Raw genomic sequence first — 57,671 nt, forward strand, 5'->3', positions numbered from 1 at the left:
GGGTAAGCGGCTCAGCCATGTCAATTGCTGGATTGAGGCAGACCAAACGCTCATCGTTGAAACGGCCGCCAGCAGGCATGAAGATACGCGCAAAATCTTGCTCATACTTCGCATCCAAGCGTTGATCTGCGTCCAGCAGCAAAAGATAACGACGTGACTGCGATCCTACGTAGACACTCTGCTGAGACTCAGTACTGAGAACAATAAGCAACAATGCATCGAAGCTCTGCGTGTCGACACCACTCAAAGGTTCGAACGACAGGCCATTGGCATTGCCATATTCATGCAATACCGACAAGGGCAACAGCTCGCTCAGCCACTTCCAGTCAGTGTCGGTGAGCACTAAGGCCCGCTGTGGATCATCCACAGAAGCGCCCGCGACCCCAACCCGCCAGAGCGCTTTCGGACACCGCCCGCCTGCAATACCGGCCCACTCCATCCTGCTCACCCCTGTCATGTCACCTGCCAGCCGGCAAGATCTGTCAATCTATTTCACTCACCGCAACCATGGGCTCTAACCCAGGCAGCCATGCTGTCTATCGAGGCATCCAGCGATGTCCACACATCCAACCCCAACCCTCGTGATCGATTGATGTTGGGCACATAGAACGATCGTTCTGAGGGATCAGCCTTGCCCAGTATCTGTATGCCTTTGCCTGGCGCGACCCTGGCCACGACACGCCTTGCCAGATCCGCGATGCTGATGGCCTGGTCGGAACCAACGTTATAAACCTGGCCTGGGTTGCCACGCACCAGTAGAGCCAGCAGCCAACCTGCCAAATCAGCTCCATGCAGGTAACTGCGCATGGCCTGGCCGCTGGAGTTCAGAACAATTGCCTCGGCAGACAATGCATCACGCACGAAGTTACCGATCGCAAAGTGTCCGTCCAGTGGCAAACCCGGGCCCGAAAATGCAAAACAGCGCGCCATGATCACGTCGAGCCCATAAGTCTGTGCATAAATCGCACCCAATACTTCCTGAGCACGCTTGGCCTCACCATAGACACTGCTGGCACGCGAGCTATCGCAAGCTCCCGAATAGTCCTCGGCCACCGGCTGGGAAGCAGGCAGTACACCGTACTGAGCGCCGGAGCCAATCAGCAGGATGCGCCCGCCCCCGCTATGCAAGCCCAGTTCGAGCACTCTTCGCGCCCCGCCGACAATGCTGTCGAACAGCTCCAGCGGTCGAGCATGAGCAGCAGCAGAGGTATCGGCTGCCGCATGCAGAATCATGTCCGGTACTCGGTTGACCGGCATTTGCAGATCACGCACATCGCCGCGTATCCAGTGCAGCCAGGAACAGTCGCGATAATAGGGCTGTGCGGCAAGAAAACGTGCTGGATCACGAGACGATACCGAAACCTCGACACGCGCGCCCTGAGCGTTGATTTGCGTCAAAAGCGCCAGCAGCCATCGCCCAAAGAACCCGGTAGCGCCGGTGAGCAGCAGGTGACGCCCATCTAACGCATCGTGCAGACCAAGGGTTTCAGGGATGCTCTGCAAATCGGCCCGAATCCTTGCGGACTCGGGCGAAAAGGATAGTTCCTGCATTTCAGGGGTACCTCGCCAGCACACCCATCACCTGACTTTGCCGCCACCCCAGATCGATAGTTAACAAATGGCTATCGACCAGTACCAATCCTGTACTGTCGAGCAAGCTATGCAGCGCCTGCTGAGTAAAGAAATTGACATGTTCATGCCAATGACGTTTCAGCCCGGCCAATTCAAGACTACCGGGATTTTCACGCATCAGTGCTTCATGCGGTACTTCCAAGTACACCAGCGTCTGTTCATGCAAAGCCGGAAGAATCTGCTTGATCAAATCCAATGGAAATGGCACATGCTCTAGTACTTGGCTACAAACAATCAGGTCATAGCGTTGTGCTGCAAGTTGCGAAGTATTCACACGTTCGACACCGGGCATGAGTTCCACGGCGGAAATATCGTGCACATGCAGTTTGCCGCCCTGGTAGAGAAACGGGGTGTTCAATCCGCTGCCACCGCCCCAGTCGAGCACAACTGGACGCGGCGGCAAGTGCGGAGCCAGCCATGACTCGACATCGCGAATGTATGCCTCGCGCTGCTGATAATGGTCAGCAATTGCGGCATAACCCGGTTCGTAATGATTACGTTGGCGGGTATAAATCTCATCACGATAGCCATGGTAAAGCGCCGCCATTTGTTCCTCGGTAAAGCGATAGTCGAGGAACAACACACCACAATGCTGGCACTGCAGCGAACTGCACAGGGTATAAGCCATGCCAGGTAGCAAATCGCGCAACCCCCACTCCTCGGTAATTTCCACCGGCTCGTGGCCGAAAACACGGTGAGCGATGAAGGGCATTAGAACCGCAGGTGAACGCCGTAACTGATCGCTACCGCAGCAGATGCAATGCCGGGCGATCAGTTCACGGCTCACCATGTGCTACGCCCTCCGTCCATCACGAGGTTGGCGCCGTTCATGTAGGTGGAGGCATCCGAGCACAGGAAGGCGATGGCGCCCCGGTACTCGTCAGCCGCTGCCATACGGCCCAGCGGGATCAGTTGCGTGAGCTTGCTGACGAACACATCGTTCTGCCCGGCGTAGACACCGCCAGGCGAGAGCGCATTGCAACGCACACCCTGCTCGCACCAGTAGGTGGCGAGGTACTTGGTCAGGCCGATCAGGCCATGCTTGACCACTGAGTAAGTCACTGGTTTGACCGGCTGCTGCTCGGCCTCGCGCCCTTCGACCCGGTACAGACGCTGATCTGGCGCGATCACGCCCAAGTCGGAGGCAATATTGACGATCACCCCGCGCCCCTGCCGCGCCATCTGCGCGCCGAACACCTTGGCGCAGTTGAACGCGCCGCCCAGGCCGGCATTGAGGTCGAGCTGCCACTGCTCCCAGGGGAAGTGCTCGAGACGAGAGAAGTCCTTGTCACCGGCGCTCTCCACCTTGGGGTTGCGTGCGGCATTGTTGATCAGGATGTCCACCCGACCATGCTTGGCTAACAGTTGCTGCTTAATGGTTTCAAGTACCTGCAGGTCGGTGATATCGACCACGTAGGTCGGCGCCTGACAGCCGGTTTCCTCGGCCAACCTGGCGGCGTTGGCGGCCAGGGCTTCACCATTGATATCCAGCAGCACCGGGATTCCGCCGAGCCCGGCGATGGTCGCGGCATGCTGATACCCCAGCAGACCCGCGCCCCCGGTGATGACGGCCACGCGACCGTCCAGACGGAACAGACTGTCCACACTAGCCATGCACGTTCACCTCGCTCAGCGCCACTTCCCTACCCTCCTTCAGCGAGCGCAGTGCCGCCAATGCCAGGCGAAGGCTCTGCAGGCCATCGTGCAAGCTCACCTGCGGTGTGGCCGAGCCGTTCACACAATCGAGAAAATGACGGGCCTGGGCCAGGAACATGTCGTTTCGCACGAAACCGGGGAAGTCATTTTCCTCGCTCAACTCGCCCTCGGCGCCATAAACGCGCAAGCGGTTGGCCAGTAGGTCGATCTCCGCATAGCCGGCATCACCGACGATCTTGAAGCAGCGCACCGGCGGGCGTTGCAGGTAATCCTGATGCAGCAAGATGGGAAAGCTGCCCACGGCGCCGTCACAGCGCATCAGTGACGAGGCGGTGTCTTCGACGTCGATCTCCAGATGGCTGAGTTGGCCGCCATGGGTGACGATGCTGCGTGGCAGGCCGAAGAACCAGTAGATCAGATCCATCTCGTGAATCTGCGACAGGATCACCCCACCGCCCTGATCGGCACGCGCGGCGTACATCTGCCGGTAGTCCTCGTAGCGATGCCAGTTGGGCAGGTACTCGCCGATTTCCGAACGCACGCTCAGCAGGCGCCCGAAGAAGCCGCTGTCGAGCAAGGCCTTGAGGCGCTGCAAGCCTGGGTGGAAGCGGAAGTTGTAACCGACGTGGAACGGCAGACGGAGCTGCTCCACCTCGGCCAGCAACTGGTCGATACCGACAAGATCGCTGGCCAGCGGTTTTTCCATGAACACCGGTACACCGGCACGTACGCAGCCCAGTGCCACCGGCACATGCAGCGAGTTTGGGTTGCAGATGAAAGCGGCATCTGGTTTTTCCGCCAGGGCCTCGGCTAGGTCGTGATGCACGACGATTGCATAGTCGTGCTCGAGGTCGGCGCCTTCGTCGACGGTCAGGTTGTCGCGCAGTTTGATACGTTGGCCACGCACGCGGTAGGCATGAACCTGCAGCTCATCACCGAGCAGTTGGCGCAGGTTGCGCAAATGGCGCTGGCCGATGCCACCCAGGCCACAGAACAGAATCTTCACGATGTTTTTCTCTCGTTGAGGGCCGTACCGCGCAGCCAGTCGGATGCGAGTGCTGCCATTCTGGCGAGCCAGCGCGATTCGTCACCCGTTTCGCCACGGGCGACCTGCAGGATGAAGTCGCCACGATAGCCGTACTGGATCAGTTGCTCACGCAAGCTGGGAAAGTCGGTATCGCCCTCCCCCAACGGTACGGTAGTAGCACCCAGGCAGCGATCCTTGATGTGAACGCTGCCGACGCGCGTGCCATAGGCGTCAAATTCATCCGCCGGGCGATAGCCCAGCGACGCGCTGTTGCCAGCATCGTAGTTGACCTTTACCAGCGGGTGATCAAGTAGGTCGAGCAGCTCACGAAACGCCCGCGGCGCCAAGTCGGTTTCCAGGTGCAGTTCAACGCCATGGCGTTCGGCCTGCGGCAGCACCTGGCGCAGATTGGCCACCACCTGGTCGCGCTCGTTCTCGTCACAAATGCGCGAGGCGTCGACGAAAGGCAACACCAGGCGTCCCACGCCCATTTCCGGGCAGATGCTCATCAGCCATTGCAGGCGTTCGATCAGCTCGGCGCTCTCGGCCTGACTGCAGCGCAGCAGCGGACGATCCATGAAATAGTCGGCGCAGATCGACACCACGGCGACACCGTGCTCAGCCAGCAGACCGCGCAGCTCCTCACGCCCTTCGGCTGTCTCCAGCGGGTTGGCGCCCTCGCCGAACAGGTCATAGATCCACTCGATGCCGCGCAGGCCGATCTCGGCGGCGCGAGCAATTTCCAGGCGCCAGCCCTGACGCGGGAACGACTGGAAGCGCCCTTCTTCCGGGGCGCCCAGACGGCCCTGCATGGTGTAGAGGCCAGCGTCGGCGTATTGGCTCAGGTAGTCGCTCATCATCATTCGTCCACCAGCGGAATCAGCATGTTGGCGCGCAATTCGTCACGCTCCAAAAAGGGAAACAGGTCTTCCAGCGGGTTGGAAACCATGACGCCGTTCTGACCGATCTTCGAGGTGATGCGCGGGCCGATGGCCTGATCGGACTCGACCATTACTTCGCACAGTACCGGGCCCTCCAGCGCCAGCGCCTCATCGATGGCCTGACGCAGGTCGGACTTGCCATCGATACGAAGCACCGGCAGTCCGAAGGCGGTAGCCAGAGCGGAAATGTCCGGCAGGGTCATCCCGGAGTCCGGGTCACAACCGATGGTCTGCTTGAAGTAGCCACCTTGCGAGGCGCGAATCGAGGCATAGCCGTTGTTGTTGAGCACGAAGTACTTGATCGGCAGACGCAGACGGCGCACTACCTCCAGCTCCTGGATGTTCATGACGAAACCGCCATCGCCATCGACCGAGATGGTGCGGCGGCTGCCGCTACCCAGGCAGCCGCCGATGGAGGCCGGCAGGCCATAACCCATCGAGCCAAGACCACCGGTCGCCACGGCGCGCTGACCGCGCTTGAGACGCACAGACAGCCAGAAGGTGTCCAGCGCGGCGCCGGAACTGCCGGGGATGATCTGGTCGCCCTCAGCCATCGCCTCGGACAGGGTTTCGCTAAAGACGTAAGTGTTCACGTAGTCGCTGGGTTTGCGGTACTCGGGCAGCACCACCGGGTAGGCGGCCTTCCAGGCCTGACAGCGCTCGCGCCAGCTTTGACAATCCAGCGCCTGCGCACCACTGGCGGCCAGGAGTTGCTGCATGAACGCTCGCGCATCGCAGACGAAGCGCTCGTCCGGCATATCGCCCAGTTTGGCGATTTCCGCCGGATCGATGTCCACCACCACGATTTCGGCCTGACGCGCGAAGTGGCTGCGGTTGAAGCCGGTGATGGAAAAGTCCATGCGACAACCGATGGCCAAGACCAGGTCGGCGTTCTGCACGCTGAAGTTGGCACCACGTTGGGCCACGGTGCCACAACGGCCAACATAGAGCGGATGCTCGTATTCGAGCAGATCGGCGCCGATCCAGGTGGTCAGCGTCGGCAGCCCCAGCGTCTCGATCAGCTCGCGCATGGCTACCTCGCCACCGGCGGCATGCACGCCGTTACCCACCAGTAGCACGGGGCGCTTAGCCTGACGCAAGCGTTGCACCAGTCTTTGAACAGCAGAGTCGTCGGGAGCCAAAGGCTGCGTATCCACCTCAGGCGTGTAGCCAACAAGCTGCTCCGGTGCGATCTCGGTGGCCTGCACATCCAGCGGTACATCCAGCCACACCGGGCCTTTGCGACCGCTGAGCATCAGGTGCAGCGCCTTCTCCAACTCATAGCGCACGCGCAGCGGATCAAGCAGGGATACCGCGTATTTGGTCAGAGGCGTGACCACGCTGACGATATCCAGCTCCTGAGTACCGAGTTGGCGTAGGCCGCTATCGCCCTTGAGGTCGGCACGCTTGACCTGTCCGGAGACGAACAGCGCCGGAGTCGACTCGAACCAGGCACCGGCCAGGCCGGTGATGGCATTGGTTGCGCCCGGCCCGGAGGTCACCAGGCAGGCACCGAATTTACCACTGGTGCGCGCGTAGCCTTCGGCGGCAATCGCCGCACCCTGCTCATGAAGCATGCTCACGGCAGTCAGTCGCGGTTGACGAAACAAGGCGTTGTTGAGGTGCATGGCCCCGCCACCCGGCAGGAAGAAAACATGGCCGACGCCCTGGTTGGCAATGAAATCGAAGATGTAATCGGCGACACGCATAGGGATCACTCGGCAAAAGAATGCTGGGGGAGTCGGTCATTGGGAACGGCATAGAGCACTAGATCCCACCCCTCGGCTAGATGCGGACCAAGACGGAAGTGGTAGCACGGTTGATAGGCGTGCAGTTGCAGCAGGATCGTCCACAGATGGTTCTGCTCGTGATAGACGCACACCGCAATCAGCGGCTGTCGCTCAATGATCAGCTTGCGCCCGCCTTCGAGACACTGCGGCTCGAAACCTTCGATATCGATTTTGATGAAGGTGGGCGGCGCGATACGCTCGCAAAGCGTATCCAGCGTGGTCACCGTGACCCGCTCACTACCACTGCCCACGCGTGCGGCCGGACCGCCCTGGGCCTCGATCAGCACCTCACCGCAAGCATCCCCTACCGCCAGTTGGTGGGCATGAAAACTGCCGCGGCCTTGCAGACGCAGCAGGGTATTGAGCAAAGCCTGATAGTTGCTTGACGAGGGCTCGAACGAATGAATTTCGTGAAAGGGCCGACCACTTTCAAGATAGCCCAACACCGAGTCACCGTTGAAGGCACCGATGTCGTACACCACCTCATCGGCATATTCGTTACTGAAATAGCGGTCGAAATAGATCGCCTGCGGCGCTGCAGGTGGCAGCAGGTTGTAGTCGAGAAACAGTCGCCATTCGATGTGGTCAACGAACAGGCGTCGCGATTCATCGTCCCCCAGCAAGCCGAAGGCCGTGCGGATGCGCTTGGCATCAGCCAGCACCTTCTCTGGCAAATCCAGGGAATAATGCGGCAGAAAGCTCTGCGGATAACGCCAGGCCAGATGACCGAACAGAGCGATTCGCTCGAAACCCAGAGCCTGCAGCGGGCCCAGGCGGTCGATCATGCGGTCGGTCGCTTCGCCGCACCAGATGGTCGCGATCACGCCCGGCAGCGGCCCCTGCCATTGCTGGGCCAGCGTAGCGGGTGCTAACACCGGCACCCGCTCGATCTGCGTGCCCCACAACGCGGGGTTGTTGTCGATGAAGGCCTCTGGCTTGACACCCATAGCCTGCAGCACGGCCAATGCTTTGCGCCCCAGGTTGCCGGCACCGAACAGGATGAATGGCTGATCCAGCCCACCGAGCAAACAATCTAGGGTTTGCTCCTGTCGCCTGCGCACCGCGTCGAGCGGCTCGGCGAGCAGTCGCTCCAGGCGCTGCGTGAGGGTTTCGCTATGCATGGCTGCTGCCTCGCAGTGATTGCAGGTAACGCAAAGCCGACCAGAACCCTGCGCCATGATCCTTGTGCCCCTGCCAAACCTCGGGGATGAAGCTGACCTGTGGATGCTGGCGAATCTGCGCCCAAGTGGCCGGCCAGTCGATGTCGCCGGTACCCATCAGCACGCCTTCACCGTTGGTGCCTTTGGCATCGGCCACGTGCAGGTGCGCAGAATGCGGCAGCAGCAGGGCCAGCGCTTGCTGAAAATCGAGACCGAAGTGGAAGCAGGTCATTTGCAGGTGCGACAGATCCAGGCATAGGCGCAGACCGTGCTCACGCGCTTGGGCGGCCAGTTCCTCGGGCATCATGAAGATGTTCTGGTGACGCTGACCGCCGAAGTGCCAGGGGAACGGCGCCATGTTCTGCGGGATCAGTTCGGTTCCGGCGAAATCCACCTGGCGGCAGGCTTCGTGGAAGCGCTCGTAGAGTTCAGGGCGCATGGCCAGCGGACGCGGCTCGTCGGCGGAAAAGCCACCGATGTTGGCCACGATCAAACGCGCATCGGCGTTGGGGAAGAACTCACCAATCTGCAGGGTCGCGTCCACCACACGCTGCAGGTTATCGATCGAGCGCTGGCGATAGATCGGATCATCCGAGGCCAGATCCAGTAACTCGCTGTTCTCGAACAGCTCCGGCGCATGCACCACCAGGCGCGAACAGTCGACCTCGGCGAGAAACGTCTGTGGTTTGAGGCTGAGGTCACGGTAGGACAGGTGGAACTCGAACAGATCCGGGTTGATCCGCCGGCGGTAATCGAGGAAGTCGTGATAGCGCACCGGCACGCCCCAGCGAATAGGCAGCTCGAACGCCAGACGTTGCTCCTGAGCCTGCTCGCTGAGATCGCTGTCGAAGAGAAAATCGCCTAGGGCGATATCGCGCGCTGCCGGTTTGCCCAGCAGCTCCGGCAAGCGATACGGAGGCAGGCCCTGACCAGGGCTGGCGATGCGCAGCATCGACGCCTCCAGAACGGTGCCGCGAGCAATATCACGTGCGGCGATCACGCTCTTGCCGAGGTTCTCGCGGTTGAGCAGCTCGCCCTGGCTGGCATGGCGAGCTGGGCCTTGCCAGGGCAAGGCCAGCTCCAGTTGGCGGATGCCGTCGACCAGTTGGCGGAATTCGCCCGGCTCCAGACTGGCCAGGTGATCCGGCCCCTCCATGCCGCGATCCAGGGTGATGTGGCGTTCCACCAACTTGGCACCCAGCGCCACGGCGCCGAGGGTGATGGCGATACCGCGCTCATGCCCGGAGTAGCCGATCAATCCGTGCAGCTCCTGCAGGCGCTGCAGATAACCGAGCTGAATGTCCGACTCAGGCGCCGGGTAGGCACTGTTGCAATGCAGCAGTGCGAACGGCGTACCGAGCGTCTTGAGCTGCTCGATGGCGCGCACGATTTCATGCTCGAAGGACATCCCAGTGGAGAGAATCAGCGGCTTGCCCAGACTGGCGGCCTTGGCGATCAAGTAGGGGTTGCACAGATCCGCCGAGGCAATCTTCAGTGCCGCAACATCGAAGCTGGCCAGCGCATCGACGCTGGGTTCATCCCACGGAGTGCACAGGTAGGTGATGCCTTTCTGCGCACAATAGGCACGCACATGGCGGTGCTCGTCGAGGCTGAGTTCTACCTTGTCCAACAAGTCCTGAATGTACTCGACGCCCAGATCCTCGGCACGCGAGCCATCGGCCTTGCGCCGATACAAGGCGTCCCGGTTGCGCAACTGGAACTTGACGCAATCAGCACCGGCCTCGATAGCCGCGTCTACCAGTTGCCGCGCCAGCGCCAGCGAGCCGTTGTGATTGTTGCCGACTTCGGCGATGACGTAGACGCGCTCGCCGCCAAGCGCGAAGCCGTCAATGTGAAATTGGGTCATTGGATTTTCGTTCGCCATGAGGTCACGCCGCTCGATTCGAAGCGGAAGTTCTGGGTCTGACAGCCCAGCGCGCCGACGGCGTTGATCACACGCTGGCGGTGCTGGGGCTGGACGTAGAACAGGAAAAAACCGCCGCCGCCAGCGCCCAGCAGCTTGCCGCCGCAGGCCCCAGCAGCCAGGGCGGCTGCATAGATGTCGTCGAGTCGGCCATCGCTGATGGCCGAGGAAAAACGCTTCTTCAACTGCCAGGCTTCATCCAGGCAGGTGCCGAACGCCTTGAGCTCGCCCCGGATAAGAAAGTGGTGCATGCGCCGGCACAGGGTGACGCTGGCGCTGAGCAGTTCGGTTTGCGACAGCTCGGCCTCGATTTCCTCGCGCTGCAGTTCGTGCAGGCGCCCGGAGTCATGGGAGATACCGGTGTCGCACAGCACCAAGCAGGACTCCAGCTCATTGCGGATGGCGTCTTCCAGACGAATCGGGTGCACGAGATTGCGCTGATTTTCGAACTCGATCAGGTTGAAACCGCCGAACGCCGAGGCGTACTGATCCTGCCAGCCACCGGCGATACCGAAACACAGGCGCTCGGCCTGGAATGCAAGCTCGGCGATTTCGTAAGTGTTCCAGCGATCCTGACGCAGCTCGTTGAACACGGCGATGGTCGCGGTGGTGGCCGCCGATGAGCCGCCCAGGCCAGAGCCAACGGGGAAGTCCGAACGCAGGTAGAGATCGAAGCCATACTTGGGCTTGATCACCGCGACGATGGTGGCCAGCAGGCTCTTCTCCGGCGCGGCCAGCAACTCGGCCAGGGAGCTGTAATGCTCTTCGCGTTTCAGGTCTTCAGCGAAGATGCTGATGCACCCATCGTCACGTGGGATCAACGTGGCATGGGCATACAGCCCCACGGTGCAACTGAGCACCGCCGCGGAGTGGTCGATGAAGAAATAGGTGAGATCGGCACCGCCGCCGCAGAAGCTCATCCGCACCGGTGCGCGAGCACGCGCCAGGACAGGCACCTCGGCGCTGGCGGCCATCTGCCGGGTGTACACCTCAACCAGGCGGCCTTGCTCGTCCAAACCCGGCAAGGCAATGTAGCCCAGGTCGAATGCCTTGAGCAGATCCTCACGCGGCACGCCAACCTGCACCGAGCGAAACTCCTCGTTCATGCAGGCGGTCACTGGCTCGTCCGTTTTACCGCCTTGCAGCAGATGGCGGCGCACATCTCCGTTGGTCACGACCCCCAGCAATCGCATGTGCTCGTCCACCACGAAGGCAATCTGCAGGGCGCCGGCCTCGATGCATTCGACCGCGTCTAGGATGCTCTGCCGTTCGCGGATGCTGAGGGTTTGTACGAGCACGCTCATGATCGAGATTCCATCCGAAAATCATTGGCATAGCGCTCAAGCGACTCCGGCGTACCGATGTCGATGAAGCGACCGCAATACTCGATGACGCTCACGGTCTCGCGGGCCAGCAAATCGGGCAACAGTTCCTGCTCCATCGAACACGCCCGCACGGTAGCGCTCGCGAAAGTTTCGCAGGTGAAAGCGTAGACGCCTGCATTGATCAAGCCTGGTCCTTCGCGCCCCTTCTCCAGTAGCGCACGCAACCGGCCACACGCATCGACCTCCAGGCTGCCGTAGCGACTGCGGTCATCCACCCGCACAGCCAGCAGCGCACTGCCATGCCCCTGCGTCATCAGCGCGTAACCATCGGCATCGACAAAGGTATCGGCGTTGAGCACCAGATAGCGTCCCTGCGGCGGTTGCTCGCGCAAGGCATTGAGCAGTGCACCGCCCGTCCCCATGGGGCTGGGTTCGACCACCAGCAGCAGGTGCAGTCCGGCGTCCCGCGCCAGATCTGCCAGCTGTTCAGCGACCTGCTCGGCCCGGTAGTGAGCACAGAGTACCGCCTCGCTGACGCCGGCCCGCGCCAACTGGCGCAACACGCGCGCCAGAAAAGGCTCGCCGTGTACCGGCACCAGCGCCTTCTGGGCGTCCGTCACGCTGCGCAAGCGCGTGCCGAAACCGCCACAGAGCACGTAGGCACGCATCAACGCAGCCTCCGCACATAGGTTTCCAGGCTGCGCGCGGCGTGCTCCAAATGATCCTCGGACAGCCCCGGCCACAGGCCGATCCAGAAGGTGTCACGCATCACCTTGTCGGTCATCGTCAGCTCACCGCACACGCGGTACACCTGGCCCTGCATGTAGGGTTGACGCGTCAGGTTACCGGCGAAGAGTAGGCGCGTACCCACGCGTTGCTCATCCAGATAACGCAACAGCCCGACCCGCTCGATACCGCAACCATCGCTCAGGGTCAGCGGGAAGCCGAACCACGAGGGATCACTGCCAGGCGTTGCCTGCGGCAGGATCAACTGGTCGGCGCAGCCGGCCAAGCGTTCGCTGAGCCAGGCAAAATTGCGCTTGCGCGCGGCAATGAAGTCATCCAGGCGATCCATCTGCGCCAGTGCGCAGGCGGCCTGCATGTCAGTGATCTTAAGGTTGTAGCCCAGGTGCGAGTAGGTGTACTTGTGGTCGTAGCCTTCCGGTAAGTCACCCAGTTGCCAGCAAAAGCGCTTGCCACAGGTATTATCCTCGCCGGGCGCGCAATAGCAGTCACGCCCCCAGTCGCGAAACGACTCGACGATGCGCTTTAGCAACGGCGAGTCAGTGAAAACCGCCCCCCCCTCGCCCATGGTGATGTGATGCGCGGGGTAGAAGCTGAGCGTACCCAGATCGCCAAAGCTACCCACCTGGCGACCTTCGTAGGTCGAACCGAGGGCATCGCAGCAATCTTCGATCAGCCACAGGCCATAACGATCACACAGCTCGCGGATGACCTTGAGGTTGAACGGGTTGCCCAGCGTGTGGGCAAGCATGATCGCCTTGGTACGCGGGCCGATGGCGGCTTCGATCAAAGCCGGATCGATGTTGTAAGTGCCCAGTTCGATATCGACGAACACCGGCACCGCGCCGAACTGCAAGATCGGGTTGACCGTAGTGGGAAAGCCTGCTGCCACACCAATCACTTCATCGCCCTTGCGAATCGCTCGCTCGCCCAGACGCGGCGAGGTCAACGCGGAGAACGCCAGTAAATTGGCCGAGGAGCCGGAGTTGGTGGTCAGTACGCAGCGGCGCCCGAGATACCGGGCCAGACGCTTTTCGAAAGCCTCGTTGAAACGCCCGGTGGTCAGCCAGCCGTCGAGCACGGCCTCGGTCATGTTTTTCAGCTCGCCAGCACCGATCACTTTGCCCGATGGCGGCACGGCATCGCGGCCAGCTTCGAAGGCAGCAGGTGCCAGTTGCAGCTCGGCATAACGCTCCACCAGCTCGGTTATCTGCTGACGTAGCGCTTGCGCCGTCTGTTCACTCATGGATTTCGCCTTGATAGGCCGCAATCTGGGCGCGGCTGAATGTCTGCATGTCCTCGCCGGTCTGCCAGGCCTGGTGCCAGTCGAGGGTTCGTTCGATGGCCTGCTGCAAAGTCCAGCGTGGCCGCCAGCCCAGACGAGTACGCGCCTGACTGGAGTCCAGCGCAAGCAAGCCTGCTTCGTGTGGTTGCTCAGCCGCTTCAACCGTCCAGGACGCCTGGCCTGGCCAGCGCTGGGCCAGTCGCTCGACCAGTTCGCCGACACTGACCAGCCCCTCGTTGTCGGGGCCGAAGTTCCATGCCGAGGTCACCGCCTCGCCCTGCTCGACCAGCGCCTGCGCCAGGCACAGATAGCCATGCAGCGGTTCGAGTACGTGCTGCCAGGGGCGCACGGCTTGCGGGTAACGCAGCGTCAGTGACCGCCCGGCCTGCCAGGCACGCAAAATGTCGGGCAACAAGCGATCTGCCGACCAGTCGCCACCGCCGATCACATTGCCGGCCCGCGCCGTGGCCAGTGCGATACCGGACTCACGCAGGAACGACTCGCGCCAAGACGCGCACAGCAACTCCACGCAGGCTTTGCTGCTGCTATAGGGATCGTGCCCGCCAAGGTTGTCACTTTCGCGGTACGGCCAGAGCCATTCTCGATTCTCGTAGCACTTGTCGCTGGTCACTACCAGTACAGCGCGCACGCTGTCGCAGCAACGAACCGCTTCCAGCAGGTTGACCGTACCCATAACGTTGGTGGCGTAGGTTTCGGCTGGTGCGCGGTAGGACTCACGCACCAGTGCTTGAGCCGCCAGGTGCAGGACGATTTCCGGGCGAAAAGCCGCAACGACCTCGGCAACGCGCTGAGCGTCACGGATGTCAGCCAGGGTGCCAGGCATCCGCTGCGCCAGGCGGACGACCTGCCAAAGCGATGGCTCAGCAGGCGCCGGCAGGGCATAGCCATAGACCTCAGCGCCCAACTCCTGCAACCACAGCGCCAGCCATCCGCCCTTGAAACCGGTATGCCCGGTCAACAGGACTCGACGGCCAGCCCAGAACGCCGCATTCACGGCCATATACGCCACTCCGCCTGGCCGCTCTTCCAACGTTCTTCGAGCAACACGCGGTCACGCAGGGTGTCCATCGGCTGCCAGAAGCCGCGATGCAGGTGACTCATGAGCAGGCCTTGCTCGGCCAGTTGGCGCATCGGCTCATATTCCCAGGTGGTTTCATCACCTTCGATGTAATCGAGTACACCGGGCTCAAGCACGAAGAAGCCGCCGTTGATCCAGCCACCATCGCCCTGGGGTTTTTCCTGGAACCCCTGCACGCGCTGCCCTTGTATATCCAGCGCACCATAGCGGCCGGGCGGCTGCACGGCCGTCACCGTAGCAAGCTTGCCGTGGCTGCGGTGGAATTCGATCAGCTGTGCGATATCGATGTCGGCCACGCCATCGCCGTAGGTCAGGCAGAAGGTCTCGTCGCCCAGGTAATCGCGCACGCGCTTGAGGCGGCCGCCCGTAGCGGTGCTCTCGCCGGTATCAACCAGGGTCACGCGCCACGGCTCAGCATGGCGGTTGTGAATGTGCATCTGGTTTTCCGCCATGTCGAAGGTCACATCCGACATGTGCAGGAAATAGTTGGCGAAATACTCCTTGATCACATAGCCCTTGTAGCCCAGGCAGATCACGAAATCGTTGATACCGAAATGGGAGTAAATCTTCATGATGTGCCAGATGATCGGCTTGCCGCCTATCTCGATCATCGGCTTGGGCCGCAGGTGGGACTCTTCGCTGATACGCGTACCCAACCCACCGGCCAGAATGACTGTTTTCATAGATTCGCCCAGGTCGTCCGTGCTGACCGACAATTCGTTGACCTTATCCCACTCTTACGAACCGCAAGAGCAAAATGCATGCCGCACCGCCAGACGAGACCGGCACACGTATGAAGAGACGGAAAACGAGCGACGAATCTCGGCAGGCTTCCCGCCCGGGGTCGCGAGCGTAACAGCCTTGAGGAGAAAGCGGCTAGCTAACGCAACTGATTGAACAGATTAAGCCCGGCAATCTTCACATAGCTCTGCTGCGCCGCCTCGAGCACGATGGTCTGAAACGACAGGCGCGACAACGCCTCGGCGTAGTCGAGTTCGCGCAGCTCGGCCTGTACCGACTTGTTCACCAGTGTCACATCCTCGTTGTCGACGCTGGTGGTGTCGATCAGGTTGAGGCGCGCGCCGATTTCGGTCTGCACTTCCAGTACGTTGCCCATGCCGTTGTCGAGGTTCTTCAGGGCGATGGCGACTTCATCGCGAACAGCCAGGTTGCCGGCCGGCGAAGTCGGTGAAGACTCCAGAGCCTGACGCAGACGGGAGATAGTGTTGAGGATGCTGCGCTGCTCCTGGAACTGCGGCTGCACACCGAACTCGTCGCCACCTGCGGCAGCGGCGGGACCGGAGATGCTGAACTCAGCCCCGTATACAGCGAAGGTGGCAGGATACGGAGCGGTAACGGTTCCGGTGGTCAACACCGGGCTATTGGGGCCGACCGGCTGGGCATAGACCTCGTAGTTGGTGTCATCGGTGAAACGCAGCACCACTCCGGACGTGGGGAACTGACTGTCGAACACGGCCTGGTTGACGATGTTGCCGCCAGCCACCACGGCTGCCGAACCGTTGGTAGAGGCGCGTGTCACCGCGAACTCGGTGGGCGCCGACTGCAGGGTAAAGCTGTGCGTACCGATGCCTGGCGTGCCAGCGGTGGCAGGCGGCTGAATATCGGCCAGCAGGTTATCGAGATCCAGCTCGTTGTCGCCCTCTTTCAACACCACATCGAGCTGAAAACGCATGCCACGGAAATTGATGACGTTGCCGCCGTTGACCAGCGGATCAATCTTGCCGCCCCCCGGAATCTCGGAGGTGACGTCCGCACCACTGGCATCGTAGATACGGAACTCGGTACCACTGACGAAGGCCAGCGAATAGGGCTCGCCATTACGGAAATCGGAATTGAAGGCGCGCTCGTCCTCGACCAGCCCCGGCGAGATGAAGACGCGCTGGTCGGCAGCCGGCACCGCAGGAATGGTGGTTGCCGGCAAGGGAGGAGATGGCAATGCCGGGTTATTGACTCCGTTGCCGTTAGCCACACGGTTGGCATTGGTGACGTCTTCGAACAGGCGTTTGCCGTTGTCGTTGATCGCCACGCTGGTGGAGCTGGCCACCTGCAGGCTGCGCTGCCCCTCGTCACCGAAGTAGGAGTAGGTCCCGTCCGGGTTACGCACGAAGGGTTCGTTCTTGCCCAGAAAGCCGGAGAACAGATACTCGCCGCGGGCGTTGCGACTGTTCATCAGGTTGAGCAACTCGGCCTCGCGTTCGGATAGTTCCTTGGCGATGGAGTTACGGTCTTCCGCCGATAGCGAACCACCGCCTGCGCGCACTGCCAGCTCGCGCACGCGCTGCAGTACGGTATTAGCCGAGTTGAGCGTGGTCTCTTCCTGGGTCAGGCTGTTCTTGGCGGCGGTGAGGTTGTCGCTGTACTGCTTGAGCACCGCCTGCTGCTGCTCGAGTTGCAGCAGACGTACCGATGCCACCGGGTCGTCTGCCGGAGTGAGAATGCGGTTGCCGCTGCTGATCTGCTCCTGGGTGCGAATCAGATTCGAATAGTTGCGCCCCAGGCCGGAAACGCCGTTGTTGAATGCCTGGATGGATGAGATGCGCATGACCATGGGGCTTGCCTCTTGCAACGCCTGTCATCAGCACAGGCCGCACCTTCCCGAACGCGGGAAGGTGACTATCAGAATGTATTGATCAGAGTATCGAACAGGTTACGCGCAACTTGAATAATCTGCGCGGATGCCTGGTAGTACTGTTCGAACTGGATCAGTTTGGCCGCTTCTTCATCGAGGTTGACCCCAGACACCGAGTCACGATTATCGGTGGCCTGCTTGAGAATCGCGCCCGTCGCTTCACCGTCCACGCGCGCCTGACTGGTCAGCGTACCGACTCGCTCGACGAGGTCACCATAAGAGTCGGAAAAGCTGGAACCGGTGGTTGTGGGCGCTGCCGGATTGATGCCGATCACCGACTTGTTCTGCAGGTTGACCAGGTTCAACGCGTTACGGTTGTCCGACACGCCATTGGTGTTGAACGACACAGAGAAATTGTCGCCACCCGAGGGGCGACCGCTGATGGTCACCTGGTAGTCGAACGCAGCAGGGATCCCAGGCGGGTTGGCCGGTACGCTGATGGTCAGCGCATTGTCCTGCCCGGGGACGATGCTGCCGGTGTCGATCACGTTGCCGTTGATGTCGACCACGTCGTAGCTCTGGGTCGCTCCACCGCCAGCCCCCATCACGATGCGCAGTGGTGGCGCATTACGCAGGCTGGTTTCCAGATCTGCCTGGGCAGCCGGGTCATAGATATCGATTTCGGTCAGCAGTTTCGGCTGAGTGATCTTGCCGGTACCGATATTGGCCGGGCTGGTTTCGGCCTTGAGCGGCGCAGCGAAGGCCAGCTCCTCGGCGTTTTTCATGTCCGCACGGACATCACGACCGGCGTTGCGGGTCGGCATTACCTGAAAGCGGTCGCCTGCGGCAAAGGTGCCGCTGGCCACACCTAGGGAAAAGCCGTCTATCTCAGGTGCCGGCACGGTGGTGATATCGAAGGTTGCCGGCGTGGTCGGGAACTGCGTGCCATCGGACAGGCGCCGCACCACGTACTCGGTGGCACTGGTGAATTGCACCTCGTAGTCGCTGGTGGTCAGCTGCGTGGTGTCCGTGATGGTGACGTTGAGGTTGGCGTTAGGGTCGCTGTTGCCCACACGTGCCAGGCTACGCTGGCTGAGCAGTGCGGGATCATTGATCGAACGGAACAGCTCGTTGCCGAACTGACCATTGAGATCCAGCCCCTGCCCCAGCTGTCGGTTGATCTGATCAGAGATCGACAGCGCCAGACGCCCCACCGAATTGAGTGAAGTGTCCAGTACGTCCTCGCGGTAACGCAGCAGCCCCCCCATCTCGCCACCGGTGATCAACGAAGTGACGTTCTGTCGGGAGTTGCCACTGACGAACTGAATCTCGTGGCGCAGCGGATCAGCCTGCCCCGGCACCACCTCGATTCGAGAGGCCTGACTGCCTACAACCAGAGGCTGGCCGGAACCGATGAACAGGTTGTAGCTGTTGTCGTCCTGCGGAACGACGGTCACGCCGACGAACTCGGACAGCTTGCGCACCGCTTCTTCACGGGCATCGAGCAGGTCATTCGGTGCCTGACCATTGGACGCCGCGATGGCAATTGCGTCGTTGTAACCAGCAATCGAAGTGGCCAGCTGGTTGACCTGATCGGTAACCGCCGACAACTGCTTGTTGATGAAGGCATTCTGCTCGTACAGACGGTCGTAGACCGTGTTGAAGCGCTTGGCCAGACCTTCGGCTTCAGACAGGGCCAACTGCCGTGCCGGTACGTTCGCCGGGTCCTCCGCCGCGGTCTGCAGCGCGGAGAACAGCTTCTGCAAGCCCGGGGTAATCCCCGTGGTGCTGCCCGCCAGCAACGAATCGAGCTGATTGATCTGACTCAGATAAGCCTTGGTGTCGCTGTTCAGGGCCGTGCTGCTACGCACCTGGGTAGTCAGGAATTCGTTATAGATGCGCCGCACGTCCACCAGCGTGGTGCCCGAGCCGATGTAACCGGCGCCGCTGAATTGCGGCGTGCGCGTGGCCTGCACCGAATCCTGACGGGAGAAGCCAGGTGTATTGACGTTGACGATGTTGTGACCGGTAACAGCCAGCGAGGTCTTGTTGGCGGCAAGACCGGAGAGGCCGATATTGAGTAGGTCAGCCATGGTTCAACCTCAAGTCCTTGTGGTGGCGCTATCGGCAGCGGCGATTGCCTGATAGGTCTGCATCTTGCGGGCGATCTGCGAGATCTTGCGCGCATAGTTCGGGTCGGTGGCGTAACCGGCCTGCTGCAGCTCCTTGACGAAACGCTCCGGGTTCTCGGTGACGTTCAGCGCCTTCTCATAGCGACCGTTGTTCTGCAGGAAGCTGACGTAGTCGTCGAAGCTCTGCGCGTAGGAGTCGTAGGCGCGGAAGTTGGCCGCCTCCCTCACCGCCTTGCCGCCCTTGTATTCAGTGGTCAGCACGCGAGCCGACTCACCATCCCACGTGTTGTGGGACTTGATGCCGAACAGGTTGTGGCTGCTCTGGCCATCGCCAGTGCGAATGATCGACTTGCCCCAGCCGGTTTCCAGCGCGGCCTGCGCCACCAGATAACGCGGGTCGACGCCGATCTTCTCGGCTGCAGCCTCCGCCATTGGCAGCATGGTGGCGACGAATTCCTGCGGCGAGCTGAACGCCGCCTTGCCCGGCGCCAGCGGCGGCTGGGCGATACGCCGGCCGGTCAAGGCATCGCTGTTGGCCAAGCTCAGAGCTAGCGCCTTGGGTGCAGCACTGGCCTGAGCCGGAATCCAGTCATTACCTGCCAGTGCCTTGCCCTCGCCTTCCCCTGCCGACGGCACGATGCCGGCCAACAGGCGATCGGCCAGCTTGCCCGGCACCGCCAGGCGGCGACGATTGAGCAGTGCCACGTCATCACGGAAACCTTCGCTGTTGGCGACCTTGTCGGCTTTCGCCTCACCTGTCGCGGCAACCGGCTGTTCGATCTGCGCGAAGGGATTGGGACGACTGGAGGGATGCTTGATCTTCGACATCTGCCGCACCAGCACGTCGGCCAGACCAATGCCGCGCCCTTCCTTGGAGAGCGTTACGGCCAGTTGCTGATCGTGCATGTCCTGATAGGTCTTGCTCTCGTTGCTGTTCATGAAGTTGCCCTCGCCGAACGCGGCGTTGGCCGAGCGCATGGCCTTGAGCATTTCGTTCATGAACAGCGACTCGAACTCCTGAGCGACCTTGCGGATGTTCTGCTCGGTATCACCGCCCACCTTGAACTGGTTGAGGCGGTTCAGGTCGGTGAAAGCACCGCTATCGACCGGGCTTTTGCCACCGGCCAGCAGGCCGGCTGAGAGTCGGGAATCCATATCGGCGATCCTCCTCAGATCACGATCAGGTCAGCCTGAAGAGCGCCGGCTTGCTTGAGCGCCTCCAGGATGGCCATCAGGTCGGAAGGCGCCGCGCCCACCTGGTTAACCGCACGGACGATCTCGTCGAGACTGGTGCCCGGGCCGAACTTGAACATCGGCTTGGCTTCTTGCTCGGCGCCCACGCGCGAACGGGGTACCACTGCAGTCTGCCCGCCGGACAGGGCCTCGGGCTGGCTGACGATAGGGTCTTCGGTGATGGTCACAGTCAGGCTGCCGTGGGTGACGGCGGCCGGTTGCACCTTGACGTCCTGACCGATCACGATCGTGCCGGTGCGCGAGTTGATGATGACCTTGGCCACTGCCTTGCCGGCTTCGACCTGAAGATTCTCGAGGATCGACAGGTAATCGACACGCTGATTGGGATCGAGCGGCGCACTGACGCGAATCGACCCGCCATCGATGGCCTGCGCGACGCCCGGGCCAAGCAGGTCGTTGATCTGATCGACGATGTTCTTCGCCGTGGTGAAGTCGGGCCGATTGAGGTTGAGGGTCAGGGTGTTGCCCTGATCGAAGCCGCTCGGTACCGGACGCTCCACCGTGGCACCACCCGGAATACGGCCGGCGGACGGCACGTTGACGGTGATGCGCGAGCCATCGGCGCCGCTGGCATCGAAGCCACCGACCACCAGGTTGCCCTGGGCGATGGCGTAGACGTTGCCGTCGATGCCCTTGAGCGGCGTCATCAGCAGGCTGCCGCCACGCAGGCTCTTGGCGTTACCAATGGAGGAAATGGTGATGTCGATGGTCTGGCCTGGTTTGGCGAACGCCGGCAGGTCAGCATGCACCGACACCGCTGCGACGTTCTTCAACTGCACGTTGCCGCCTGGCGGCACCTTGATGCCGAACTGGGCCAGCATGTTGTTGAAGGTCTGCACGGTAAATGGCGTCTGGGTAGTCTGGTCGCCACTGCCATTGAGACCGACCACCAGGCCGTAACCGATCAACTGGTTGCTGCGCACCCCCTGGATCGACGCCAGATCCTTCAGGCGCTCGGCCTGGGTCGGCAGGCTCAGCAGCATGCACGCGAGCATGGTCGCCAGCAGCAGCCAATCGTTGGCACCGCGATGGCGATAGCCACGATGAGCAACGGCGAACTGCCGACGGCACGCCCCTGCCTGTGCCGACTCGAGGCGGTCAAGTCGCGCGCCTCGCTTGGCGCTCGAGGTGACGGTAAAAGCCTTGCGCGCAGAGCCGCCAGCCGTCACTCGCGCATACCAGTGAGACAGACGATTGAACAGCACGTACGGGGAATGAGTCAGCCAGGTTTTCATCTACAGCTCCCCGCGATCAGAACGGCCACAGTGGGCTCATGAAGAAACGACTCATCCAGCCGGGTTGGCTGGCATCGGCGAAGGCACCAGTACCCGAATAGGTGATGCGCGCATCGGCGACACGAGTGGAAGACACGGTGTTATCGGTGGAAATATCGTCGGCTCGCACCAGCCCGGAAATACGCATCAGTTCATCGCCGGTATTGAGCGTCATCCACTTCTCGCCGCGCACAGCCAGAATGCCGTTGGGCAGCACCTCAGCCACGGTCACGGTGACCGAACCCGACAGGCTGTTGCTCTGCCCGGCCTGACCGGAGCCAGTGTTGGCGCGCTTGGAATCCCAGCTCGAATCCAGACTCAGGTTGTTGTTGGTCATACCCAGAGCACTGAGGCTGCGCAGCGGGTTGTCTGGCGCGACGGCCATACCGAACAGATTGGGCACCCCCAGGGTGCCGCTGCTGTCTTTCTGCAGCGCACTGTTGGCGTTCTTACTGGCCTGGGTCCGTTCGTTCAGCGAGATGGTGATGATGTCACCCACGCGAAATGCCTTGCGGTCGTCATACAGGCCGTTCTCGAAACCCGCCTGATAGATCGAACCATTGTTCTGTGCAGCCGGAAGCGGCGTACGCGGCAGCACCGGCGCGTAATAGGGATCATCCGGCTTGGCTGTCGGCGCCACGCAACCGCTGACAAGCAGCAAGCCAGCCAACAGGGGGAAACAGAAAATTTGCCGGTTCATAACCACTACCTCGCGGCGTTCACAACAGAGTCAAAAAATCAGAGGTTCTGCGTCACGAAGGACAGCATCTGATCAGCGGTGGAAATCACCTTGGAGTTCATTTCATAGGCACGCTGGGTGGTGATCATGTTCACCAGCTCCTCCACCACACTGACGTTGGAGTTTTCCAGGGTGTTCTGCAGCGTGGTACCCAGACCATTGAGCCCTGGGTTGCCGACCTGTGGCGCACCGCTGGAACCGGTCTCCAGGAACAGGTTGTTGCCGATGGCTTCAAGGCCTGCCGGGTTGACGAAGTCAGCCAGCTGAATGTTGCCGATCACCTGCGGCTGCGCGTTGCCGGCGGTGGTCACCGAAACGGTACCGTCCTCACCGACGGTGAAAGTGCGCACTTCGGCGGGCAGGACGATGGCCGGCTCCAGGGCAAAGCCCTGGGAAGTGACAATCTGCCCGTCGGAGTTCAGATGGAAGCTGCCATCACGGGTATAGGAAACGGTGCCGTTGGGCTGCAGGATCTGGAAGAAGCCACGGCCGTTCACTGCCAAATCCAGCGGCTGCTCGGTGGTCTGCAGGCTGCCGGCGGTGAAGATCTTCTGCGTTCCCACCACGCGCACACCTGTACCCAACTGCAGACCGGACGGCAGTTCGCTGTCCTGGCTGGACTGGCCACCAGGCTGACGACGGATCTGATAGAGCAGATCCTCGAACTCGGCGCGATCGCGCTTGAAGCCGGTGGTCGCAACGTTGGCCAGGTTGTTGGAAATGGTGGTCAGGTTCATGTCCTGGGCGGACAAACCGGTCTTGCTGACCCACAGTGCCGGAAGCATATCGTTTCTCCTCGGGCGCCGGTTTTACGGCGCCGCGTGCTGGTAATTAGCTAATCTGCAAAACCCGCGCCATGGCCGACGAGTTGTCCTCGGCGGTGCGCATCATCTTCACCGACAGCTCGAACTGGCGGGACAGGGAAAGGATTGCGGTCATCTCCTCGACGGCATTGACGTTGCTCGCCTCGAGAAAGCCGGAGGTCACCTCAACGGTGGCATCCGCCAGCACTTCAGGCTGGCCCTTGACGCGAATCAGGCCATCGGTGCCCTTCTCCAGGCTCTTGGGATCCGGGTTGACCAGCTTAATGCGGTCAACTTCAGCCAACACATTGGGGTTCTCACCCAACGCACGAATACTGATGGTGCCGTCCTGGCCGATTTCCACTTTCTGCTCCGGCGGCACGGCAATCGGCCCGGCATTGCCCATCACCGGCAAACCGTTGCCGGTGCGCAACATCCCCAGCGCATCGATGTTCAGACTGGCAGTGCGCACATAGGCTTCGCTGCCATCAGGAGCCTGCACGGCTATCCAGCCCTTGCCGCCCACCGCCACATCCATGTCACGCCCGGTTTCCTGCAGCGAGCCCGGACGAAAATCGGTGGCGGGACGTTCGCTCATGGCAAACACCCGAGCCGGAAAGGTTTCACCGAACAGCGGCATGGAGCGCGCCTGCTCGAAATCACGGCGGAAACCCGTGGTGGAAACGTTCGCCAGGTTGTTGGCGTGGGCGCGCAGCCCCAGGGTGTTGTTCTGCGCTCCAGTCATGGAGACATACAGCATCTTGTCCATGGTAATTCTCCGAGTGGGCGACACGCCCTTGGCTCTTTGCAAGCTTTAAAGCAAGCGCTGTGCCAGCCACGAAAAACAAATACAAGAGACTGATTTAAAAGGATTTTATAGGAAGAGAGAGATTGCAAAGAAAAGCCGGCGGCGGGGTTTTGCCGGCCCTTGAACGGCAAAGCGGCAAGCCTGGCTTGCCGCTTTGCCTCTACCGCCAGTCATCAACGCAGATTGATGATGGTCTGGGTAATGGCGCTTTCGGTCTCGATGGTCTTGGCGTTGGCCTGGTAGTTACGCTGCGCAACGATCAGGTTCACCAACTGGTCGGACAGTTCGACGTTGGAGTCCTCCAGCGCACCTGCCTGCAAGGCGCCCAAGGTGCTGCTGCGTGGCGTACCGACCACCGGCTCACCCGACTCGAACGACTGCACCCAGCCGGTCTTGCCCACAGGGGTCAGCCCCTGAACGTTGGCAAAATTCGCCAACAGCACCTGCCCTTGCACCTTGGACTGGCCGTTGGTGTAGCGGGCGAAGATCACCCCCGTATCGTCGATCTCGATACCAGCCAGCTGACCGGTGGTGTAACCATCCTGGCTCACGGCATTGACCCCGAAGGAGGCGGCGTACTGGGTCGAACCGCGCATATCGAAGGTGAAGGCCTCGCTATCGGCGCCATTGGCCACCATGGTGCCTGGGTTGGCCGGATCCTCTTCAGCCGGCACCCAGTCGGTATCGGCGAGCGCAAAGACACCGTTGGGCGTTCCGACCGGGATGGCGGGTGCATCCAGAGCCGGATTCGCCGGCGTGCTGGCCAGCGGCGTCAACGCCGGATTCGCCAGTTGCCCTGCGGCATCGTAGTTCACTGCATAGCTGAACGGTTGGTTGCTGGTGGGATCACGTGGGTTGACGCCATCGATCAGCACATGCATGACCCAGCCATTGTTAGCCGGAGCTTCGTTCTTGACGAAGTACTGGCTCATCACGTGGGCATTACCCTGCGAATCGTAGATGTTGGTCGAGGTCGACCAGTTGAAGGATTTCGAATCACTCGGGTCGAAGGTCGGCGCCGCCATGGTCCCGGCATTGGCGGGACGAACGGCATTGGAGTTCAGGTTGGTCCGCTGGGAGACGGTGGTAGTCGCCCGGGGCTCCTGCTGGCCAGCACTGACGCGCAGATCAGCCTGCACCGGCAAGACGTTGCCGCTGTCATCGGCCGCATACCCCTGCAGGCGGTAGCCGAAGTTGTTGACGATATAACCATCGCGATCAGTGCCGAAATAACCCGCCCGGGTGTAGCTCATCTCACCGTTGTTGCTGGTCATGAAGAAGCCATTGCCGTTGATGGCCATATCCAGCGCATTGTTGGTGTAGTTGACGTTGCCCTGATTGAACAGCTGCGAAACGTCCGCCAGCAGCACACCGCTGCCCTGAGCGTTCTTGCCGGTACCCAGCACGGAAGCGGCGTAGACATCGGCGAACTCGGCACGAGACTGCTTGAAGCCTGCAGTGCCGGCGTTGGCGATGTTGTTACCGGTGACGTTGAGGTCGCTGGTCGCAGCACGCAGACCGCTAAGACCAATATTGAACGACATGGAAAACTCCTTTGCCGGAACTGCCGGCGGCAATAGTTATTGGCCGATGACCTGCACTTGAGAAAGCGGAACGCTGCCCAGACCAGCAAGGTTGAGCATCAGCTCACTGCCGCCCAAGGTGACGCTGTCGACGTTGGCCGGCAGCAAGGTGTACAGCCCCTTGGTCTCGCCGTCGTAGGTGGCCTGAGCCTCGAATTTATAGGTACCCGGCGGCACCACATTGCCGTCGGAGTCCTTGCCATCCCAGATGAAGCTGACGTTACCGGCAGCCTGCTCGCCCAGGTTGACGCGCGTCACCAGCGAACCGGAATTGTCGTAGACATTGACGTACACGTTGCTGCTGCTGACCGGCAAAACGGTACTGGCCTTGAAGCTCTCGCTGGTATCGACCACGGCTTTCTCGCTCGGCACGATCACCTTGCGCCCGACCAGAGAAGACGCTTGCAGCGCCTGCGAGGACTGGAAGCTGGAAAGCATCGACCCCATGCTGGTGTTTAGCTTCTCGATTCCTTCCACCTGACTGAACTGCGCCAGCTGGGCGATGAACTCACCGTTCCCCTGAGGCTCCAGCGGGTTCTGGTTGTTGAGCTGCGCCACCAGCAGGTTCAGAAACTCGTTCTTGCCAAGATCCTTGCTTTTCGGACCTTCCGGCTTGAGCTGGTATTGATCCAATACAGAGCCAGCGCCATTTACGGTACTCATGTGATTTCCTCGTCTCGGCTTACTGACCCAGCGTCAGCACACGCTGCAGCATCTGTTTGGCGGTGTTCATCATTTCAACGTTGGTCTGGAAAGCACGACTGGCAGAGATCATGTCGGCCATCTCCTCGACCACATTGACGTTCGGGTAGTAGACATACCCGTCGGCATTGGCCATCGGGTGATCAGGCTCGTAACGCGGCATCAGGCTGCTCTGATCCTCGATCACACCCAGCACCTGCACACCACGACCGGCCTCATCCTGCTCGGCGAACAGCGAACCACGGTCGCCGTTCTGCGCCTGCTGGAACATGGTGGCGAACACCGGATGGCGCGCACGGTAGGTCTGATCCAGGCTCGAAGACACGGTCTCGGCGTTGGCGATGTTGCTGGAAATGGTGTTCAGGCGAGTGCTCTGGGCGCTCATGCCGGTTCCGGCGATGTTGAAGACACTGGCAAGGGACATGGTCGCGCTCCTTATTCGCCGCGCAGGGCTGCAGTCAGCCCTTTGAATTTGCTATTGAGAAAGGTGAAGCTGGCCTGGAACTGCACCGAGTTCTCGGCGTAGTTCGATTGCTCGATCTGCAGGTCGACGGTGTTCTGGTCCAGCGAGGCCTGGAACGGCGTGCGGTACGGCAGCTCAGCTTCGCCGCTGCTGACGCCTTCGGCCGGGATGTGGCGGCTGTCGGTGCGATTCAGGGAAACGCCACCGCGCTGCATGCGATTGCTTTGCTCGGCCAGGACGCTGGCGAAGTCCAGATCACGCGCCTTGTAGTTCGGGGTATCGGCGTTGGCGATGTTGTTAGCCAGCACCTCGGCGCGCTGGGCGCGGAAACCGAGTGCCTGTTCGTGGATGCCGAGTGCTCTGCCGAAGTTGATGCTCATGTTCCGAACCTTTGCCGCTTGGGCCATGTGGTCTCTGTTGCAAGCTACTCAGCAAAGGCTGTGCCAACTAAAATAAATCAATAAAATCAATAACTTATAAAAATAAACAGCTAACAAAAGCGGCAAGGCGGCAAGGCCTTACCGCCTACTGGCAAGCGAGCGGCAACACCCAGAACGGAGATTGCCGCCCACGGAAATGCGGCGCGCACCCTGCGCGCTGCCCATGAAGTTGCGTCAGATTGCCGGTGCGCCCTCTCCATCCAGCGATACGCAGCCGAACCGCCATGGCCAACCCCAGAAACGCAAACGGGAGGCCATTGGCCTCCCGTTACTGGACTGAACACACCGCGCGGCTATTTGGCCTTGTAGATGATCCCTGGACTGCACTGCACCATCTGGTACTTTTCCGGCAGGCCATTGAGCGCCTCGGAAGCACCAAGGAACAGATAACCACCCGGCTTCAACGTGGCGTGAATGCGCGTGAGGATGTCCTTCTTCACCTCGGCCGAGAAGTAGATCAGCACGTTGCGGCAGAACACGATGTCGAACTTGCCCAGCGCCGCGTAACTATCGAGCAAATTGAGCGGACGGAACTCAACGCGGCTCTTGATCGGCGCCTTGACCTGCCAGCGACCCGGCCCTTTCGGATCGAAGTAACGCTGCAGGCGCTCCTGTGAAAGCCCCCGGCCCATGGCCAGGCTGTCGTACTCACCGGATTTGCAGTTGCTGAGCATCGACGGCGAAAGGTCGGTGGCAACGATCTGCACACCGGCCTTGAGCTGGCCGAGGTTGCTGCGCTCGAACTCGTCGATGGACATCGACAAGGAATAAGGCTCCTGACCGGACGAGCATGCCGCCGACCAGATGCGCAAGCGCTGAGCCGGATAGGCCTTGATCAGCTCCGGCAGCACGCGACTCTTGAGCACCTCGAAGGGATAGGTGTCGCGAAACCAAAGCGTCTCGTTGGTCGTCATGGCATCGACCACCTGCTCGCGCAGCCCTCCGCGCGGCTGGCTTTGCATACGCTGCACCAGCTCGCCCAGGGTCTTGATGCCGTTCTGTTCCATCAGCTTGTTCAGACGGCTGGAGACCAGATACTGCTTGTTGCTACCAAGCAAAATACCGCAGGCCTTTTCCAGGAAAGTCCGGAACTGCTCGAAATCCAAATTACCTGAAGACACTAATGCCGCCTCACCAACCATAACGTTCGCCAAAGGTCGTCCCTTCAGCCCCCTTCCGATACACGAATGCGATCGACCACACGCGCTGCCAGATCATCTGGCTTGAACTTGGCAAGGAAGTCGTCAGCCCCCACCTTCTTCACCATCGCCTGGTTGAACACACCGGAAAGCGAAGTATGCAGGAGGATATGCAGCTTCTGCATGCGCGGATCGCTACGAATCTCCGTGGTCAACGTATAGCCGTCCATCTCCGGCATCTCGATGTCGGAAATCAGCATCAGCAATTCCTTGTCAGGATGCCGCCCTTCCTCCGCCATTTTCTTCAGGTAATTGAGCGCCTCGCGGCCATCATTCAGCGCGGTCACTTCAACACCAACAGTCTGCAGGCAGCGCGAAACCTGTTTTCGCGCCACCGAGGAGTCATCGACGATCAGCACATGCTTGGTCACCGCCTGACTCTGAACCTGATCATCGATGACGCCAGCGGAGATCACCTCGGAGGTCGGCGCGACCTCGGCAAGGATCTTCTCGACGTCGATGATCTCGACCAGCTGTTGGTCGAGCCGCGTGACTGCGGTCAGGTAGTGATCGCGACCGGTACCCTTGGGTGGCGGATGGATCTCCTCCCAGTTCATGTTCACGATCCGTTCGACCGAGCGCACCAGAAAACCCTGAACCTTGGTGTTGTACTCGGTGATGATCACGAAACTGGTCTTCAGATCTCCCAGCGGCGCACGGCCGGTAGCAATGGAGAGATCGAGAATCGGAATGGTGCCCCCACGGATATTGGCCACGCCCCGCACTACCGGGCTGGATTTGGGCATGATGGTGAGGTTCGGGCACTGCAGCACCTCTTTCACCTTGAACACGTTGATCCCGTATAGCTGTGGGCCTTCCAGGCGAAACAGCAACAACTCCAAGCGGTTCTGCCCCACCAGCTGAGTTCGCTGGTTAACCGAATCCATCAACCCGGCCATGCCCGGACTCCTTCTCGTCTAGTCACGCGTACCCCGTTGAGCCTAGCAGGCGGCACGGGGCTTGCTTTGCATTGCTTATGAAACAGAGAACGTCATCATTCCGTCAGCCGCTGGCAAAGTGCCTTGCATCTTTGTTCGTTTTACTCGCTTTGCCGACACTCGGCTACAGCGGCACGGCGGCGGCTGGCTTCACCAGCACTGAACAACTTATCGGCGTCACCGAGTCTTTTCTTGAGCAGGCGACCACCGAATATCTACAGCGTAGCGAAATTCAGGGCCGCCATGAGATTCGTGTCAATCGGCTCGACCCGCGTCTGCGCCTACCGCTATGCGACCAACCCCTGACCACCACGCTGGAAAGCCCGGCGCAGCCACTGGGCCGCGTCACCACCAGGGTCCGTTGCGATGGCAGCGCCCCATGGACGGTGTTTGTCCCTGCTGAAGTCCGTCTGTATCGCCCCGTCGTCATACTGACGCGCCCCCTCAAGCGCATGAGCGTAGTCAAGGCTGCGGATCTGAACCTGGTTGAACGCGATGTCGGGCAATTGGGACAGAACTTCCTCACCGACCTGAACCAGGCGATCGGCAAGAAATTGACGCGTCAACTCGGCAGTAACCAGATTCTTCTCTCGACTCATCTGCAAGTGGCCGAGGTCATTCGTCGGGGCGATCAGGTGGTGATAAGCGCTCGCGGCACCACCGTCAACGTGCGCATGCCCGGCGAAGCCCTTACAGACGGGGCGCCGGGCGAGCAGATCAACGTACGCAACCTGCGCTCGCAGCGAGTGGTGCGAGCCCGTGTGGTCGGCCCAGGGCAGGTGGAAGTATCCATGTAGGCATGTTTCTTGTAGCGCAAAGGTCTGGCGATTCCCTACACTGTCCCAAGACGCAATGAAATTAGTCCTAAAGTTTTCCCGGCAGTGGCCGAAAAGCATGGCAAGCGTCCACCATATCGTCCGAGGTTCTGCATCATGGTCATCGACTTCAACCGGCTGAACAATGCCAATACGCCCGCTAACACGGGACGTACCGGCGCGACTCAGACTGGCAATCGCAACGAGTCGGCGCAGCCGAGCAAGGCGCCTGTCACCGGTAGCGATGAGCAAACCAACGCCAAGAGCGGTGAATCCGTGCAACTGAGCCGTGAGGCACAGCAGTTGCAAACTATCGGCGAGAAGCTGCGTGATCAGCCAATCGTCAACAAGGAGCGTGTGGCCGAGCTGAAGCAGGCCATCGCCGACGGCAGCTATCAGGTCGACAGCAAACGCGTCGCCCAGAAACTGCTCGACTTCGAATCCCAGCGCTAGTCCCAGGGCTGCGCTGGGGGTGTTGGACGCCCGACCCCCAAGAGCCCGCCATGCACGACACAGCCTTGCTTGACCTGTTCTCCTCCGATATCGGCACCGCCGAGCAATTGCTTGAGCTGATCGATAGCGAATTCCAGGCGCTCACCGAACGTGATCTACCACGCCTCGATAGCCTGCTCGGTGAAAAACAACCCCTTCTTGCCCTGCTCCAGCAACATGGCAATGACCGTAGCCGCCTCCTGCAAAACGCCGGCCTGAGCGCTGACCGCGACGGACTGACCGCGCTGGCGAGCCAATCCCCCGTGGGCGGACAGCTCATGGCACGCAGCGAAGAACTTTCCACCTTGCTGCAACGCTGCCAGGAAGCCAACCTGCGCAATGGTCGCCTGATCCGCGCCAGTCAGGCCTCGGTCGGTAGCGTCCTGGGTATTCTGCGCGGTGGAGAGACACCCGGCCTCTATGACAGCCGTGGCAGTGCCGCTAGAATCGCGCAGCAAAGACCGCTCAGCCAGGCCTGAGCCATCCCCCCAACAAAAAGCACAGGGACATGCAGGCACTCCGCCAGTATGCTAGTGCCGTTGTAGCCCATGATTCGGAGAGTTCCGACCTGTGTCCAGCGCGTTCAACGACGAGAGCGGTCCTCAACCGCCCAAGGTGCTCAAGACATCCATAGAGATCATTGCCACCCTGCGTCAACTGCAACAAAACCATGACCCCCTGATCATTCAGTTCAAGGGGCGTGGCCTGCGTTTCCAAAGCTACCTCGTTGAGATCGACAAGGATCGCGCACGTGTGGCGCTGGACGAAATCATCCCCAACGATGGCGAGCGCTTTCTCAAACAGGGTGAAACCTTCAATGTCGAAGCGTTTCGCGACGGTGTACGAGTCGCCTGGACCTGTGATCACGATGTACAACTCGGTGAGCTGGAAGGCGCCCCCTGCTACTGGACACCGCTCCCCAGCGAAGTGATCTATCACCAGCGCCGCAGTGCCTTTCGCGCACAGTTGAAGCAGGGCGACCTGGTCAAGGTTGTGCTCAATGGCGACAAGCTACGCGAACCGCTGCCGGGGCACCTGCTGGATATCTCGGCTACCGGCTGCAAGCTGCGCTTTGCCGGCAATCTCTCCCAGCAGTTGAACAACGGCCAGGTACACGAGCGCCTCACCGCCTACCTGCCCTTTGGCAACATGACCTGCGCCGTGGAACTGCGTCACGTGCAGTACGACGACAAGGTCGACATGACCTTCGTCGGTACGCGCTTTCACCGCATGAACGGTCTGGAACAACGCCAGGTCGAGCGCTTCGTCTATCAACTGCAGCGCGAGGCGCGCCGCACCGAGAGCGACGGCCCCTTCTAAGTCACTGCAGCCTCTACTGGGCTGCCTGCGCCTTCTGCTGGTCTTCTTCAGCCGCCGCTGCTGCCGCAGCAGCGGGCTCCTGCATCTGCTCCTGCACGTCCTGCTCATCCACGCGCGGATCGAGCGCAGCGACCAATGGCGAGCTGGTGACGTTACCGGGCATGGCCATGTGCTGCAGCGGTGCGTCATCGACTTGATGCAGATGAGTCACCACCTCCGGACGAATGCGCCAGATCAGGATCAGCGCGCAGACGCAGACGAACACGTACAGCATGTTGGCCCCGTAGAAACGCATCAGCACGCCGGTCAGCAACGGGCCGATACAGGCGCCGACACCGAACGTCACCAGCAGCATGGCGGTGAGCGACACACGCCGCTCCGGCTCCACGTGGTCGTTGGCCAGTGCCACCGCCAGCGGATAGAGGCTGAACTGCATCAGGCTGACCAGAAAACCAATGCAGATCAGCAGACCGAGAAAGACTTTCGGCAACGCCGCCAGCGGCAGTGCCGCTAACAGCAGCAAGACGGCGCAGCCGCGAATCAAGCGCACGCGGTCTTGACGATCCGATAGCCAACCCAACGGCCATTGCACCAGCAGGCCTGCCAGAATGCAGCTACCCATGAACAGACCCACCTGCTCGGTCGACAAGCCCATACGCGTGGCATACAGCGGCGCCAGACCATAGAAGGAGCCGATCAGCAGGCCGGCCACTGAAATGGTGGTCAGCGACAGCGGTACACGCTTGAGAAAGAAACGCAGTTCCAGCGGTGCTGGATGCAGGGGCGCCGGGTGCAGACGACGGGTCAGCGCAACCGGCACCAGACAAAGGGCAAAACACAACGCCACCAACATCAACAGCTCCAACCCCAGCGTGGGGTGAACCACCAACGTCAGCTGCCCGAGAATCAGCCCCAGATAAGAGGCGGCCATATAGCCACTGAACACCAGACCGCGCTGCTTGGCTTCGGCCTGCTCGTTGAGCCAGCTCTCGATCACCATGTACTGACACATCATGCCCAGGCCAACGAGCATGCGCAGAAACAGCCAGAACGGCAGCCACTCCACCAGACCGTGCCCCAACACCGCTGCAGTGACCACCCCGGCACAAGCTACGTAAGCACGGATATGCCCGACCCGGCCGATCAGCCGATGCCCCAGCTTGCCACCCAGTACCAGGCCGAAATAATTGGCCGCCATCAACGCACCGACCCACAGACCGTCGACCGTATCGGCCAGACGCAGCGCCAGGTAGGTACTGAGCAGACCGGAGCCGAGCAACATCAACAACGTGGCGAAGTACAACGAGCGGAATGACTTCCAGATCAGTCGCATTGGCGGGTAAAGCTCCTTGTGCGGTACCGGGGTCGGCGTCAAGCCTGCGCGGCGAGAACACGACGCTCCCAGGGCGTAATTTCATCGTAGAAACTGGTCAGTTCCATGGTCTTGCTGGCGATGTAACCTTCGATGAATTCCGCACCGAACAGTTCGATTGCCAGCTCACTGCGTTTCAGACGCTCGATGGCCGCGTGCATGGTACAGGGTAGCGCCAATTCGTCAGGCACCTCGAATTCACCCTGGATCGCTGCGCTTGGTTGCAGCTCGCATTCCAGGCCATGCAGCCCGGCAGCCAGGCTGGCCGCCAGCGCCAGATAAGGGTTGGCATCAGCGCCTGGCAGGCGATTTTCAACTCGTCGAACTACCGGGGCGCTGGCTGGAATGCGCAGCCCGGCAGCACGATTGTCCGCCGACCAGCAGGCATTGTTCGGCGAGGCATAGGGATGACACAAGCGCTGATAAGAATTCACGTGCGGCGCGAAAAGCAGAGTGAAGTCGGCCATTGCAGCCTGCTGGCCACCAATGAAGTGATAGAAAGCCGGCGTAGCCTCACCATCGTCGGCGCTGAAGATATTGCCGCCGCTACCCTGCTCCACCACGCTCTGATGAATATGCATGGAGCTGCCCGGTGTATGCGCCAGGGGTTTGGCCATGCAGACCACGGACAGGCCATGCTTGAACCCGACCTCCTTGAGCAGGTGCTTGAACAGGAAGGTCTGATCGGCCAGCTGCAGCGCATCGCCATGCAACAGGTTGATCTCGAACTGACTGACACCCATTTCGTGCATGAAGGTGTCGCGCGGCAGCCCCAGCGCCTCCATGCAGCGATAGACCTCGGCAAAGAACGGCCGCAGGCCATTGCCGGAACTGACGCTGAACGCCGAACCACCATCCTCACGACGGCCATCCAACCCCAGCGGCGGCTGGAACGCCTGCATCGGATCGGGGTTGGCGGCAAAAACGAAGAACTCCAGCTCGGTCGCAACGACTGGCTGCCAACCGTGCTCGGCGTAGCGCGCCAGCACGCGCTTGAGCAAGCCACGCGTGGACAAGCCGGAACTGCGCCCGTCCAGTTCGTCCGCATCGCAGATGGCCAGTGCGCGCGGCGCGTCGCTCCATGGCAGGCGGTGAATCTGGCTCGGCTCGGCATTGAGCGCCAGGTCGCCGTCATCGCCGCCGTAGAAACGTGCCGGCGGATAGCCCCCCATGATGCACTGCAGCAGCACCCCGCGAGCGAGCTGCAAACGACGACCCTCGAGAAAACCGGCTGCCGTCATCACCTTGCCGCGAGGGACGCCATTTAGATCGGGGGTGACGCACTCGACCTCGTCGATCCCCAAAAGCAGGGTTTCCAGGTCACCGCGGCTGGTAGCACTCATCTTCGATTGTCCTTGGCAGATGCCGCTCTGCGGCGGCGTTTCGTACAAAATACGCATCAGACGTTCAATATTTCAAGCAGACGAAGCTTGCCGAGATGCGACACCGGCTTGCACCCTGTCGTCCTGTTGCCTGCGTCTGGCTCGAAGCCTCACAAGGCTGTGCTAGAGTCGCGCGCTATTTTTTCGGACCACCTCTCGAAGGCGGTGCTGGAAGCCCTCTCGATCCAGGCACGACGCCCATTGCACCGTGCTGCGCAACCAGAGAACCACTTGATGTCCCAAGCTATCCACCCTGCCCTGCAGTTTCTCAACCGCACCAGTCTGGTGACGCAGATCATCATCGGCCTGCTCGCAGGTATCGCCCTTGCGGTCATCGCTCCCCAGGCTGCGCTGTCCGTCGGTTTCATCGGCAATGTCTTCGTGTCCGCGTTGAAAGCGGTGGCGCCGGTACTGGTGTTCATCCTGGTGATGGCCTCCATCGCCAACCACCAGCACGGTCAGCAGACCCATATCCGCCCGATTCTGCTGATGTACCTGCTCGGCACCTTCAGCGCCGCACTGGTCGCCGTGGTTGCCAGTTTCGCCTTCCCCTCGTCGCTGGTGCTGAGCAGCCAGGCCGCAGAACTGACACCCCCCGGCGGCATCGGCGAAGTCCTCAAGACCCTGCTGATGAACGTGGTCGATAACCCGGTCAACGCGCTGCTGCGCGGCAACTTCATCGGCATCCTGGCCTGGGCCATTGGCCTGGGCTTCGCCTTCCGCCATGCCAGTGCCGGCAGCAAGCAATTGCTGGGGGACCTGTCGGGCGGCGTCACCTCCATCGTCAAGCTGGTGATCCGCCTCGCACCGCTGGGCATCTTCGGCCTGGTAGCCGCCACCCTGGCCGAGTCCGGCTTCGACGCCCTGCTCGGCTACCTGCACCTGCTAATCGTGCTGGTTGGCTGCATGCTGCTGGTCGCCCTGGTGGTCAACCCGGTACTGGTGTACTGGAAGATTCGTCGCAACCCTTATCCGCTGGTGTTCACCTGCCTGCGCGAGAGCGGCCTGACTGCCTTCTTCACCCGCAGCTCGGCGGCCAACATTCCGGTCAACCTGCAGCTGTGCCAGCGCCTGGGCCTGCACGAGGAAACCTACTCGGTGTCCATTCCGCTGGGTGCCACCATCAACATGGCCGGTGCTGCCATCACCATCACCGTTCTGACCCTGGCCGCGGTGCACACCCTGGGCATTGCCGTCGACCTGCCCACCGCCCTGCTGCTCAGCATTCTGGCCTCGATCAGCGCCTGCGGCGCTTCGGGCGTAGCGGGCGGTTCGCTGCTGCTGATCCCGCTGGCGTGCAGCCTGTTCGGCATTCCCAACGAAGTGGCCATGCAGATCGTCGCCATCGGTTTCATCATCGGTATCGTTCAGGACTCGGCGGAAACAGCGCTGAACTCCTCCACCGATGCGCTGTTCACCGCAGCGGCCTGCCTGGCCGAAGAACAGCGTCAGGGCTGAAAAGCAAGAAGGCTTGTGCAGTGCACAAGCCTTCTCTCTATCGCGCACAATCTTGTCGAACGCGGCTCACTGCTGCGCAGCCAGAGCGAACCCCTGAACAGACTGGGCGGCCTGATAGAGAATCTGCCCGACATGTTCGATCTCGGCCTCGCTGATGATCAGCGGCGGCAGGAATCTGACGGTCGCCCCATGCCGCCCGCCCAACTCCACGATCAAGCCGCGCTCCAGGCAGGCACGCTGAAATTTGCGCGCGCGCTCGCCATCGGCCAGCGGCAGGCCAGCGCCGTCACTGCGCGCTGGATCGACGATTTCCATACCCAGCATCAGACCACGCCCACGCACATCGCCAACCCAGTCGAACTCGGCCTGCAAGCCCTGCAATAGCGTATTCAAGCGAGCGCCGACGCCGCGCACATGGCTGGTGATGCCTTCGCGTTGCATGAAGCGCAAGGTGGCATCGCCTGCAGCCATGGCCAACTGGTTGCCACGGAACGTACCGGCATGAGCGCCTGGTTGCCATTGGTCGAGCTCGCCACGGTAGACCACCACAGAAAGTGGCAACCCTCCGCCAATGGCCTTCGAGAGCGTCATCACGTCAGGGGTGATCGTGCTGCGTTCGAAGGCGAAGAGATCGCCAGTGCGCCCGATGCCACATTGGATCTCGTCGAGAACCAGGGGAATGCCATGTTCGCGGGTAATCGCTCGCAGTCCCTGTAGCCAACGATCAGGCGCGGGAATCACCCCGCCCTCACCCTGCACCGTTTCCAGAATCATCGCCGCCGGCTGAGTCACGCCGCTTTCCGGATCGCTCAGCAGGTGGCGGATGTAATGCAGGTTGGCATCGATCGACTGCTCACCGGAGAGGCCGAACGGGCAGCGATAGTCATGCGGATAAGGCAGGAACTGCACGCCGGAGAGCAACCCGCCCAGCGCGCTCTTTGGCCCGAGATTGCCGCTGATCGAGAGCGTACCAAGGGTCATGCCATGATAAGCGCCATGAAACGCCAGCACGCTGTGCCGTCCCGTTGCCGTACGTGACAGTTTGAGCGCGGCCTCCACTGCATCCGCACCGGTCGGACCGCAGAACTGAACGCGCGCATCCTTGGCGAAATCGCCCGGCAACAGGTCGAACAGGGTCTGCACGAAGGCATCCTTGATCGGCGTGCTCAGATCCAGCGTATGCAGTGGAATGCCCGATGTCAGGGTTCGCTGGATCGCCTCCACCACCACCGGATGATTGTGCCCCAGCGCCAGCGTGCCGGCGCCAGCCAGGCAGTCGATGTAGACCTGCCCACGCGAATCCTCAACATAGACACCCTGTGCGCGCTTCAGCTCCAGTGGTATGCGCCGCGGGTAGCTGCGCGCGTTGGACTCGCGCTGTTCTTGCCGCTGCAACGCCGGTGTGCTGTCGAGGCAATAGCGCTGGCGAAGCCCGCTGTGCCGGCTCTGTAGATCGACAATCGTCGTGGTGTAAATAGGGGTGATCGCATTCATGAGTGCATCCTCGTGACGCGCAAATGGCGCGTGATCTGACAGACAGCGCTGGATTGAGCAGAAAGCAGCACGGCGGTGCGGCTGATCGGCCCTCAGCAATGCACCCCGCACACTTCTAGCAAGTCATGAATGATAATTACTATCATTATATTAATCAAACACGGCACAGGCACTGCGTCACAACCACAAGCCGCGCCTTGCTCCGATTCGAGATGCCCTGGCGCCCGCGATCAGCGCGCCATACAACTGACACGACTGACTGAGCGGTAGCGGCAAGGCTGAATGAGAGGACTGATCTCAGTTGACGGCCTGCCGCAGCGGCTCGCTCACAAGCAGACGCTGTACAAGCTCAAGCAACTCGGTTTCCTGCTCGAACAGATAGAAGTGCCCGCCGGGAAACAGCCATGTCCGACACTCGGCGTGGCTTTCCTGAGCCCATCCATCGAGCAGCGATAGAGGCACGCTGGCGTCGGTTTCTCCGGCCAGCACGTGAATGGGGCACGACAACTGCGGCGCTGGGCGGTAGCAATAGTCTTCGCACAGCGCGAAATCATCGCGGATGATCGGCAAAAACAGATCGACCCACTCAGGATTGTCGAGCAACTCCTGAGGCAAACCGTTCATGCCACGGATGATCTCGAGAAATTGCGCCTGCGGCAGATCCGCCACCCGCTCGCGCCAACCATGGGCGAGCGGCGCCGTGCGCGCAGAAACCAGCAACTGGGCTGGCGACAGCCTCTGCCGAAGCAGTTGGCGCGCTGTCTCGAATGCCAGCAATGCCCCCATGCTGTGGCCGAAGAACGCGAAGGGAATGCCATCGGCGCTGGCCTGGGCAACCGCTACGGCCAGCGCTTCAGCCAAGTCGGCCAACGAAGTGGCGCGAGGCTCGCCGAAGCGCGCGCCGCGCCCCGGCAACTTGACCAGAGCCAGCTCAATATCGCTCGGCAAGCCGGCGCGCCAATGCTGAAAAACCGTGTGCCCCGCCCCCGCATAGGGAAAGCAATAAAGCCGCAGCGCAGGCGGCTGACTACTGCCAGGCAAGAATGAAAACCAGGGGTTGGATGAGCGAGGCATCAGCCGCGTTCCTGCCCCTGCATGGCTTGACGCAGACTGAGCGGACGCATGTCGGTCCACACCGATTCGATATAGGCCAGGCACTCTTGCTTGCTGCCCTGCTTGCCGGCTTGCTTCCAGCCTTGCGGTATCTCCTTGTACTCGGGCCAGATGGAGTATTGCTCTTCAGCGTTGACCACAACCAGGAAGCGCGTTTCAGGACTGTCCAGACTCATGTTTCACTCCGTTTTCAGCTGACGATGCGAATGCTCGCGGCCATCGATTGATCACCATGCAAGCGCACGCAGAATAATACAGTTAATAACAATTATCATTAACCAAATTTGACGTTCCTCTCACCCCCGGCAGCACTGTCCGGTTCGCTTGCAGGATGAGGTGTGTTTATACTGCCGCCACCTCAAGTGATAACGAGTCTCAGCAGCAAGTATCAAGCATGGTTCAGATAACCCATTCCCCTCTCGACCAACCTCCAACGCGGCCTTGCGGCGGCAACGAGCGCCTCTGATGATCGACAGTCTTGCCCCGCTGTTCAGCGGCCCGCTGGCTGCCTATGGGGAAAACCTGCAACTGGCCAGTGATCAACAGCAGGTAGTTTCCGGCTCGCAACTGTTTCAGCCGGACTATTTCGCCGAGTTCATTCGTGAGCTGGCAGCCCGCCATGGCAGCGACGATCTGCTGGCACTGACCTCTATCTGGTCGAAATGGTATTTCTGCTTCCTGGCCCCCACCGTGGCGGCCAACCTGCTCTTGCAGCGCGAGTTGCCTATCGCCCTGAGCGATGTCGGCGTCGCCCTCTCGGCAGAAGGCAAACCGCTTGGCCTACGTTTGCCCCATGACGGCAGCTGTCTGCCGCCCTGCTCGCCCTTCGAGCGCTTCAGCACCTTGATACAAGGGCATCTGGAACCGGTGATCGAGGTAATGGCCAGCGTCTCGAAAGCCTCGCCACGACTGTTCTGGAGCAACGCCGGCAACCTCTTCGAATTCGCCACCACACAAATCGAACTGCATCCACTGGCGACGGCCGGCTGCTCCGCCCCGGCCAGAGCCGTACTGGAAAGCCGCCTGCGCCCCGATGGTCGGCGCAACCCGCTGTTCGCCCCGGTGTACTACAAGGACGTCGGCGCCAGCGAACCGCAGCGGCTACGGCGTATCTGCTGCATTCGCTACCGCCTGCCCGGCATCGACTATTGCAGCAGTTGCCCGCTCGATCGCGACAAGACGCCCGAGTAACCCACTACCCGACCACCTGGAAAGGGCTCTCGCTGTTGCGGTCGTAATCCACCAGTTGGCCGTAGTCGAGGCGGTAGATACGATCGGCCACGTCGAAGTAGCGGTCATCGTGACTGATGGCGATGACTGTCTTGCCGGCGGCCTGCAATTCGGGCAGCAGCTCGTGGTAGAAGACGTGGCGGAACACCGGATCCTGATCCGCCGCCCACTCGTCTAGCAGCAGCACCTCGCGGCCCTCCATCATCAGCAACAGCAGGGCCAGGCGCTTGCGCTGCCCCTGGGACAGCGCCGTGGTGGACAAGCGCCCGTCGACGAACTGCACCTTGTGCGCCAGCCCCAGGCGCTGCAGGTAATGATCGACCCGCTCCTCCAGCCCATCGAGCTGGCCGTTCTCACCGAGTACATCGGCGAACAGGTAGAAGTCGGCAAAGATCGCCGCGAAATGCTCGCGGTGCCACTCGCCGTGCGCAGCATCCAACGTCACGCCATTGAGCGAGACCGTCCCCGCGCTGGGCAGGTAGAGTCCGGTCAGCAGCTTGGCCAGGGTCGACTTGCCGCTGCCATTGCCGCCGACGATGAAGATCAGTTCGCCACGGCGAACGTGCAGATCGATGGGCCCCAGCTGGAAGGCGAACTCGTCGCTCTGCCCGGGGTAGCGGTATTGCACGTTGCTCAAGCGCAACTCACGAAAAGGCTCGGCGGCCTTGGGCGGCAAGGTGAAGTGCACCGTCTCGCCCAGGGCCAGGTCATCGATGGCCTGCAGCGCCACATGGCCGCGAATTACCGCCGGGACCGCATCGAGAATCATCGAGATCGGCGTACGCAGAAACATGATCGCCAGCACGTAGCCCACCACCACCTGCTGGCTCAACAGCCCGAAGCCCTGACCGAGGAAGAACAGCGTACCGATCAGCACGAACACCAGCAGCGAGGTCCAGTTCAGGTTGATCGCCCACAGGGTATCGGCGCGTACCGAGGCCTGCAGCGAAGCCTTCGCGATCGGCTCCAGGCGCTGGTTGTACAGCAGTTGCCGACGCTCGCGGCTCAAGGCCAGTTCGCAACGGCCGCTGATGGTCGCCTCGAACTGCTCGGTCAAGCGGTCGTCCTGCTGCCGCACCTGCTGCATCAGGCGCTTGACCTTGCGCCCAAGCAGCACGTCGAGCGCTACACCGAAGGCGATCACCGCCAGGGTCAGGGCGAAGAACGGCAGGCTCAGCCAGGCCATGTAAGCCAGGCCTGCCAGCAGCAGCAGGCCGTTGTACAGGGAGATCGGCAATTGTTTGAAGGCCGTGGCCACGGTGGTCACGTCCTTGGTCAGGGCGTTGTAGATGCGCGGGCTGCCCAGTCGCTCGATGCGCTCCAGCGCAGTGCCGAGCACCTTGCCGACCAGGCGCAGGCGCAACTGATAGACCAGGCGATGGCCAATCTGCACCAGCAGCCACTGGGCCAGGGTACCGCTGACGAACAGCAGCAACAGCAGGCCGGCGAACAGCGCCAGCGCCTGGCTCAGGTCATCCAGCCCCTGCTCCAGGCTGCGGTTGATATAGCCGATCAGACCGATGCTGCACGCCGCACTCAAGGCACTGCACAGCACCGCCAGGAAAATGCGCCAGCGCGCGTCAATCAGCAGCTCCTTCAATAACATCATCAGTCAGGCACCCTCTCGGCTTGGTGTTGCGGCGCAGTGCTTGGCGCCAGCAAGGACAACAGTTCTGCACTCAGACGCGGCTCGGCAAGGATCGCATGATGGCCGACATCCAGGCTCCGATAATGCAGCGCCTTGCGTGTGTGCGCCTGCCAGGCGGCGCGCAGGTCGCCGTGGGCATTGCTGCGCCACAGCCAGATGGGCACGTCGACCACCGGTAAGGCCTGTTCGTACAGGCGCGTCTTGATCGTCCGGTAGCGCACCATCGCGGCCTGCAACTCGGCCTCAGCGCCCTCCCACTGCAGATGCTCGCGCACTTCGGCGTCGGCCAGCAGGCGGGCCACGCCCTCGGCATAATCGCAATCGACCAGTTGCCGGGCCAGACGCTCGCGCAAGGTATCGCCAAGCGGCCGCGCACGGCTGCCACACAGGAACACCAGGTCGGCGAGCAACTGCCCACCCTCGTCGCCATCGCCAGCCAGGCTGCGCTGCGCATCATGGTCCACCACCGCCAGGGCCTGGACGTTGAAGCCTGCGGCCTGCAGATGCGCCGTCAACAGCAGCGCCAGGCGCGACGCCAGGCACCAGCCGAGCAGCACCAGCGGCCGCTGCTTGAGCGACTCGGGAATGCTCTGCACATAGCGCTGCAGCAGCGCGTTCAGATCCTTGCTTTGCCAACCCTCGTCAAATGCCGTCAAGCCATAAGCGGCCTGGTTTTCGCCCAGGTGTTTCAGCAACGGTCGGTAGTCTTTCAGGTGGCCTTCCGCGCCATGCACCAGGAGCAAGGCAGGCGCATCACCGGCCACCTCGTTCAGCACCTGCCAGCCCTCGCCACTCGCGCCCTGATCGAGGCTCTGCACCAGTTCGCGCACGGTTTGCCGCTCGAACAGCAGATTGGTTGGCGGGTTGAGCCCCAGTTGCTCGCGAATCAGCGCCACCACCTTGATCGCCGCCAGGGAATGCCCGCCCATGGCGAAGAAGTTGTCGGTCACGCCGAGATCCTCGACACCCAGCACGCGGCACCAGATTTCCAGCACCTCGCTCTCCAGCTCGCCGACCGGGGCCACCCGCGCGCCCTGCATGCGCTGCCGGGCACGCTCCAATAGCGTCTGGCGATCGAGCTTGCCATTGCTGTTCAGCGGCAGGGCTTTCAACGCGAAGATACCGGCGGGCAGCATGTAGTCCGGCAGTTGCCGGGCCAGGTCGTCGCGCAGCAGGCTGGTTGCCCGGCTCTGCCCCTCCTCCTCCACGATGAAGGCCAGCAGGCGCTCGCCATCGAGCAGCACCGCTGCCTGCTGCACGCCCGGCAGGCCACGCAAGGCCTGTTCGACTTCCGCCAGTTCCAGACGGAAACCGCGAATCTTCACCTGCTGATCGTTGCGCCCGAGGATACGCAAGGCGCCATCGGCCTGGCGCAAGGCCAGGTCACCGGTGCGATACAGGCGCGTGCCGGACAGCGGATCGCGGCCGAATGCCGAGCTGCCGACATTGCCCAGGTAGCCACGGCCGACACTGGCCCCGGCCACGCACAACTCGCCCGCCTGCCCGCAGGGCACCGGGCGCTGTCGTTCGTCGAGCAGGTAGATGCGGTTGTTGCCGAGCACCTGGTTCAAGGCCGTGCCGCTCGCCCCCTGTCCGCTGTCGATGGCGCGCCAGAGCACGCCGACCGTGGTTTCGCTCGGCCCGTAGTGGTTGTACAGGCGGCAGCCAGCTCCTGCCTGTGCCAGGCGCGCCAGCAGGCTCTCACCCACCGCTTCGCCGCCAAGCACCAGCACCTTACGGGGCAGCACACCTTCCAGCGGATGCTCGCCGATCAATGCCTCGAGGTGCGACGGAACGATCTTCAGCACATCCAGCGGATGCTCGCGCAGCTCCTCGGCGAAGGCCTGCGCATCGGTGACGCTGGCCTGGCTCAGCAGGTGCACGCAGCCCCCCTGCAACCAGGCCGGGTACAGCACGGTGTTGCCCAGGTCGGCGAGCAGCGACGACACCAGCCCGTAGTGCGCGCCGGCCGGCAAATCCAGGGCATGGATTATCTGGCTTGCATAATGGCGTAGCTGCCCCTGCTCGATCTGCACGCCCTTGGGCTTGCCACTGGTGCCCGAGGTGTAGAGCACATAAGCCAGGTGCTGCGGCGCGCTGACCACGGGCGCAGCGAGTGGTGCAGCGCTGCTGGCCTTAGACCAGGTCAGGCTGAGCACCTCGCAGGCCAGGCTCGACTCATCCAGATGCAGCACAAGCGCTGGCTTGGCATCGTCGAGAATGCTGGCCAGGCGTAGCGGTGGCAACGCCGGGTCCAGCGGCAGGTAGGCCGCGCCGGCCTTGAAGCAGGCGAGCATGGCCACCAGCATCTGCGCGCCGCGCGGCAGCAGCAGCGCCACCACCTGATCCGGGCCAACGCCAGCCTGCTGCAGGCTGCCGGCCACCCGCTCGCTCAGCTCGTCCAGCTCCGCGTAAGACAGCACCTGCCGACCATCGCGCAGCGCCGGGCTGTGCGGCTGGTTGCGCGCATGGGCACGGAAGCGCTCGACGATATCCACGTCCACTGGCAGCTCTCCGACAGTTGCCGCCGGTTGCGCCTCCTCTGCCAGCAAGGCATCCAGGCTGTCCAGCGGCGCTTGCGGCGCCTGCAGCAGTTGGCCGATCCAATGCACGTAGCGGCGCAGCAGGAGTTGCATCTGCTCACGGCGATACAGCCCGCTGTCGTACACCAGCGCCAACTGGCCCTGGCCGGATTCATCCAGCAACCAGTGCAGTTGCAGCTCCACCGGCGTGTCGAAGGACAAGGCCTGCAGTGCAGGTACCTCGGCCAGATGCTGCACACGCAGCCCGGCCTGATAGCTGGCGCGCCACTCCGGCAGCAACTCGGCCTGGCCGAGGTACTCCTGCCAGAGCACGGCGTTTTCCAATTGCCGGGCCAGTTGCCGGGCCAGGCTGAGCCAGCTGGCGTGCTCGGACAGATGCACCTGCATGGGCAGGGTCTGCTCGAACAGCCCGTAGGCGCCCTGCAGTTGCTCATAGTCGTCACGCGGGTCGTGCTGCAGGCCCAGTTGCGCATGGCGCTGACCGTTCAGGCGGCCGAGCAAGGCACCCCAGGCTGCCAGGGCGAGCGGCTCGACGGCCAGCGCTTCGCCCTCGGCCAGTGCCTGCACGGCACCGCACAAAGCAGGTTCGAGCGCCTGCTGCACGCAGCCACGGGCACCGCTGGCCATGCCATAGCGTTCGATCAGACGCAGCCCCGGCACCTCCTGCAGGGCCAGGTTGCGCCAGAACTGCATGCCCTGCTCGGCGTCCTCGTCCAGTTGCAGGCCGGCGATCCACTCGGCGTAATCGCTGTACTGCATCGGCTCGTCATCGCCCGCAACGCCATCCCCCAACAGCTCACGGCGCAGTTGCTCGAAGCTGCGCAGATCCAGCGAGTAGGCCGGCAGTGCCAGCCATAGCTGCTCGTCGCGCCACCAGGCCAGCAGATCGGGTTGCTGCGCCTGGCACTGGGCCTGGGCCTCGCGCTGCCAGGCAGCCGCATCGACACCGGCATCCGCCTGGCGCCAATCCAGGCGCAATTCACCGGGCTCGGCCACGCGCTGGCGCAGGCCAGTGGCGCCGAGCGGGCGTTGGTAGCGCAGGCGCAGCGCCTCATGGCTGTTCAGCAGATCACGCAGACATTGTTCGACCCGCTCCGGGGCAACACCGGCGATCGCCATGCGCACCCAGCGATACGCCTGCGGGTTGGCCTCGGCCAGTTGCTTCTGGGCCGGGGAAAGCGGCAGACCAAGATCCATCATGGTGTCATCTCCAAAGCGTTTTCCTCGGCCATGGCCGGTGCGGCCGCCACCTGATCGCGGCGATAGATATCGCCCATGGCGACGACGATGCGCCGCTCGCCCTCGAAGGGGTCGCGGGCATGGGCAGCAAGCATGTTGTCGAGCATCACCACATCGCCGCGCTGCCAGTCGAAACGCACCGCGCACCGCTCGTAGGCAGCGTTGATCGCCTCGATGGCGGCCTCTTCCAGCTCGCTGCCATCGCCGTAGAACACCTGCCGGGGCAGCACGCTGTCGCGCCCCTTGAGGAACTGCTCACGGATATCGGCATCGAGAAACGCCGGGTGGTAGAGCTGGATCTGGTTGAAGAAGCTGGCATCGCCGGTCAGCGGATGCAGGATCACCGCGGGACACACCTGGCGCGTGTGCAATTCGTTGGCGCCGCGCCACTCGAATTCGATCCCGCCCTCGCGGCAGATGCGCTCGGCCTCGGCACGCTCCTCGGTCTGGAAGAAGTGCTGCCAGCTGACATCCAGGCTGGCGCTGAAATTGCGCACGTACATCAATTGCTTGCGGCGCAGCTTGTTCTGCAGCCAGGCAGGCAGTTCGCGGTACACCTCACGGCTGTCGACTATGGGCGTGGCGCCGCCGCTGGCAGCCGGTGTCTCGCAATAGAACCACTGCCGACGCGGCCAGCGATGCTGGTGGGCGCTCTCGTTGTGGAACAGGATCATGCGGTCTTTCGGATAGGGCGTGGACTTGTAGATCTTGTTGCCGCCCTCCTTCTTCGGCAGATCGCCGTACTGGCCGTACAACTCCGGGCACAGCGCCTGGCAGAACTGCTCGAAGTCCGCCGGGGTCGGCAGATCGAAGCCGCGAAAGAGAATCCCACCGTGTTCGCGCAGCCAACCTTCCACTTTCTCGCGATTGGCTTCGGCCCACACCGCTGGCGCCAGTTCGCGATCGCGCAACTGCACCAGCAGCGGGAAACTGGAGCCCGCGCGCAGTGGCCGGGTTTCGATCGGTGTGGCAGCGGCAGCCGGACCGCTCTGGCGCATCTTGCCGAGTTTGCTCATCTTGCGTTGCAGCGGATTGTCCGTAGCGGTGGACATGGCAGCAGCTCCCTTGGAAGGCAGAGGTAAGGCGTCGATAGGGCTGTCTGGCGCACCCAGCGCAGCGTCGAGCAGCGCCAGGAAGTTGTCGCGCAAACGCTCGATGGTGGCCGTGCGGAACAGGCTGGTGCGGTACACCCAGCGCAGGCTGAGGGCATCGCCGTCGGCACTGGCGAACAGCGCCATATCGAACTTGGAATGGTGTTGTTCACCCGTCAGCGGCGTCACCTCGAGGTCGCCGAGGCGGCGTGGCTGACGCGGCGTGTTGTCGAGAACGAAGAGCGTCTGCAGCAACGGATGCTGGTTGGCCACACGCGGCAGATCGAGGCCTTCGACCACCTGCTCGAACGGCGTGTCCTGCCAGGCGAAGGCATCCAGACAGACATCGCGCACCAGTGCCGCCTGCTCACGGAAGCTCAGCTCCGGCTGCACGCGGATGCGCAACGCCAGCAGGTTGACGAAGAAGCCGATCAGCGCCTCGGTGGCCGGGTGTTCGCGGTTGGCCACGTCGGTGCCGATGACCAGATCGCGGCCCTGGGTTTCGCGTTGCAGCACGGTGGCATACACGGTCAGCAACAGCATGAACAGAGAAACCCCGCTGTCGCGCTGCAAGACCTCGAGACGCGCCAGCGTTGCCGCCGGCAACTGGAAGTCCAGGGCCGCTCCTGCACTGGCGTCAGCCTCGGCGCGCGGGAAGTCGAACGGCAATGGCACCTGGCTTGGGATGCCGGCCAGGGTGCGTTGCCAGAACTGCTGACCCTGGCGCTGACGAGCCCGCAGCGCGGGCGAAGCCTGCCACGCGGCATAGTCGACGTACTGGATTTCCAGTTCCTGCTCGACCGGCGCCTGACCCTGGCTATAAGCCTCGTAGCCCTCGACCAGCTCACCGATCAACACCGAACCGGACCAGCCGTCGGAGGCGATATGGTGCAACACCAGTTGCAGCACATGCTCCTGCTCACCCAGGCGATACAGCACCGCACGCAGAGACGCCTCGCTGCTTAGCTCGAACGGCCGCGTGGCCAGCTCATGGGCTGCCTGCGTCCACTGTGCTTCGCTGACGCTCACCTGCTGCAACGTCAGCGTCGACTGCTCATGGATACGCTGGCGCGCCTCGCCCTGCTGCTGGTGGTAGGTGGTGCGCAGGATCGCATGGCGACGCACCACGCGCTGCAAGGCACGCTGCAGCGCCTCGACATCGAGCTGGCCACGCAGACGCACGTTGTTGCTCATATTGAAGCTGCTGTCATCCGGCTGCAGTTGCTGCATCAGCCAGACCCGTTGCTGCGCAGGCGATAGCGGCTGATCGAATTGCTGATCAATCTGCGCGATGTGCAGGCCAGCCGGGTCGATGGCGGCGGCCTGGGTCTCCAGGCGCGCCGCCAGTTCCGTCAGCAAGGGCGTCTCGAACAGCCAGCGCAGCGGCACCTCGAAGCCCTGCTCGCGCAACCGCGAACGCACCTGCGCAGCCATCAGCGAATGCCCGCCAAGCTGGAAGAAGTGCCCATCGAGCGGCACCGCATCGAGCTGCAACACCTGCCCCCAGATCTCGCTCAGCAGCGTCTCGCTGGCGCTCATCGGCCGCTGTGCGCTGCTTGCCGTGCGAGGCACGTCACTCATCTGCGGCAACTGCTTGCGATCCACCTTGCCGTTGCTGTTGAGCGGCAATGCGTCCAGCGCTTGCAGATGGGTCGGCAGCATATACACCGGCAGGCGCTCCTGCAGATGCTCGCGCAGCGCGTCTGCGCTCGGCTCGGCACCAGCCTGCGCGACCCAGAACGCGGCCAGGTGCTCGCCCTGCACCGCCACCACCGCCTGGGCGACATCAGGATGAGCGAGCAACGCCGCCTCGATCTCGCCCAGTTCGATACGGAAGCCGCGCAGCTTGATCTGATCGTCGCTGCGGCCCAGGTAATACAACTGGCCGTCGGCCTGCCAACGCGCCAGATCACCGGTGCGGTACAGGCGCCCGCCTGTGCCGAACGGGTCGGCGATAAAACGCTCGGCGCTCAGCGCCGGCTGCTCGGCATAACCACGGGCCAGCCCGTCTCCGGCGATATACAACTCGCCGACACGACCCGGCGGGACTTCGCAGAGGAACTCGTCGAGCACATGGCAGCGCGTGTTGAGCAGCGGCCTGCCAATCGGCACCACCGGCTGAGTCAGCTCAGTCACTGGCGTTTGGGTCGACCAGACACTGGTTTCGGTCGGCCCGTAGACGTTGATCAGGCAGCCCACGACTTGGCGCAGCTCGCCGGCCATTTCCGCCGCCAGCGCCTCGCCACCGGCCAAAGCGACACGCCCGGCCAGCACCTGGCGATCGCCCTGCAGCAGCATGGCCCAGGTCGCTGGGGTGGCCTGGATCAGCTCCACCTCACGCTCACGGATCAGTTGTGCCAGCAGCAGCGGATCCTGGCGTTGCTCGTCATCGGCCAGTACCACGCTGCCACCGCGTACCAGCGGCAGGCACAGCTCCAGGCCGCTGATATCGAAGGTCACGGTGGTCAGCGCCAGGTAGCGCTGTACACCGTCCAGCGGCAAGGCGCGCTCCATCGCCAGAAGGAAGTTGGCGAAGTTGCCCCGGCTGATCTGCACGCCCTTGGGCTGCCCGGTGGAACCGGAGGTGTAGAGGGTGTAGGCCAGTTGCTGCAGGTGCCTCGGCAGCGCCGGTGCATGGGCCGGCTGCGCCGACAAGGCCAGATCCTGCCAGCGCTGACAACGCAGCGTGGCCGGAAAATGCTCATCCTCACGTTCGCACAGCAACAGGTGCGGCCGTGCCCGCTGCAGGATAGCCGCCTGCCGCGCAGGCGGATGGCTGGGGTCGAGCGGCAGATACTGCGCCCCGGCCTTCTGGATGCCCAGCAGGCAGACCAGCAGGCGCTCGTCGCGCGGCAGGCAGAAGGCAACAGTCGATTCCGCCGTTACACCCTGGCTCAGCAACCAGTGGGCAAGCTGGTTGGCCTGCGTCTGCAACTGCCCGTAGTTCAGTTGCCGGTCGCGGCAGAACAGCGCAGTACGCTCAGGATGCAAGGCGGCCTGCAGCTCGAAGCGGGTCACGAAATCCGCCTCGACATCCAACTCGGCAGCATCGCCAGCACGCGACAGACGCTGGACCGACGCCAAGGGCAAGTCCAGCAGCGGCCGCTGCAGATCCAGATGCGCCAGGCTGGCCAGCACGCCCAGGTAGTCGTCCACCAGGCACTGGATGCGTGCCGGGTCGAACAGCGCGGTGGCGTATTCGACGATCAGTTGGCTGCTGGCCTCATCGCCACGGCCCTGGCTGAACAGGTTGAAGGTCAGGTCGAACTTGGCGCTGACCGCGCCCTGCGGCAGCGCCAGGGGCGCGACCGTGACGCCAGGCAGGTGCAGGTTGCGCTCGCCGAGGTGATCCACCTGATAGTTGAACAGGGTCTGGAACAAGGGCGTGCGGTCAAGGCTGCGTTCGACCTGGAGCACCTCGAGCAGGCGCTCGAAGGGCAGTTGCTCGTGGGCCCTGTCATCGGCCAGGCGCTGGCCAAGGCGCTGCAGGAAATGCTCCAGGCTTTCCCGCTCTTCAAGCTGCACGCGGTAGGCCAGAGTGTTGACGAACAGGCCGACCAGCGCCTGGCTGTCCGCCGCTTCGCGCCCGGACACCGGCAGGCCGATGGCGAAATCGCGGCGCCCGGAATGTTTCCACAGCAGCAGTTGCTGCGCGGCGAAATACAGCACGAAGGGTGTCACCCCAAGCTGCCTGGCGCGGGCCGCGAGTGCCGAGGTCAGCTCGCCCGGCAATGGGAACTGCTCACGGGCGCCGGCATAGGCTTGCAGTGCCGGGCGTGGGCTTTCACTGAGGGTCAGCGGCTCATCGCTCAAGCCCTGCAGGCGCTGCTGCCAGTAATCCAGCAGTGCCTGGCCGGCATCCCCTTCCAGCGTCTGGCGCTGCGCTTCGATCACCTGCAGCAGGCCGGTGGCCGGCGCCGCCTGGCGACCTTCATAGAGGCTGGCCAGATCCTGCACCAGCAACCCCATGGACCAGCCGTCCACGGCGATATGGTGAGCATTGAACAGCAGGCGGTAATCATCGTCGCCGCACTGAAACAGGTCGATGGCCACCAGCGGCCCCTGGGCCAGGTCGAAGACCCGCTGCGCGGCCCGGGCAATCGCCGTCTCGCGCGCCTCAGCCGACGCTGCACGCAGATCGTGCAGGGCGAAGCTGGTCTCGGGCGCCGCGTCCAGGCGCTGACGCACCTGCCCGTTGTCCTCGAAGAAGCGGCAACGCAGGGCTTCGTGCCGTTCGATCAGGCCCAGGCAGGCGCTGTGCAGGCGTGGCACGTCCAGCTCGCCGTGCAAGGCCAGCAGTTGCGTGACGTTGTAGGCGGTGGCTTCGGGTTCGAGCTGCTGCATAAACCACAGCCGCTCCTGGGCATGGGACAGCCGTGCCACGGCGCTGACCGGCGCGGGCGGTGCATCTGCCGCAGCGGTGCAGGGCGCAGCGGCGGGCTCCAGCGCGGCCGCCAGTTGCCGTGGCGTGGGGTTTTCCAGCAACTGGCGCGGCATCAGGCGCAGATCGGCCTGACGCAGCCGGGCGATCAGTTGCAGGCTGAGAATCGAATCGCCGCCAGCGGCGAAGAAGTCGTCGTCCAGCCCCAGTTGCGGCTGGCCGAGCAATTCACGGAAGGCCACCAGGATATTGGCCAGGCGCGGCTGCGCGCGGGAGTCGGCACTCGCCGCCATGGCCGCCAGGGTCGATTGTTCCAGCACGTCGCGCGGTTGCAGTTTGAGCCCCTGACGAGCGGCCAATCCGATTAGTTGCAGGCTGAGAATCGAGTCGCCACCGAGGGCGAAGAAGTCGTCCTGACGACTGACCGCGGCGCAGCCCAGCACCTGACTCCAGAGCGCAGCCAGCACTTGCTCGCTGGCACTCTGCGGCGCCTGCCCGCTCTCATCCACGGCCACACTGGTTTGCGGCTCGGGCAAGGCACGGCGATCCAGCTTGCCATTGGCGGTCAGCGGCAAGGCGTCCAGACTCGACCAATACGCCGGTTGCAGCGCTTCGGGCAGTTGCGCACGGGCTTGCGCCTGGAGGGCGCTCAGCTCGTCCGGGATCAGGCGCGGCGCGACATAGGCCACCAGTTGCAGACGACCCTGAATCTCGCGCGCCAGCACGGCAGCTTCGCGCACCAGCGACTGTCGGCTTAGCCAGGCGCTGACCTCGCCGGGTTCGACGCGGAAACCACGAATCTTCACCTGATCGTCCTGGCGCCCGAGAAACGACAAGCGCCCATGGTGATCCAGGCGTACCCGATCCCCGCTGCGGTAGAAACGCCGACCTGCGTCATCGATAAAGGCAGCGGCCGTGGCTTCGGGTTGGCCGAGATAGCCCTGGGCGACCTGCGGGCCGCCGATCAGCAGCTCGCCGGCCACGCCGCGCGGCACCGGCTGGCCCGCCGCATCGACGATACGCAGCTCGGCACCGGCCAATGGCTGGCCCAGCGGCAGGTAAGCGCCCTGCCCGGCCTCCGTCACCTCGCCACAGACCACGCCGACGGTGGTTTCCGACGGGCCATAGTGGTTGAACACGCGCAGCTCCGGCGCCAGTTCGCGGATGCGGGCGAACAGCGCCGCATCGAAGCCTTCACCGCCGAGAATCAGCAGTTGCCGAGGCAATACGCGCTGGGCAGCATCCAGCGCCAGCAGGCCGCGCAGGTGCGAGGGGGCGATCTTCAGGCAGTCGACGGGATGCTGCGCCAGGAAGTCGGCCCAGCCCGGTGGATCGAAGGCCAGCGCGGCCTCCGGCAGGATCAGCGGATCACCTGAGTGCAAGGCGGCGAATACGCAGGTCAGGCCGAGGTCGGCGGCCACCGTGGCCAGGGTCGCCCAACAGCTGCCGGCACTGGCCTGCAAACGCTGGCTGACGGCGGCGGCGTAGTGCGCCAGGTTGGCATGGCTGACCAGCACGCCCTTGGGCTGGCCGGTAGAGCCCGAGGTGTAGATCAGGTAGGCGGCCTGCTCGGGCTGGCTAAGGCTGGCCACCGGCTGCTGCGGGGCGGGCGCGGCAAGGTCGGCGGCGCTCAGTTGCAGGCGCGCCACTGCGGCGTTCAGCGCCGGCGCCTCGGCCAGGGTCAGTAGCAGGCTCGCCGCGCTGCTTGCAAGCAGTTGCTCAAGACGCTGCGCGGGCTGTGCCGGATCGAGAAACAGGCAAGTCGCGCCACGCTGCCAGCAGGCCAGCATCGCCAGCACCTGCTTGGCGCTGCGCGGCATGCACAGGGCCACCACCTGGCCGGGCTCGACACCCTGCTCGGCCAGGCGCAGCGCCAGGGCCTGCACGGCATTGCCCAGCTCGCCATAGGCCAGCGTCTGCCGGGCCTCGCACAGGGCGGGCGCTTGTGGCGTACGCGCGGCCCATTGCTGCACCTGGCGGTCCAGCGGCTCGGGGCTGGCGTTCAGCGCGGGGCCCTGCAGTTCGCTGCGCGGCGAGGCCAGGCGCAGCGCCGACAGACGCCGTTCGGGATTGCTTGATGCGTCCTGCAGGATGGCCTGCAGATCGTCGAGCAGTTGCTCGATGGTGGCGGCCTCGAACAGCTCGTCGCTGTATTCCAGCTCGCAGCGCAGGCGCTGGTCGGCGCAACGCAGCAGGCGCAAGGTAAGGTCGAACCGGGCATGGCGCTGCGGCGGGTCGAGCACCTCGACGCTCACGCCTGGCAAGCTCAGGGTGCGGCTTTCCGGCAGCTCAACCTGCACGAACATGGCCTGGAACAACGGGCTGGAGCGCGGCCGGTCGAGGGCTTCGAGCACCTTTTCGAAAGGCAGGGTCTGCTGGTCGAAGGCGGCTGCCACACTGTCGCGGGTGCGCAGCAGAGCACTGCGAAAGTCCGGGTCATCCTCCAGGCGTTGACGCAACACCAGAGTGTTGAGCAGCGGCCCAATCAACGGCGCCAGCTCGGGGCGATCGCGTTGTGCCACCGAGGTGCCCAGGCACAGGTCGCGTTCGCCGCTGTAGCGCGCCAGCAGGCAGGCGAAGGCCGTCAGGCCGAAGATATACAGGGTCACGCCCTGCTCACGAATCGCCTTATCGACCTGCGCCGACAAGGTAGCCGGCAGCTCACGCACTCGCACTGCACCACTGTGGCGGCGCTGGTTGGTCGGCGGCTGCGGGTGGTCGTATGGCAGAGCCAACGGGCCAGGCGCATCGGCCAACTGGTTGCGCCAGTAATCGAGCTGCTGGCGGCAGGCGTCGCTGGCTAACCATTCGTGCTCCCAGGCTGCGTAGTCGGCGTACTGGATGCTGAGCGATGGCTGCTGAGCGGGTTCGCCCAGGCTCAGCGCGCGGTAGCCCTCGGCCAGTTCGCGGGTCAGTTGCTGGGCCGACCAAGCGTCGTAGGCAACGTGGTGGATGGTGAAGAACAGCCAGGTGCTGCCCTGCTCAGCATCGCTGAACGCGCGCCAGCGCCAGGGCACCTCGCGGCTCAGGTCGAAGGGCTCGGCCAGTTGCCGAGCGTACTCGTCGGCGCACCATTGCTGCGGGTCAGCGATAGCTTCTGGCGGCAACGGCTCGACCGCTGGTAGGCCCGCCGTCCAGGTCTCGCAATGCGCCTGCAAGCGGCCATGGGCATCGGCCAGATAGCGGGTGCGCAGGATGGCGTGGCGCTCCACCAGTTGCTGCATGGCCTGCTGCAGGCACGCCAGATCCAGCCGACCATCGAAGCGCAGCACCGAGCAGAGGTTGTACAGCGCGCGGCTGCTCAGGGCCTCAGCGGAGAGAAAACGCAGTTGCGCATGGGCCAGCGGCACCGCGGCCCCCTCCCCGCCAGTGGCCGGGACGATAGGCAGGCGCCAGCTATCGATGCCCTTCTCGGCCAGGCGCTGACGGAACAGTTGCTTCTTGTCCGCTGGCAGCGAGGCCAGGCGCTGGGCGATCTCGACAAAGGCCTGTTGGTTGGTCGCATTCATCTTCAGTCTTCCATCTCTGCCAGCAAACGCTGCATCTCATCCAGTGCCTGGTCGGTCGAAGGCCGCTGCGGGTTTTCGATCTGTTCGGCCAGGCCGGCAATGGTCGGGTTATGGAACAGGCTGCGCAGCTCGACCTTGACGCCGAAGCGGCTCTCCACCCGGGTCATCAGGCGCATCGCCAGCAGCGAATGGCCACCGAGCTCGAAGAAGCTGCTGAGCACGCCGACCTGCGGCAGATCGAGTAGCTCCTGCCACAGCTCGGCCAGTTCGCGCTCCAGCGCCGTGCGTGGCGCCACCCCTTGCTCGGCCTGCGCTTGCGGCGCCGGCAGGGCCTTGCGGTCGATCTTGCCGTTGGCATTAAGAGCGAAACGCTGCACCTGGATGAAACCGGCTGGCACCATGTAGGCCGGCAGCAGGCTTTCCAGATGACGGCGCAGCGCCGCCTCGTCGACCGGGCTCGGGCTTTGCAACCAGGCAAACAGGCTGTGACTGCGACCATCGAGCATCACCACCGCCTCTTCCACGCCGGGGTAACGGCGCAGCAGCGATTCGATCTCCCCCGGCTCGATGCGGAAACCACGCACCTTGACCTGGAAATCGGCACGGCCGACGTAGGCCAGGCGCCCATCGCTGCGTCGGCGCACCAGGTCGCCGCTGCGGTACATGCGGCTGCCAGGCTCGCTGGCGAACGGGTCGGGCAGGTACGCCGCTGCGGTGATCGCCGGCGCCCGCTGGTAACCACGGGTCACCCCGCTGCCGGCGATATACAGCTCGCCGGTGCTGCCCAGCGGCACTGGCCGCAGGCATTCGTCGAGCACGTAACAACGGGTGTTGAGCAGCGGCATGCCGATATCGGCCACGCCGGCCGGCACTTCGCGCAGCGCCTGGGTGGTCGACCAGACGGTGGTTTCCGTCGGCCCATAGGCGTTGATCAGTTGCACGCCCTTGGCTTGCAGCAGTTTGACCAACTCGGCCGGCACCGCTTCACCACCGATCAGGCCGCGCAGGGCCGGCCAGTCGTCACGCCCGGTTTCCAGCAGGAGCTGCCAACCGGCTGGGGTGGCCTGGAACACCGTGGCACGGCGCAGCAGCTCGAACAGGCGGTGACCATCGACCACCTGCTCGCGCCGCGCCAGAAGGATGGCCGCGCCCTTGAGCAGCGGCAGGAACAGCTCCGGCTTGCACATATCGAAGGCATAGGTGGTGCTGGCCAGCCAGACGTCCTCGACCGTCAACGGCAACTGCTGGTCGAGACCGACGAGCAGGTTGCTCAGGTTGCCACGGGTGACCTGCACACCCTTTGGCGTGCCGGTGGAGCCCGAGGTGTAGATGACATAGGCACGCTGCTGCGGCGCCACCGGCAAGGCCAGGTCATGCGCGGGCTGTGCATCCAACGGCAGGTGCTCGACGAGCGTGCTGTCGACAGCGCCGAGCACCTCGGCGCAGGCCTGCTCGCTGAGCACCAGTGCAGGCCGTGCGTGCTCGATGATAAAGCGCAGGCGTTCGCCCGGTTGCTGCGGATCCAGCGGCAGGTAGGCCGCGCCCGCCTTGTGAATCGCCAGAATGCAGGGCAGCAGCCAGGGGCCACGGCTCAGGCACAGGGCAACCAGATCGTCGCAGCCGACACCCTGGGCGCGCAGCCAGTGGGCCAGGCGGTTGCTCAGGGCATTGAGCTGGACATAGCTGTAACGCTGCTCCTGGCAATCAACGGCCAGTGCATCTGGGCTCTGCAAGACCTGGCGCTCGAAGCGGGCGATGAGGTCTTCCGTCTCGCTCAGGGTGTGCGCCGGCAGGTTCCATGGGCGGCGGGTCAGGGCGTGATCGGCATTGGCCAGGTCGATATCCCACAGCCGCGCCTCGGGTCGCGCCAGCATACCGTCGAGCAGGTGACGGTACTCGTCGGCGTAGCGCTGCATGGTTCTGGCGACGAACAGCTCGGTGTTGTACTCCAGCACGCAGTGCCAGGCGCTGCCGTGCTGCTCGATATGCAGGCCGATGTCCACCAGGGCGCTGTCGCTCTCGACATCCAGGCGCTGCGCCGGCAGGCCGGCGAAGCCCTGGCCGACCGCCGCCACGTCGTCGCGCTGGATCAGGTTGAACAGCGCCTGGAACAGCGGCGTATGGCTGAGATCACGGCGTACCTGCAAGGCTTCCACCAAGCGCTCGAAGGGCACGTCGCCGTGCTGCTGGGCGGTCAGGTGGGTGGCTTGCAACGCCTGCCAGAACGACGCCACCGATTGCAGCGGATCGATCTGGCTGCGCAGCACCTGAGTGCTGGCGAAGTAGCCGATGAGGTTGTCGGTGTGCGCCTGCTGACGCTGCGCCACCGGCAGGCCGATCCACAGCTCGCGCTGCCCGGAATGCCGGGCCAGCAGCACCTTCCACGCCGCCAGCAGCGGCGCGAAGGCGGTCAGGCCATGGCGCTGTGCGGTGCTACGCAGACGCTCGACCAACTCGGCAGGTAGCTCGAAGCGCAGGCGCCGCCCGTGGTAGCCCTGCTCGGCAGGGCGCGGCAGGTCGGTGGGCAAATCCAACACCGGCGGCTCGCCGGCCAGGGTCTGCCGCCAGTAGTCCAGTTGCGCCTTGATCAGCGCCTGCCCGGCTGAGCTCTGCCAACTGGCAGCAACGTCGCTGAACTGCAACGGCAACGGCGCCAGCGCCGCCTGGGCTCCGCTCAGCTCGGCCTGATACAGGCGTTGCAGCTCATCGAAGAAGATTTCCAGCGAACGGGCGTCGGCGATGATGTGGTGCAAGGTGGCCTGCAACACGCTGTGCCCCTCGCCCTGGTACAGGCGCACGCGCCACAGCGGCGCGCGAGTCAGGTCGAAGGCACGCTGCGCCTCCTCACTCAGGGTGCGGGCAAAGGCCGGCGAACGTACATCCTGCCGCAAGGGTGCGACGCTGAGCAGCGGGCCGTGCCACTGCACGACCTGCTGCCGTGCGCCTTCGTCCGTCTCGCTGAACACGCTGCGCAGGCTGTGCTGACGCTGTACCAGTTGCGCCAGGGCGCGTTCCAGTACATCGGCTCGCAGGGTGCCGTGCAGGTGCATGGCCAGGGACAGATGGTAAGCCTGGG

At 62.9% G+C, this 57,671-nt stretch carries 42 protein-coding genes (2 of these 42 cut by a window edge); 6 read left to right on the plus strand and 36 right to left on the minus strand.

What is annotated here, in order from left to right:
* From PCLY_RS19855 to PCLY_RS19985, 27 genes are all read right to left on the minus strand, one after another.
* Positions 1–439, minus strand: partial view of a glycosyltransferase gene (locus tag PCLY_RS19855; protein WP_231740182.1) — the 5' portion only. The gene continues 4,655 nt to the left of window position 1, outside the view; 439 of the gene's 5,094 nt are visible here — the first part of the coding sequence; it begins with the start codon at positions 437–439; its stop codon lies off the left edge, out of view.
* A 53-nt stretch (positions 440–492) separates the two neighbouring features.
* Positions 493–1,551, minus strand: a complete 1,059-nt coding sequence (locus tag PCLY_RS19860) for an NAD-dependent epimerase/dehydratase family protein (protein ID WP_082768115.1) — start codon at positions 1,549–1,551, stop codon at positions 493–495.
* 1 nt (position 1,552) lies between these two features.
* On the minus strand, positions 1,553–2,422 hold the full coding sequence (locus tag PCLY_RS19865; protein ID WP_061241443.1) for a class I SAM-dependent methyltransferase: 870 nt from the start codon (positions 2,420–2,422) through the stop codon (positions 1,553–1,555).
* Complete coding sequence (locus tag PCLY_RS19870; RefSeq protein WP_061241446.1) at positions 2,416–3,246, minus strand: SDR family oxidoreductase; 831 nt, start codon at positions 3,244–3,246, stop codon at positions 2,416–2,418. The genes PCLY_RS19865 and PCLY_RS19870 overlap by 7 nt, the downstream gene beginning before the upstream one ends.
* The gene (locus PCLY_RS19875) at positions 3,239–4,294 is read right to left on the minus strand and encodes a Gfo/Idh/MocA family protein (protein WP_061241450.1); all 1,056 of its coding nucleotides are present in this window, start codon (positions 4,292–4,294) and stop codon (positions 3,239–3,241) included. Before PCLY_RS19875 ends, PCLY_RS19870 begins: the two co-directional genes overlap by 8 nt.
* On the minus strand, positions 4,291–5,172 hold the full coding sequence (locus PCLY_RS19880; protein WP_197432205.1) for a sugar phosphate isomerase/epimerase family protein: 882 nt from the start codon (positions 5,170–5,172) through the stop codon (positions 4,291–4,293). The genes PCLY_RS19875 and PCLY_RS19880 overlap by 4 nt, the downstream gene beginning before the upstream one ends.
* Positions 5,173–5,174: 2 nt before the next feature.
* Positions 5,175–6,965 (minus strand): thiamine pyrophosphate-binding protein, encoded by a 1,791-nt coding sequence (locus PCLY_RS19885; RefSeq protein WP_061241453.1) that lies wholly within the window; start codon positions 6,963–6,965, stop codon positions 5,175–5,177.
* A gap of 5 nt (positions 6,966–6,970) precedes the next feature.
* On the minus strand, positions 6,971–8,167 hold the full coding sequence (locus PCLY_RS19890) for an FkbM family methyltransferase (RefSeq protein WP_061241456.1): 1,197 nt from the start codon (positions 8,165–8,167) through the stop codon (positions 6,971–6,973).
* The gene (locus PCLY_RS19895) at positions 8,160–10,073 is read right to left on the minus strand and encodes an N-acetylneuraminate synthase family protein (RefSeq protein ID WP_061241459.1); all 1,914 of its coding nucleotides are present in this window, start codon (positions 10,071–10,073) and stop codon (positions 8,160–8,162) included. Before PCLY_RS19895 ends, PCLY_RS19890 begins: the two co-directional genes overlap by 8 nt.
* Positions 10,070–11,434: a GHMP family kinase ATP-binding protein gene (locus PCLY_RS19900; protein WP_061241461.1), complete on the minus strand. Its 1,365-nt coding sequence runs from the start codon at positions 11,432–11,434 to the stop codon at positions 10,070–10,072. Before PCLY_RS19900 ends, PCLY_RS19895 begins: the two co-directional genes overlap by 4 nt.
* A complete protein-coding gene (locus PCLY_RS19905; RefSeq protein WP_061241464.1) occupies positions 11,431–12,123 on the minus strand; it encodes a sugar phosphate nucleotidyltransferase in 693 nt (230 codons plus the stop codon). Before PCLY_RS19905 ends, PCLY_RS19900 begins: the two co-directional genes overlap by 4 nt.
* The gene (rfbH, locus tag PCLY_RS19910) at positions 12,123–13,445 is read right to left on the minus strand and encodes a lipopolysaccharide biosynthesis protein RfbH (protein ID WP_061241467.1); all 1,323 of its coding nucleotides are present in this window, start codon (positions 13,443–13,445) and stop codon (positions 12,123–12,125) included. Before rfbH ends, PCLY_RS19905 begins: the two co-directional genes overlap by 1 nt.
* The gene (gene rfbG / locus PCLY_RS19915; RefSeq protein WP_061241470.1) at positions 13,438–14,505 is read right to left on the minus strand and encodes a CDP-glucose 4,6-dehydratase; all 1,068 of its coding nucleotides are present in this window, start codon (positions 14,503–14,505) and stop codon (positions 13,438–13,440) included. The genes rfbH and rfbG overlap by 8 nt, the downstream gene beginning before the upstream one ends.
* On the minus strand, positions 14,496–15,266 hold the full coding sequence (gene rfbF / locus PCLY_RS19920) for a glucose-1-phosphate cytidylyltransferase (RefSeq protein ID WP_061241473.1): 771 nt from the start codon (positions 15,264–15,266) through the stop codon (positions 14,496–14,498). The genes rfbG and rfbF overlap by 10 nt, the downstream gene beginning before the upstream one ends.
* A 197-nt stretch (positions 15,267–15,463) precedes the next feature.
* A complete protein-coding gene (locus PCLY_RS19925) occupies positions 15,464–17,152 on the minus strand; it encodes a flagellar hook-associated protein 3 (RefSeq protein WP_061241476.1) in 1,689 nt (562 codons plus the stop codon).
* Between the two features lie 68 nt (positions 17,153–17,220).
* Positions 17,221–19,266: a flagellar hook-associated protein FlgK gene (gene flgK, locus PCLY_RS19930; protein ID WP_061241480.1), complete on the minus strand. Its 2,046-nt coding sequence runs from the start codon at positions 19,264–19,266 to the stop codon at positions 17,221–17,223.
* 9 nt (positions 19,267–19,275) lie between these two features.
* Entirely contained in the window at positions 19,276–20,460 is a 1,185-nt protein-coding gene (gene flgJ / locus PCLY_RS19935; RefSeq protein ID WP_061241483.1) for a flagellar assembly peptidoglycan hydrolase FlgJ, read from the minus strand.
* A 14-nt stretch (positions 20,461–20,474) separates the two neighbouring features.
* Complete coding sequence (locus tag PCLY_RS19940) at positions 20,475–21,554, minus strand: flagellar basal body P-ring protein FlgI (RefSeq protein ID WP_061241655.1); 1,080 nt, start codon at positions 21,552–21,554, stop codon at positions 20,475–20,477.
* A 256-nt stretch (positions 21,555–21,810) separates the two neighbouring features.
* Positions 21,811–22,533 carry a flagellar basal body L-ring protein FlgH gene (gene flgH, locus PCLY_RS19945; RefSeq protein WP_061241485.1) on the minus strand — a complete coding sequence of 241 codons (723 nt, stop codon included), beginning with the start codon at positions 22,531–22,533 and terminating at the stop codon, positions 21,811–21,813.
* 38 nt (positions 22,534–22,571) lie between these two features.
* Positions 22,572–23,357 (minus strand): flagellar basal-body rod protein FlgG, encoded by a 786-nt coding sequence (gene flgG, locus PCLY_RS19950; protein ID WP_061241487.1) that lies wholly within the window; start codon positions 23,355–23,357, stop codon positions 22,572–22,574.
* Between the two features lie 46 nt (positions 23,358–23,403).
* Positions 23,404–24,144 carry a flagellar basal body rod protein FlgF gene (locus PCLY_RS19955; protein WP_061241489.1) on the minus strand — a complete coding sequence of 247 codons (741 nt, stop codon included), beginning with the start codon at positions 24,142–24,144 and terminating at the stop codon, positions 23,404–23,406.
* A 212-nt stretch (positions 24,145–24,356) separates the two neighbouring features.
* Positions 24,357–25,727, minus strand: a complete 1,371-nt coding sequence (gene flgE, locus PCLY_RS19960; RefSeq protein WP_061241491.1) for a flagellar hook protein FlgE — start codon at positions 25,725–25,727, stop codon at positions 24,357–24,359.
* A gap of 36 nt (positions 25,728–25,763) precedes the next feature.
* Positions 25,764–26,429 (minus strand): flagellar hook assembly protein FlgD, encoded by a 666-nt coding sequence (gene flgD, locus PCLY_RS19965; protein ID WP_061241493.1) that lies wholly within the window; start codon positions 26,427–26,429, stop codon positions 25,764–25,766.
* 19 nt (positions 26,430–26,448) lie between these two features.
* The gene (gene flgC / locus PCLY_RS19970; RefSeq protein ID WP_061241495.1) at positions 26,449–26,892 is read right to left on the minus strand and encodes a flagellar basal body rod protein FlgC; all 444 of its coding nucleotides are present in this window, start codon (positions 26,890–26,892) and stop codon (positions 26,449–26,451) included.
* An 11-nt stretch (positions 26,893–26,903) separates the two neighbouring features.
* The gene (gene flgB / locus PCLY_RS19975; protein WP_061241497.1) at positions 26,904–27,311 is read right to left on the minus strand and encodes a flagellar basal body rod protein FlgB; all 408 of its coding nucleotides are present in this window, start codon (positions 27,309–27,311) and stop codon (positions 26,904–26,906) included.
* Between the two features lie 353 nt (positions 27,312–27,664).
* On the minus strand, positions 27,665–28,492 hold the full coding sequence (gene cheR, locus PCLY_RS19980; protein ID WP_061241499.1) for a protein-glutamate O-methyltransferase CheR: 828 nt from the start codon (positions 28,490–28,492) through the stop codon (positions 27,665–27,667).
* Between the two features lie 44 nt (positions 28,493–28,536).
* Positions 28,537–29,469, minus strand: coding sequence for a chemotaxis protein CheV (locus tag PCLY_RS19985; protein WP_061241501.1), 933 nt, complete (start codon positions 29,467–29,469; stop codon positions 28,537–28,539).
* 77 nt (positions 29,470–29,546) lie between these two features.
* Here PCLY_RS19985 and flgA point away from each other — a divergent pair, with 77 nt between their 5' ends.
* The 4 genes from flgA to PCLY_RS20005 all read left to right on the plus strand — a co-directional run bounded on the left by flgA (position 29,547) and on the right by PCLY_RS20005 (position 32,135).
* A complete protein-coding gene (flgA, locus tag PCLY_RS19990) occupies positions 29,547–30,305 on the plus strand; it encodes a flagellar basal body P-ring formation chaperone FlgA (RefSeq protein ID WP_061241503.1) in 759 nt (252 codons plus the stop codon).
* A 135-nt stretch (positions 30,306–30,440) separates the two neighbouring features.
* Positions 30,441–30,776 carry a flagellar biosynthesis anti-sigma factor FlgM gene (gene flgM / locus PCLY_RS19995; RefSeq protein WP_061241505.1) on the plus strand — a complete coding sequence of 112 codons (336 nt, stop codon included), beginning with the start codon at positions 30,441–30,443 and terminating at the stop codon, positions 30,774–30,776.
* 50 nt (positions 30,777–30,826) lie between these two features.
* Entirely contained in the window at positions 30,827–31,294 is a 468-nt protein-coding gene (locus tag PCLY_RS20000) for a flagella synthesis protein FlgN (RefSeq protein WP_061241507.1), read from the plus strand.
* A 91-nt stretch (positions 31,295–31,385) separates the two neighbouring features.
* The gene (locus PCLY_RS20005; RefSeq protein WP_061241508.1) at positions 31,386–32,135 is read left to right on the plus strand and encodes a flagellar brake protein; all 750 of its coding nucleotides are present in this window, start codon (positions 31,386–31,388) and stop codon (positions 32,133–32,135) included.
* Between the two features lie 13 nt (positions 32,136–32,148).
* Here the strand turns inward: PCLY_RS20005 and PCLY_RS20010 are convergent, their stop codons facing one another.
* Together PCLY_RS20010 and PCLY_RS20015 are read right to left on the minus strand one after the other, a co-directional pair.
* Positions 32,149–33,468 carry an MFS transporter gene (locus PCLY_RS20010; protein WP_061241510.1) on the minus strand — a complete coding sequence of 440 codons (1,320 nt, stop codon included), beginning with the start codon at positions 33,466–33,468 and terminating at the stop codon, positions 32,149–32,151.
* A gap of 38 nt (positions 33,469–33,506) precedes the next feature.
* Positions 33,507–34,850: a glutamine synthetase family protein gene (locus PCLY_RS20015; RefSeq protein WP_061241657.1), complete on the minus strand. Its 1,344-nt coding sequence runs from the start codon at positions 34,848–34,850 to the stop codon at positions 33,507–33,509.
* A 273-nt stretch (positions 34,851–35,123) separates the two neighbouring features.
* On the opposite strand from PCLY_RS20015, the gene sstT reads away from it, so the two are divergent.
* Complete coding sequence (sstT, locus tag PCLY_RS20020) at positions 35,124–36,347, plus strand: serine/threonine transporter SstT (RefSeq protein WP_061241512.1); 1,224 nt, start codon at positions 35,124–35,126, stop codon at positions 36,345–36,347.
* A 66-nt stretch (positions 36,348–36,413) separates the two neighbouring features.
* On the opposite strand, the gene PCLY_RS20025 is transcribed toward sstT, so the two are convergent.
* From PCLY_RS20025 to PCLY_RS20035, 3 genes are all read right to left on the minus strand, one after another.
* Entirely contained in the window at positions 36,414–37,841 is a 1,428-nt protein-coding gene (locus PCLY_RS20025) for a diaminobutyrate--2-oxoglutarate transaminase (RefSeq protein ID WP_061241514.1), read from the minus strand.
* Positions 37,842–38,138: 297 nt separating this feature from the next.
* Positions 38,139–38,915 (minus strand): thioesterase II family protein, encoded by a 777-nt coding sequence (locus PCLY_RS20030; RefSeq protein WP_082768117.1) that lies wholly within the window; start codon positions 38,913–38,915, stop codon positions 38,139–38,141.
* The gene (locus PCLY_RS20035; RefSeq protein WP_061241518.1) at positions 38,915–39,130 is read right to left on the minus strand and encodes an MbtH family protein; all 216 of its coding nucleotides are present in this window, start codon (positions 39,128–39,130) and stop codon (positions 38,915–38,917) included. The genes PCLY_RS20030 and PCLY_RS20035 overlap by 1 nt, the downstream gene beginning before the upstream one ends.
* Positions 39,131–39,419: 289 nt before the next feature.
* Between PCLY_RS20035 and fhuF the strand changes: the two genes are divergently transcribed.
* On the plus strand, positions 39,420–40,145 hold the full coding sequence (gene fhuF, locus PCLY_RS20040; protein ID WP_061241520.1) for a siderophore-iron reductase FhuF: 726 nt from the start codon (positions 39,420–39,422) through the stop codon (positions 40,143–40,145).
* Positions 40,146–40,149: 4 nt separating this feature from the next.
* Here the strand turns inward: fhuF and PCLY_RS20045 are convergent, their stop codons facing one another.
* The 4 genes in view from PCLY_RS20045 to PCLY_RS20060 are tightly spaced (at most 2 nt apart) and all read right to left on the minus strand, a layout consistent with a single transcriptional unit that may run on beyond the window.
* Positions 40,150–41,793 carry a cyclic peptide export ABC transporter gene (locus PCLY_RS20045; RefSeq protein WP_061241522.1) on the minus strand — a complete coding sequence of 548 codons (1,644 nt, stop codon included), beginning with the start codon at positions 41,791–41,793 and terminating at the stop codon, positions 40,150–40,152.
* Positions 41,793–45,575, minus strand: a complete 3,783-nt coding sequence (locus PCLY_RS20050) for a non-ribosomal peptide synthetase (protein WP_061241524.1) — start codon at positions 45,573–45,575, stop codon at positions 41,793–41,795. Before PCLY_RS20050 ends, PCLY_RS20045 begins: the two co-directional genes overlap by 1 nt.
* Entirely contained in the window at positions 45,572–54,595 is a 9,024-nt protein-coding gene (locus PCLY_RS20055; RefSeq protein ID WP_061241526.1) for a non-ribosomal peptide synthetase, read from the minus strand. The genes PCLY_RS20050 and PCLY_RS20055 overlap by 4 nt, the downstream gene beginning before the upstream one ends.
* Before the next feature lie 2 nt (positions 54,596–54,597).
* Positions 54,598–57,671 carry the final stretch of a non-ribosomal peptide synthetase gene (locus PCLY_RS20060; RefSeq protein WP_197432206.1) on the minus strand. It continues 6,457 nt past the right edge of the window, so the window shows 3,074 of its 9,531 coding nt (coding positions 6,458–9,531); the start codon falls outside the window, past its right edge; the stop codon is at positions 54,598–54,600.

It is taken from the genome of Ectopseudomonas composti (assembly GCF_001567565.1).
Taxonomy (GTDB): domain Bacteria; phylum Pseudomonadota; class Gammaproteobacteria; order Pseudomonadales; family Pseudomonadaceae; genus Aquipseudomonas; species Aquipseudomonas composti_A.

What these genes read in the sequence shown, in the direction of transcription:
- PCLY_RS19860 (WP_082768115.1), bottom strand. Translation starts at nt 1,551, where the DNA reads ATGCAGGAACTATCCTTTTCGCCCGAGTCCGCAAGGATTCGGGCCGAT.
- PCLY_RS19865 (WP_061241443.1), bottom strand. Translation starts at nt 2,422, where the DNA reads ATGGTGAGCCGTGAACTGATCGCCCGGCATTGCATCTGCTGCGGTAGC.
- PCLY_RS19870 (WP_061241446.1), bottom strand. Translation starts at nt 3,246, where the DNA reads ATGGCTAGTGTGGACAGTCTGTTCCGTCTGGACGGTCGCGTGGCCGTC.
- PCLY_RS19880 (WP_197432205.1), bottom strand. Translation starts at nt 5,172, where the DNA reads ATGAGCGACTACCTGAGCCAATACGCCGACGCTGGCCTCTACACCATG.
- PCLY_RS19885 (WP_061241453.1), bottom strand. Translation starts at nt 6,965, where the DNA reads ATGCGTGTCGCCGATTACATCTTCGATTTCATTGCCAACCAGGGCGTC.
- PCLY_RS19890 (WP_061241456.1), bottom strand. Translation starts at nt 8,167, where the DNA reads ATGCATAGCGAAACCCTCACGCAGCGCCTGGAGCGACTGCTCGCCGAG.
- PCLY_RS19895 (WP_061241459.1), bottom strand. Translation starts at nt 10,073, where the DNA reads ATGACCCAATTTCACATTGACGGCTTCGCGCTTGGCGGCGAGCGCGTC.
- PCLY_RS19900 (WP_061241461.1), bottom strand. Translation starts at nt 11,434, where the DNA reads ATGAGCGTGCTCGTACAAACCCTCAGCATCCGCGAACGGCAGAGCATC.
- PCLY_RS19905 (WP_061241464.1), bottom strand. Translation starts at nt 12,123, where the DNA reads ATGCGTGCCTACGTGCTCTGTGGCGGTTTCGGCACGCGCTTGCGCAGC.
- rfbH (WP_061241467.1), bottom strand. Translation starts at nt 13,445, where the DNA reads ATGAGTGAACAGACGGCGCAAGCGCTACGTCAGCAGATAACCGAGCTG.
- rfbG (WP_061241470.1), bottom strand. Translation starts at nt 14,505, where the DNA reads ATGGCCGTGAATGCGGCGTTCTGGGCTGGCCGTCGAGTCCTGTTGACC.
- rfbF (WP_061241473.1), bottom strand. Translation starts at nt 15,266, where the DNA reads ATGAAAACAGTCATTCTGGCCGGTGGGTTGGGTACGCGTATCAGCGAA.
- PCLY_RS19925 (WP_061241476.1), bottom strand. Translation starts at nt 17,152, where the DNA reads ATGGTCATGCGCATCTCATCCATCCAGGCATTCAACAACGGCGTTTCC.
- flgK (WP_061241480.1), bottom strand. Translation starts at nt 19,266, where the DNA reads ATGGCTGACCTACTCAATATCGGCCTCTCCGGTCTTGCCGCCAACAAG.
- flgJ (WP_061241483.1), bottom strand. Translation starts at nt 20,460, where the DNA reads ATGGATTCCCGACTCTCAGCCGGCCTGCTGGCCGGTGGCAAAAGCCCG.
- PCLY_RS19940 (WP_061241655.1), bottom strand. Translation starts at nt 21,554, where the DNA reads ATGCTCGCGTGCATGCTGCTGAGCCTGCCGACCCAGGCCGAGCGCCTG.
- flgH (WP_061241485.1), bottom strand. Translation starts at nt 22,533, where the DNA reads ATGAACCGGCAAATTTTCTGTTTCCCCCTGTTGGCTGGCTTGCTGCTT.
- flgG (WP_061241487.1), bottom strand. Translation starts at nt 23,357, where the DNA reads ATGCTTCCGGCACTGTGGGTCAGCAAGACCGGTTTGTCCGCCCAGGAC.
- PCLY_RS19955 (WP_061241489.1), bottom strand. Translation starts at nt 24,144, where the DNA reads ATGGACAAGATGCTGTATGTCTCCATGACTGGAGCGCAGAACAACACC.
- flgE (WP_061241491.1), bottom strand. Translation starts at nt 25,727, where the DNA reads ATGTCGTTCAATATTGGTCTTAGCGGTCTGCGTGCTGCGACCAGCGAC.
- flgD (WP_061241493.1), bottom strand. Translation starts at nt 26,429, where the DNA reads ATGAGTACCGTAAATGGCGCTGGCTCTGTATTGGATCAATACCAGCTC.
- flgC (WP_061241495.1), bottom strand. Translation starts at nt 26,892, where the DNA reads ATGTCCCTTGCCAGTGTCTTCAACATCGCCGGAACCGGCATGAGCGCC.
- flgB (WP_061241497.1), bottom strand. Translation starts at nt 27,311, where the DNA reads ATGAGCATCAACTTCGGCAGAGCACTCGGCATCCACGAACAGGCACTC.
- PCLY_RS19985 (WP_061241501.1), bottom strand. Translation starts at nt 29,469, where the DNA reads ATGGCCGGGTTGATGGATTCGGTTAACCAGCGAACTCAGCTGGTGGGG.
- flgA (WP_061241503.1), top strand. Translation starts at nt 29,547, where the DNA reads ATGAAACAGAGAACGTCATCATTCCGTCAGCCGCTGGCAAAGTGCCTT.
- flgM (WP_061241505.1), top strand. Translation starts at nt 30,441, where the DNA reads ATGGTCATCGACTTCAACCGGCTGAACAATGCCAATACGCCCGCTAAC.
- PCLY_RS20000 (WP_061241507.1), top strand. Translation starts at nt 30,827, where the DNA reads ATGCACGACACAGCCTTGCTTGACCTGTTCTCCTCCGATATCGGCACC.
- PCLY_RS20010 (WP_061241510.1), bottom strand. Translation starts at nt 33,468, where the DNA reads ATGCGACTGATCTGGAAGTCATTCCGCTCGTTGTACTTCGCCACGTTG.
- PCLY_RS20015 (WP_061241657.1), bottom strand. Translation starts at nt 34,850, where the DNA reads ATGAGTGCTACCAGCCGCGGTGACCTGGAAACCCTGCTTTTGGGGATC.
- sstT (WP_061241512.1), top strand. Translation starts at nt 35,124, where the DNA reads ATGTCCCAAGCTATCCACCCTGCCCTGCAGTTTCTCAACCGCACCAGT.
- PCLY_RS20025 (WP_061241514.1), bottom strand. Translation starts at nt 37,841, where the DNA reads ATGAATGCGATCACCCCTATTTACACCACGACGATTGTCGATCTACAG.
- PCLY_RS20030 (WP_082768117.1), bottom strand. Translation starts at nt 38,915, where the DNA reads ATGCCTCGCTCATCCAACCCCTGGTTTTCATTCTTGCCTGGCAGTAGT.
- PCLY_RS20035 (WP_061241518.1), bottom strand. Translation starts at nt 39,130, where the DNA reads ATGAGTCTGGACAGTCCTGAAACGCGCTTCCTGGTTGTGGTCAACGCT.
- fhuF (WP_061241520.1), top strand. Translation starts at nt 39,420, where the DNA reads ATGATCGACAGTCTTGCCCCGCTGTTCAGCGGCCCGCTGGCTGCCTAT.
- PCLY_RS20045 (WP_061241522.1), bottom strand. Translation starts at nt 41,793, where the DNA reads ATGATGTTATTGAAGGAGCTGCTGATTGACGCGCGCTGGCGCATTTTC.
- PCLY_RS20050 (WP_061241524.1), bottom strand. Translation starts at nt 45,575, where the DNA reads ATGATGGATCTTGGTCTGCCGCTTTCCCCGGCCCAGAAGCAACTGGCC.
- PCLY_RS20055 (WP_061241526.1), bottom strand. Translation starts at nt 54,595, where the DNA reads ATGAATGCGACCAACCAACAGGCCTTTGTCGAGATCGCCCAGCGCCTG.